Below are 57,277 nucleotides of genomic sequence, written 5' to 3'. Positions count from 1 at the left end.
GGCCAGCGTGGCGAAACACAGCGACTGCAGGGCGAACTGCACCCCGGGCCCCACCCGCGGAGGCTCCTCCAGGTACGAGCACTCGCCATCCGCCAGGTCATCCGCGAGGTTCGCCGCGCACGAGCAGAAGAAGAGCCCCGCCGCGCGCCGCAGCAGCATTTCGCGCCCGAGCCCCACCTCGGCTCCCGCCACGTACAGCAGCGCCAGGGGCCCGGGCCGGCCCGCCTCCATCGCCGCCAGCACCTGCCGCTCGGCGTCTTCCGGAAGCCCGTGCCGGCGCAGCGCGCGCAGGGCCTCCTGGAAGACGGCGCCCGCGCTCATCTCAATTCCCGCGGCAGCAGGATGCGCAGCTGCGCTCCACCGGTGGGCCGGTTGTTGCGCTCCAGCGTGCCGCCACTGGCGCGGATGAGACACTCGGAGGTGTACAGGCCCAGCCCCGTGCCGTTCGGCTTGGTGGTGGACAGCCCCTCGATGGGGGCCTTCAGCTTCTCCGCGGGGAATCCCGGCCCGTCATCGGCGATGAGCAGCTCCAGCCGCCCGCTGTACGGCTCGGTGCGCGCGAGGATGTCCACCTTCGCGGCGCCCCGCTGGCCATTGCCCTCGCACGCGTTGAGCACCAGGTTCTCCACCACCCGCCGCAGCGTGGTGGTGCCCCCGCGCAGCAGGGCGTGCGTGGCCTGCTCCTCCACCTTCACCTGGATGTCCACGTCCGGGAAGCGCCAGCCGAGGCTCGTGCGCACCGACTCCAGCACCGGCACCAGGTGCACGTTCTCCGGCTCCTGGCTCACCGAGCGCCGCCCCTTCTGGCGGATTTCGATGACCATTTCCCGGATGCGCGCCAGCCCCTCGTTGACCTCGCGCACCAGCTCCTCGAACTCGGCGCGGGGCAGGGTGTTGCGCTGCACGCCCATGACCGAGAGCATGTCCGCCGCGGCGCTCACGCTCATCAACGTGTTGTTGATGTCGTGGTTGTACCCGAGAATCTGCACCATGGCCTGGGACAGCCGGCCCACGTCGCGCTCCTGCTGCTCCAGCATCTGCGCCTGCAAGGCGGCGCGCAGTTGCTCGGCCTCGGCGCGGGCGAGATCGTGCCGCAGGGCGAAGCTGCCCGTGTACAGCTCGAGGAGGACGGCCAGCGGCCCCATGACGGCGAAGAGGGCCACGTGCTCCTGGCTACGGGACAACAGCGCCGCCAGCCCCAGTGCCACCGCCGAGCCCAGCGCGAGGAAGGGCTGCGAGGGCGCCACGCGGTGGAGGCGGCCGTGGTAGCCGGTGGTGAAGAGCAGCACCGCTCCGAACACCATGGCTCCCGGCATCTTCGCCAGGGCCATCAGCGCGGCCAGGTAGAACTGCAGGGCGGCCGTGCCCACCACCAGGTACAGCCAGCCCCACCACTCCAGGCGCTGGCGGCCCCGGTGCAGCAGCGCGAAGACGATGCCCAGCACCAGCATGGGAGTCAGGCACGCCAGGGCCTCGAGGAAGGGCAGATCGAAGAAGCCCTTGGCCCCAGGGGCCCACACCGCCAGCGCCAGCACCGCCGGGATGACCAGAGCGGAGCTCAGCCACGCCTGCAGCGACGAGGCGGCCAGCACCTCCTGGGGATCCTGCGAGCGCACCCAGCGCTTGAAGGAGTCTTGGACGAGCTGGCGCCAGCGGGGCAGAGGGGTCATAAGGTCGCGGTCAGGTAGAACCCCGCCGCCTTGTTGATGGCGTTCGCTTCTTGTCCCACCTGTTCCACGCGGCGCTTGAGCTCATTGAAGATGTCCGGGTTGCCCCGGTGCACCACCTTCACCTCCACCGTGCCGCCAGCCAGCACCTGGTGGATGGCCTCGAGGATGGGCATCACCTCGGGGCTGATCTCCAACGCGCCGTCGGGACCTTCCACTGCGCCGAGCTCCTGGATGCGCATCAAGTACTCACTGAGCGAGGAAGCCACGGTCAAACCCACCACTCGGGGCCCACGGGTGTCGTTGTAGCTCATTGCAGCCTTGCCTCCGCCAGCTCAGTGAGCCGGACTGTTGTCTGTTTGATTCGGGGGGTGGTGGGGGGGACGGTTCAAGGACGCGGGCGGCTCGGTCCGGGAGTGGACAGCAGGGCCTCCAGCTCGCTGCGGCCGAAGGGCTTGGGCTGGAACCACTGGCGGCCGGGCTGCTCGATGAAGTCGGAAGGGCAGTGCGTGCCGGAGATGAGGACACGGCGTGCCTGGGGCACATGGGCCTCGGCCCAGCGCAGGAAGCCGGTGCCCGTCTCGCCCGCGTCCAGGTGCTGGGCGGCGAGGATGAGATCCACGGCCGGCTCCGCCTCGAGCGCGGTGCGGGCCAGGGCGGCGGAGGTGGGCCGGAGCACCTCGTGGCCGAGCATCCGCAGGGTGCGCTCCAACCCACGGGACACCCGATCATCACACTCCAGGACCAGCACTCTCATGGGGTGTCCTCCCGCGGGGAGGAAGGGGCGTGGAACCAGTCGGAGGGAGGCGCGAGGTAGAGGCCGCCGCTCACGGCCCGGGCGTAGCGCAGCAGGGCGTCCGGCGTCTGGCCGCCCACGCCGAGCAGCGCGTCCAGCGAGCGCTGGTAGTACTCCGGGTCCGCCGAGGCGGAGACGAAGGCCAGGCCCTCCTCGCCACTCTGACGGAAAGGGAAGCCGCGGCGGATGAGGAGCTGGTTCTCCCCGGCGCCGGAGGCGCGTACGCGGTGGATGTGGGCCTCGGCGGGCGCGTCCGTGACGAGCTCCCCGTCGCGGGTGCGGCCCACCACGCACTCCTGGGCTTGGGGTTTGAGGCGGCCGAAGCGCTCCAGGTCCTGCTGGAAGCGCAGGTAGAGCAGCCAGGAAGCGCCGGCCAGGGGCCCCGAGGGCACGAGGGCGGCGCGCCGCACCTGCTCGCGGGTGGGGCGCAGCAGGCCGTCGCGGAAACCGAAGGCGTCCCGGCCCTCGCCGATGCGGCCGCCGAGCACCTCCTCTTCCAGGTACAGCACCGCCTGGGTGAGGGCGAGCACGCGGCGCAGCGACCACAGCAGCAGCTCGCGGCCGTTGGCGCTCACCTGGACGAGCACGTGGGACTGGGTGGAGGGAAAGCGCGCGGTGGGCCCCTCGCGGGGCAGCAACGGGGGGGAGGCGGGAGTGTCGGGGAGCAGCGTGGGCTGCAATCCGAGCACCGTGTGCAGTCCCCTGGCGGCGCTCAGCTCGCCGTAGAGGGCGGAGATCGTCTCCCGCAATTGTGGGAGCGCCGCATTACGGCTGAGCCGGAGAACGACGACAGCACTGAACGCTCCAGGCGAGTGAAAAAGCCCTTCCTGTGGCCGCATCGCTGAAACCCCCCCAACCCTCGCGCCGATGTTCCGGCACGCCGGGTCACGTGTGGAACAGGAGAACCCATAGGGTCGCGTGATGTCAAAGGGGGGGTGGAAGGAATGTCATATCCGCGTCTGTCACTCCTCCCACAAGAGTGACAAATGCAACTCGAATGACTCGAAGGGCTCGGCGCGAATCCGGATCTGGCCGGAGTGGGGCGTCATGGGGAGGTAGTGGTTTCCCTCCAGCCGGAACACCTCCAGCGTGCGGGCATTCGGATCCACCAGCCACACGTGCCGCACGCCCTCGCGGGCGTACACCGGCAGCTTTGCTTTGCGGTCCAAATTTCGTGTGGAGGGGGAGAGCACCTCGCACACCCAGTCGGGAGCGAGCGTGGCGGCCGCCGTGCGAGGAGTCCGAGGCATCCGCTCACGCCGCCAGCCCGCGATGTCTGGGACCAGCACGTCCTCGCCCAGGTGCAGCTCGGGTTCGATCAACAGCTGCCAGCCTCCAGGCCCGCCTCGTCCCCTTCCGAATGGGCCCATCAACTCAAAGAAAAGCTCCCCGGCCGCGTACGCGTGCGGAAGGGCGGGGCGGGGGCTGGCATACAACACCCCGTCGATGATCTCTCCGACGACGTGCTCCGGGAGCGCCTCCAGATCCGCGTAGCTCGCCTTGCGCTGTTGACTGCCGCCCATGCCAGGAGCATGGGCAGCCGGACGCACCTCTTCAAGAGGAGTCCAGGAGGAACTGCTCGATTCACGGTCCATGCGATCACTCTACATCTGACTTCATACGTAGGGTAGCCCCTCCCATCCAGAAAAGTCAGCCTCGTCTCCAGGAGCCGCGCGTCCACCCATCGTCCGCCCCGCCGAGGAGCAGCCATGCGGACGTGCCCGTGTGCCGTGCCTGGAAGCACCGTCCATCTTCCGACCGGAGGAGGCGCGTCCATGGCGAATCCCAGGCAGGTGAGCGAGCACGAGGCGCAAGGCGAGGTGGAGCGGGTGCTCCACGAGATGCGGCGGACGCTGCGGGTGACGGGGTTGGACGTGACGGTGCGCACGTGGGCGGGCTTCGAGCGCTTCCTGGTGGCGATGTGGGAGGCGATGGGGCCGAACACGGAGACGCGGGCCTTCGAGTCGGCGGCGGACGAGGTGAGGGCGCAGGCGGTGGAGGCCGCCGAGCGCCTGGGCCGGCTGGGCGCGTGGGAGGCGGCGGTGCTGGGGGAGAGCCAGCGCTACCACGTGAGAGGGACGCTGGAGCTGTACCACTACCTCAACCCGAAGATGCTGGTGTTCACCTCGGCGGTGAAGCTGGCCTTGCAGGACGAGCGCGTGGGGGTGTTGCAGCCGTTGGGGAGCGCCGAGCGGGTGGAGCGGGGGGCTCCGGCGCGGATGATGGCGATGGAAGAGGTGGAGAAGCGGCCGGGTGACGCGAGGCTGCGCGGACTCTTCGAGGACATCGAGGAGTCGGTGGGGCCGCCGGCGTTGCCGGGAGAGTTCCGGGGGCTGGCGTTGTGGCCGGGGTACCTGGAAGCCGCGTGGGAGCGGCTGAAGCCGCGGATGAGGACGGAGGAGTGGGCGCGCGCCTGTGACGCGTTGCTGGAGACGTCGAGGCGGCTGGCGAGACGGCTGCCGTACGAGGTGGCGCTGTCGAAGGAGCGGCTGGAGGTGCTGCGCGAGGACGCGGAGCTCATCCAGCGGGTGACGGTGCAGAGCGAGTGGCGGCTGCCGGTGCTGGTGCTCGGGATGGCGACGCTGGTGGACGACGTGAGGGACATCGAGCGGCGGTTGCCCTTCCCGGCGGAGGCGCGCCTGGTGCCGGACTTCGTGGTGGGAGAGGAGTTGCGATGAACTGGCGCGACTACCAGGCGAGACAGCGGGTGGTGGAACTGGGCCAGCGTTTCATCAGCTATGTGGACGAGGGGCGGGGCGAGCCGCTGGTGCTGCTGCATGGGATTCCCACGTGGGGCTTCCTGTGGAGCGGGCTGTTGCCGGCGCTGTCCCTGACGCACCGGGTGCTGATTCCGGATCTGCTGGGGTACGGGTACTCGGACCGGCGCGAGGGCTTCGACCGCTCCATCGCGCGGCAGGCCGAGGCGCTGGATGCGTGGATGGACCGGCTGGACGTGCGGGACGCGGCGGTGGTGGGGCACGACATTGGCGGAGGCATCGCGCAGCACCTGGCCATCCGCTTCCCGCGGCGGGTGTCCCGGCTGTGTTTGATGAACAGCGTCTGTTTCGACGCGTGGCCCCTCGAGCTGATGGTGCAACTGGGGCACCCGGGAGTGGTGCGGCGGTTCTCGTCGCGGGCGCTGCAGCGGATGTTGAAGCTGGCGCTCAAGAGCAAGGGCTTCGCGACGGCCCCGCCGGACGGAGTGGTGGACGGGTTGCTGGCGCCATACGCGACGGAGGTGGGAAAGACGTCCCTGGTGCGCGACGCGGTGGCGCTGAACACGAATCAAACACAGGAGCTGGTGCCGAGACTGCCACACATGGCGGTTCCCACACGGGTGCTCTGGGGCGCGGACGACACCATCCTGCCGGTGAAGTGGGGCGAGCGGCTGGCGTGGGAGATTCCGGGCGCGAAGCTCGTGCGGGTGGAGCACGCGAGGCATTTCCTCATGTGGGACCAACCGCACGCGGTGATGACGGCGCTCTACGAATTCCTCGGGGTGGAGGAGCGGCCCCAACTGGAGGGCGTGGTTCAGAACTCGTCGATCTGAGCGAAGCTGGCCGCGTCCAGCCAATGCAGGTGCCCGATTTCCCCCAGCTCGGGGACGAGGTGGAGGCGGAGCGTCTTCCCCTCGCGCCGCACCGTGATGGGCGCGTCCAGCGCGGCGCCATTGAGCAGCTCATTCAGGTGCATGTGGTCTCGAAGGGGTGTCTCCCCCATGGCGATGATCCAGTCGCCCACGACCAACTGCCTGCACGAAATCCCGAAGCATCGGGTCACGATGGCGCCGCCCGTGGGCTTCTCCGCGTTCCAGCCGCTCAGCCCGGCCAGGGTCAGCGCGAGATTGGACCGGACCTTCTGGGTCTTCGGGTGGAAATCACCGAAGCTCTGATCGGCGATGTCGAGCGCCCGGCGGAACTGCCCCACCGCGCCCTCACCATCCCCGCCCCTGGCCAGGGCCGTGCCGATGTTGTTCAGCACGAAGACGAGGCTTGGATGATAGCGGCCGCGGAACTTCTCATGGAGGGCGAGGGCCCGCCGCAGCAGGGCCATGCCCTGCGCGCGATTCCCCTGGTCCATCAGGCTGGCCATGTTGCCCAGCAGGTACGGGACCTGGGGATTGCCGGGTCCGAGCGCCTTCTCGGAGATGGAGAGCGCCTGCTCGTAATGCGCCAGGGCTTCCTCGCGGCGGCCCTGCCTGTAGTGCATCAGCCCGAGGTTGTTCAGCGCGGTGGCGACATCGGGATGCTCCCGTCCGAGCGTCTTCTCGGCGAGGGTCAGCGCCTGTTGGAAGTACGCCTGGGCTTCCGGGTAGTGGCCCTGCTCGTCGAGCACATGGCCGATGTTGTTCAGGATGACGCCGCGGGTATTGGGGTTGCCCCCGCCCGGGGCCTTGTCGGCGAGGGCGAGTGCCCGCCGGTGGTACCCCAGGGCTTCTTTCAGTTGTCCCTGGGCGCTGAGTGCCATGCCGAGGTTGTTCAGGGGTTGGAGCGCCTCGAGGTGCTCCGGGCCGTAGGTCTTCTCGACGAGCTCGAGCCCCTGCTGGAAGGTGGTCCGGGCCGCCGTGTAATCGCCCTGGGCCAGGAGTCCGTTGCCCACGCTGTTCAGGTAGGGGACGAGCGCGGGGTGGTGCTCGCCGAGCTTCTCGCGCACGAGGGCGAGTGCCTGCCAATGATGCTTCTGGGCTTCCTTGAGGTCCCCCTGCTCCTCGAGGGCCTTGCCGATCAGGGACAGGCTCGCGGCCTCCAGCGAGCTCCCGCTGCCGCGCACCCGCTCCAGGGCCCGCCGGCTGTAGCGCAGCGAGCGCTCGGAGTCGGGCAGGTGGAGGTAGGACCTCGCGAGTACCAACTCGAGCGACTCCACGTTCCGCTCCTGCTCCAGAACATGCTCGGCGGATTTCTCGAAGAAGCGCGCCGCCAGCGCGTATTGCTCCTGCTCATGGAAGTGCAGCCCCAGCGCGAACTGGACGAGCTGGAAGGGCTCGGTGGCGCGCAGGGTGGGGAGATCCAGGTGCCCCAGGGTGGGCAGCTCCAGGGCGCGTTTGCTGCTGCGGCGGAAGCTGCGCTCCTCGCTGTACAGCGTGGCCCGGGGTTGCACTGCGTAGGGAGTGGAGGCCGGGCTGCTGAAGGCCTTGCCCCAGAGGATGACATTCGCGCCGAGTGACCGGGCCACGCGCTCGGCCTGCTCGTGGGTGTCCAGCGCGCAGCTCAGGCGGTGGATCTCCAACGCGCCCTCGGGCACCTCGAGGTCCACCTCCTTCGGGTTGCGCAGTTCCTCCTCCTGGAAGCGCTCGAGCGCCTGGGCCACCTGCTCGGACACGGTCCGGGAGAAGTCCGTCTGCTGGGGCGAGGAGCCCTGGAAGCCGGCCACCAACAGGTGCGTGGCCGCGGGATTCTTGAAGGGGCTCGGGCCAAGGTCCTCGCCGCACAACCCCTCCGCCCGCGACCAGGAGCTCCAGGCCAGCACGCCGGCTCCCGCCGCCAGCGCGAGCACCGCCAGTCCCACGGCCACGGGAGCCTTCCGGGGTGGACGTGGCAGCTCGAGCCCCTGCTCGAGGAAGTCCGCGAGGACGATCGCGGCCGTGCGCGAGGCGTAATCGTGGAAATGGTCATCCTTGAGCTCGTCGCCGAAGTCGGAGATGCCGCGGATGACCAGCCAGGGGATGCCGTTGCGCTCGCAGGCCGCCATGAGGCCGGCGGCCTCCATCTCGCCCACTTCGGTCCTGCCATCGAGCGAGCGGAGCTCCAACAACTTGCCCGGATCTCGCAGCAGCTTCTCGCCACTGGCGATCGTCGCCGTCTTCACGGTCATCCGCGAGGCGACGTGCGCGCCGAAGAGCTTCTCGCGTCCCTCGGGAGGCCGGGGGATGCTCCAGTCGCGCGCCTGGAAGCGCGCATCGAGACGCTTCGGCTCCGGCTGGTAGTGCACCACGTTCTGGTGCATCCCGTGCGAGGTGGTCCGGATTTCGGGGCGCGGCTCCGTGCGGCGCGTGCCCTTGGGGGTGCGCACGAGGGCAGCGGATTCGTAGGCCACCACGCGCTCGGAGAGGACGACTTCACCGATGCGGACCTTGCCGCGGATTCCCGCCGCGATGCCCACGAGGAGCACGGCCCGGGGTTTGTAGCGGGAGATGACCTGCTGCACGGCGGCGGCGGAGTTGTTGTTGCCCGCCCTGCCGATGCAGGTGAGCAGCACCTCGTAGTCGCGCCCCGTGAGCGAGGAGCGGATCGGGCCCCGGTAGGAGATGGTGCCCGTCTCATCCGTCTCGCGGGCGGCCTCGGTCTCGGTGAGGCCCAATGCCTGACGGACGGCGTAGAGCTCGGGAGGGATGACCGTCAGGATGGCGATGTCGACGGGCGGGCGGGAGAACCGTCGGAGGAGGCGAGGCCAGGCCATGGAGTGGTTCCGATTCTATCGCGCCTGGTGGACCGGTCCCAGGTGGTGAGCCGTGAGCCCCGGCTCACTCGTCCGCGTCACCACCCTCGGGCTCCGGGCCCTCCGACGGCTCCGAGTCGCCCATTGGCATCTGGAGTGCCCGCGCCTTCTTCGCGCGCTTGCGGCTGAGCTCGACGCCCACGGCATCGAGTCCCAGCCAGTTGGCCACCGCGAGCACGGAGCCATGCCCACAGAACGGATCCACGATGGTGCGCGTGGGCGTGTTCTCCAGCACGTACCGGCAGGCGACCAGGCACGCCTGCACGCCCATGCCCCGGGTCCACGTCACTTCACCGGCCTGGGGGAGCACATCGGCGGTGGACTTCGAGAGATCCGCGCGGAGTCCTCGCGAGAAACACAGCATGTGCGAGTACGCCGGCCGCCCGAAGGTGATGCTGCCGGGCGGAGTGCGGCAGACCACCTTGTGCCAGAGCAGCGAGTGCCCCAGTTGCTCGGCGGCCTTCTGCACGAGGTATCCCTTGTCGACCCAGGTCCCGTCCTTCTTGATGTCGGTCTGGTAGAAGATGGTGACGCCGTCGTCGGGGCAGCGCGAGAGCACGAGCGACGCCGTACGGATGAACCACTCCTTCCACTCCGCGAGCGACAGGGAAGGGAACTCGGACACGTCGGGCATCGAGGTGATGAGCGAGCACCCGGCGAGCACTCCCTGGCCCTCCAGCCACGCCAGGGCATCCGCGCAGTGGACCGTCCTCTTTCCCTGTGAAGGTGCCTGCTCCACGTGATGGCTCCCGGAGTTCAGCGGCGCTTGATGTTGAAGGGGCCGAAGCCCTGGTCGGCGGGCATGACCTCGACGACGTTGATGTTCACGCGGGCGGGGCGGGTGACGGCCCAGAGCATGATGTCCGCGATGTCTCCCGGGGTGAGGGCCTCCATGCCCTCGTAGACCTTGCTGGCGCGCTGGGCATCGCCCTTGAAGCGCACGAGCGAGAAGTCGGTCTCGACCATGCCGGGCTGGATGTCGGTGACGCGCACGCGGGTGCCCACGAGGTCGGCCTTCAGGTTCTCGGAGAACTGGTGCACGAAGGCCTTGGTGGCGCCGTAGACGTTGCCACCGGGGTAGGGGTAGGTGGCGGCCACCGAGCCGAGGTTCACCACGTGCCCGCGGTTGCGCTTCACCATGCCGGGCAGCAGGGCGCGCGTCACGTAGACGAGCCCCTTGCAGTTGGTGTCGATCATCGTCTCCCAGTCATCGAGCGACGCCTCGTGGGCGGGCTCGAGGCCGAGTCCGAGGCCGGCGTTGTTCACGAGGACATCCACGTCGGCGAACCCGGCGGGCAGCGAGGAGAACGAGGCCTCGACATCGCCGCGCGAGCGCACGTCCAGGACGAGGGGGTGGGCGGGGTTGGGGAGCTTCGCCGCGAGGGCCTCGAGCCGGTCACCGCGGCGGCCCGCGAGCACGAGCCGTGCGCCCGCTTGAGAGAGGGCGAGTGCACAGGCCTCGCCGATTCCCGCGCTGGCGCCGGTGACGAGGGCCGTCCATCCTTGAAGGGTTTGCATGGGGCGCGGATTCTAATGAGGCGCCGGAGGAGTGCACGCTTTCGAGGAGTGCGTCGAGGCGCTCGCCGCCATGCTCCCTGGGCTCCTGCCTCCTTGAGACCTGGGAGGAGGATGGACACTTGTGTCGGATGGGACAGCGGCGTACATGCTCCGCCACACGTCGATGCGCCAGGTGAGGCACGTACCATGTCACTGACTCCCGAGACGAGGACCCGGCTGATGAAGTTCTTCCAGAACCTGGAAGACAAGGCCCTGGAGCCCACGGACGCCTTCTACGTGCCATTCCAGCAGCAGATGCATCCGGGCGCGGACCCCATCGAGGAGATGGCGACCCGTATCGTGTGGAGCCAGTCCTCCAGCGTCCACCTCCTCTCCGGGCAGCGTGGTAGCGGGAAGAGCACGGAGTTGAGAAGGCTGCGCAAGAACCTGTTGGCCGAGGGGTGTCACGTCGTCCTGCTCGACATGCGCGACTACATGAACATGACGAAGCCCGTGGAGATCACGGACTTCCTCGTCTCGATCATGGCCGCGCTCACGGATACGTTGGACGCACTCGACAAGAGCCTGCTCCAAGATCTTTTCAAGAAGCGCATCCTCGACTTCATTGCCCAGAGGATGGAACTCAAGGAGGTGAAGGGGGAACTGGCGCTCGGGCCTCTCAAATTGCTCGGGCCTCTCAAGTTGGGCATTGGCGCCTCGCTGAAGGAGGACCCGAGTTTCAAGGGCAAGCTCCAGCAGGCGCTGCGCGGGCACATGGCTCAAGTGGTGAAGCATGCTCATGACTTCGCGGCGGACGTGGTGGGAGAGATCCGCAAGCGGACAGGGGAGGAGGAGCGGAAGGTGGTGCTGCTGGTGGACTCGGTGGAGCAACTCCGAGCGGAAGGGAGCGAGGAGGCGAATGCTCTCTACAAGAGCGTGGAGGAACTCTTCTTCGGCCACGCGGATGCCCTGCAACTTCCCCTGCTGCATGTGGTGTACACCATTCCCCCCTACCTTGTTCCTCTCGTGCCGGGCCTGGGGCGCGTGCTGGGAGGAGGCACCGTCTTCAGTCTCGCCAGCATCAAGGTTCGAGGACGGGACGGCGACAAGCTGCCGCAGGGGCTGAGCTTCATGGAGATGATCATGGAGAAGCGCGGCCCGAATTGGCAGGAGGTTTTTACCCAGGAACAGCTTCAGCGCATGGCGCTGAGCACGGGGGGAGACCTCCGGGATTTCTTCCGCCTCGCCCAGAGCTGCATCGTCAAGGCAGCCATGGGCGCCCAGGGCAAACTGCCCTTGCAGGACATGACGATCGATGACGCCGAGAACCACCTGCGGCGTGACATGCTGCCGTTGGCCGAGGCAGACAAGGAGTGGTTGAAGCGCATCAATCAAACCAAGCAGACCGGTTTGAAGGAGATTCAGCACCTGCCGCAATTGGCCCGGTTCCTCGATACGCACCTCGTTCTCAATTACCGCAATGGAGACGATTGGTATGACGTCCACCCGTTGCTGTGGGACGAACTGAAGCGTGGAGCCGCGTGATGGCGTCGCGCGCTCTGACGGCAAAGGGAGAGGAGGAGTGGCAGACGCTGCGGTACCACATCGAGTGGTCCAAGGGCTTCGTCCTCGTCTTCCTATTCACGTCTGATCTGGCTCTTCAGGAACTCCTGCGTGAGCGGCTAGAGCGCATCTGCCTGCTTCGCACGGCGCCGTTGGAGAAGTTCTCTCCCCGAGAGCCCGCCACGCTGGTCGAGGAGGTGCTGGAGCCAATCCGTCAGTCTTCGTCCGTGCTGGCTGAGGCGCGTTCTCCTCTGTGGCTAGATCTTGCCTTCGGCCGAGGTCCGGAGTGGGAGCGGGCACGTGATAATCTGCTAGCGCGTGTCAATGAGCACCGGGAGTGGCTGCGTCGGCTCGGACGTCCGGTCGTAATCGTACTGCCCTCTGGCTACCGTCCCCGTCTGAGGGAACTGGCCCCTGATCTGTGGGCGATTCGTGGCTACAGCCTGGACCTGGACGAGGTTGGTCTTCTGTCGTCAGGAGGGCGAGAGAGCGGAGTAGATGCAACGGACGAATTTGATATCGCACGTTCCACGTATGCACCGGCTGCTGCCAGTATTGGGGATGAAGCCCGATTGATGGAATGGGGGCGGCTTGCGCGTATGCCTTCCAGCGAGACATCGATTCTCGTCGCAGGGTTACAAGCTCTGGACATTGCTTTACGTTTGGGTCGCCAGGATATGGCGAAACGTATCGCGGACGAGGTGCTGGTGCGCGCTCGAAGCCGGGTTGAAGCCGAACCAACAGCTGCACGACTATTGAGTATTGCCTTGGATGGAGTTGGGCATGTGGCGTTGGCTCAGGGCCGGTTGAAGGAGGCGGAGGCTGCGTACCAGGAGAGTCTGGAACTGAGGCAGAACCAGCGGGAGCGAACGGGGGACACTCCGGAGATGGTGCGTGACCTGAGCGTGTCGCTGAACAACGTGGGGCAGGTGGCGTTAACTCAGGGACGGTTGAAGGATGCGGAGGTTGCGTACCAGGAGAGTCTGAAATTGAGACGGGGTTTGCGCGAGCAAACGGGAGACGCACAGGACGTGGTGGAGGGTATGAGTGCGTCGCTAAATAACTTAGGGCGAGTGGCATTGGCGCAGGGGCGGCTCGTTGATGCGGAGGCTTTGTTTCGGGAGAGCTTGGAGTTGATGCGGAGCCTACGAAGGAAGGTGGGTGACACGCCGGAGGTGCTACGAGCCTTGAGCGTCTCTCTGGACGACGTAGGGCGAGTAGAATTGGCTCAAGGGCAGTTGGAGGAGGCTGAGGGAGTGTACCGGGAGAGCCTGGAGTTGATGCGAACTCTGCGCGAGCGTGTGGGAAACACACCGGATGTGGTCCGGGACGTGAGCGTGTCGCTGGACAATGTAGGGCGAGTGGCGTTGGCAAAGAGGCGATTAGAGGAGGCAGAAGCGGCGTTTCGGGAGTGCCTGAGTTTGAGGCGTGGTCTACAGATGCAGTTGGGGGACACACCGGAGGTAGTGCGGGACTTGAGTGTGTCGCTGGACAACGTGGGGCGTGTGGTCGAGGCGCAGGGGCGGCTGGATGAGGCGGAGGTGGCCTACCAGGAGAGCTTGGAGTTGAGTCGGCGCTATCGGGTACAGGTGGGAGATACGCCGGAGGTAGTGGGCTCTTTGAGTGCGTCGTTGGACAGCATGGGATTGCTGGCATTAGCTCGGGGCCGGTTGAATGAGGCGGAGGCGGCGTACCGAGAGACCTTGGAATTGATGCGTGGCCAATTCGAGCGGGTAGGGGACACACCGGAAGTGCTACGGGCCCTGAGCGTTTCGCTAGAACACTTAGCGGAGGTGACAGAGGCGCAGGGCCGGTTGGATGAGGCGGAGGCGACGTACCGGGAGAGCCTGGATATAATGCGAGGCCTACGCGGACGGGTAGGGGACACACCGGCGGTTGTGCGGGATTTGAGCGTGTCGCTGGAAGGCGTGGGGCGGTTGTCCGAAGCGCAGGGGCGGCTAGAGGATGCAGAAACTGCGTACCGGGAGAGCCTGGAATTGAGGCAGGGTCAGCGGGGGCGGCTGGGAGATACGCCGGAGGTGGTGCGGGACCTGAGCGTATCGTTGGAGAACGTGGGGCGGATGGCGTTGGCACAGGGGCGGCTAGAGGATGCAGAAACTGCGTACCGGGAGAGTCTGGAGTTGGTGCGTGGCCAGCGGGAACAGGTAGGGAACACGCCGGAGGTAGTGCGGGACCTGAGCGTGTCACTGAAATGGCTGGGCGATGTGCTAAGCGCCCAGGGAAAGCTCGGTGAGGCGCTAGATTGTTACGACGAGGCTCGTCGTTTGAGGCAACGTCTCGCATTGGCCCTTCCGCACATTCTGGAGCACCAGCGAGCAGTAGAGGAACTGGAGCGGCTCATGGAGTTCTTGCGCAGCTCAAATTCACGGCCCTCATAGGATTCGGTTCATGAAGTTAGCGTCATCGGGAGGCGCGTTCCATTGCTGATAGGATGCCTTTCATGGCGCCACCTCGTGGGCTCAACGCGCTGCACCTGCACCAGGGCCACCCGGACTTCCTGGATCTGCCGTGGCACCTGCCCCTGGAGGAGTGGCGCCCGGAGGTGTGCTCCCGGCTCGTCGAGGTCCCCCGCGGCCTCTCCCGGCACACCGTCGTCTTCGTCAGCTACGGCGCTCACATCTACGCGCTCAAGGAAATGCCCGTGTCCGTGGGCCAGCGCGAATACGACGTGCTGCGCGGGCTCGAGGAGCGCCACCTGCCGGCGGTGACGGTGGTGGGACTCGCCCGGGTGCGTGTCCCCGGCGAGCCCGGTGACGAGATGGCCGTCCTCCTCACGCAATACCTGCCCTCGTCGCTGCCCTACCGCGTCCTCTTCATGAACAAGGGCCTGGAGCGCTACCGCGAGCGCCTGCTGGACGCCATGGCCAGCCTGCTCGTGCGGCTGCACCTCGGTGGTTTCTTCTGGGGCGACTGCTCCCTGTCCAACGTCCTCTTCCGCCGCGACGCGGGCGAGCTCCAGGCGTACGCCGTGGACGCGGAGACCTCGGAGCTGCACCCCAAGCTCTCCGGCGGCCAGCGTGAGTTGGATCTGCTCATCATGGAGGAGAACGTCACCGGCGGGCTCGCGGACCTGGCGGCCATGGTGGAGCTGCCCACGACGCTCGACGTCTACGAGACGGCCCCGAGCATCCGCCAGCGCTACGAGCGGCTGTGGGTGGAGATCAACAAGGAGATCTCCATCACCCCGGGGGAGAGCTACCGCATCCACGAGCGGATTCGCGCGCTCAACGAGCTGGGCTTCTCGGTGGGCGAGGTGGACCTGGTGGCCAGCGGCGACGGCAGCCAGCTGCGGATGCGGACCATCGTGACGGACCGCGAGTACCACCGGCACCAGCTCCACGGCCTGACGGGGTTGGTGGCCGAGGAGCGGCAGGCGGCGCTGCTGCTCAATGAAATCCGCGAGCTGAAGGCCACACTCACCCGCGAGGTGAACCGGAGCGTGCCCCTGAGCGTGGCGGCGTTCCGTTGGCTCGACGAGCGCTTCCGGCCAACGTTGATCAGGCTGGAGCGGGAGCTCGGGCCGGCGGCGGACGAGGCCGAGCTCTACTGCCAGGTGCTGGAGCACAAGTGGTTCCTGTCCGAGCGGGCGAAGCGGGACGTGGGCCTGGAGGTGGCGGTGAAGGGGTATGTGGCGTTGCGCCGTGAGCAGCCCGCCCTCGCGCTCCTGCGTTCCGCGAGTGCCCCGTTGCCCGTGGCGGAGGTCCGCGCCGAGGCGTCCCCATCCGCTGCTCCGGAGGCCCTCGTGGCCTCGGTAGCACGGGGCTGAGTCCGCCGCGCTTCCCTCGGGAATCTGAGTGGGGTTCGCGGAAAACCCGGGCATTCGCCGCCGGACGCCATGCCGTTTCGCGGAGTTGCGCATGGTTCGGAGTCTGCAAGGTGGCGCGGAATGCGCCCTTCCTGCTCGCTGCTTCGTCGCCTGTGCGGTCTCTCCATCGGTGGTGCGGTGCTGGGACTCCTCGTGAGCTGTGGTGCCGCCGCTCCCGAGAGCTTCGAGCACCTGAAGTGGGAGTACGGCGGCGGACCCTGCACGGAGGAGATGGACTGCAACGGGTGGGATGAAGTCCTGGCGGACGGCACCTTCCGCGTGGACCGGTTCGGAGATCCGGGCGGTGTGGTGCGCGAGACCGTCCTGCCCGCGGAGGAGTTGCAGCAGGTCCGCGAGGCCGCTACCCGGGCCGAGCTGCTCGGGGTGCTGTGGCGCGGGAAGACTCCCTGCGGCAGGGTCACCGACTCGAGCAGCATGCTCACTCTGGAACTGGAAGGCGCGAGCTACCGCGCGCAGCTCGCCGGCTGTGATGAACCGGGGGTGGACGAGCTGCGCACGCTACTCGAGCGCCTGCGCGACACCTACGCGCCCTGAGGCCTGGAAATACATCGGGGCGCGGCCCTGGAAGGCACCGCGCCCCGTGAAACCACTTCGTCAGCGGACGATTACTTGGCGATCAGCAGCAGCACGCCGCGGCCGCACACGCCGTAGCTGTAGCCCTCGCCACCGATGAGCGCCTCGGAGCCGGGGTTGTTCACCTGGTTGGCGCCCTCGGCCCAGGGGCAGGTGTCCATCACCCGGTACCACTGCTTGCCATTGCCCGGCCACGGCAGCGAGAAGTTCACCGCCCCGCTCCAGCCGTTGTAGGCCACGTAGATGGCGCTCGCCGAGTCACCCAGCTCGGTGCCGTCGATGCGCCAGGCCAGCGAGTGGTTGCCGCTGTTGCCCATGTACGCCGTGTCCGCCACGGCGCCGCTCGGCTGGAACCAGCGCATCTGCTCCATCACGTTGCCGTTGTTGTCCACGCTGCTGAAGAAGTTGGCCGGACGCAGCGCCGGGTGCGCCTTGCGGAAGGCGATCAGCCGCTGGGCGAACGTCTTGAAGTTCGCCTGGTCCGTGCTCAGCGAGTAGTTGAGCCAGTTGGCGCTCGAGTCCAGGTTGTACACGTTGTTGTTGCAGTACTGCGTGCGCAGGAACTCGTCGCCGCCGTTGAACATGGGCGTGCCGGCGCTCAGCATCAGGAAGGCGAAGCCGTTGCGCGCCGCCTTGCGCTGGTCGGCGGCCACTCCACCCTGGTCCCAGCTGTGGTTGTTGTCCTCGCCACCATCCGACGGGCCGTAGGGCCACGGCTGGCTGTTGTTCTTGCTGTTGCAGGCATACAGGTCCTTCAACGTCATGCCGTCGTGGGCGACCATGAAGTTGATGGAGTTGTACGGCTTGCGGCCATCATCCCCGTACAGGTTCGAGGAGCCCGCGAAGCGCGTGGCCAGGTCTCCCGGCGTCACCGTCTCCAGGCCCATCTGGTTCTGGTCCTTGCGGAGGGTGTCGCGGTAGATGCCGTTCCACTCGGACCAGCCGCTGGGGAAGTTGCCCACCTGGTAGCTGTTGCCGCCAATGGCCCACGGCTCGGCGATGAGGTCCGCGCCCGTGCCGCCCGTGCCCGCTCGCGGCGCCAGGTCACGCCAGATGCGGTTGAGCGCCGTGCCGCTGTTCGTCTTGTCGAAGTTGAAACACCCATGCTGACACGTGTTGCCCAGCACCGACGCCAGGTCGAAGCGGAACCCGTCCACGCCCAGCTCGTCCTTCCAGTACTTGAGCGAGTGGACGATGAGATCCTGCGCCACCGGGTTGAAGGTGTTGAAGTTGCCACCCACGCCCGTGTTGTCCCAGCTGTTCTGGAAGTCGCTGGTGAGGCTGTAGTACGTGGGGTTGTCCAGGCCACGGAAGGTGAAGACGTTGTACGTCGTCTTGTCCGTGGAGCTCCACGCGCCGCCCTCGCCGGTGTGGTTGTAGACCACGTCGATGAAGACCTTGATGCCCTGGTCGTGGAAGGCCTTCACCATGGCCTTGAACTCGCGCGTGGGGCCGCCCGCGGACTTGTCGCAGGCGTAGCGGCGGTCCGGCGAGAAGTAGTTGAGGGTCATGTACCCCCAGTAGTTGTCGCCCGCGGTGCTGGCGGTGACGTCGTTGGCGTCGTTGTCCGTCTCCTGCAATGGGAGGAACTCGACGGCGGTGACGCCGAGCGCCGCCAGCGACGCGGCCTTCTGCGCCGCGCCTGCGTACGTGCCGCGGCACGAGGTGATGCTCGAGTCGCCCTGGGTGAGGCCGCGCACGTGCACCTCGTAGATGACGTCATCCTTCAGGGCGCGCGTGGGCTTGGTGCCGTAGCTGGTGGTGTCCGGCGCCAGGACGACTCCCTTGGCCGCCGCGGCGCCGCTGTCCTTGAGCCGGTGCGTGGCGCCCGTGGCGTAGAGGGTGCCATCGGTGTTGTTGGGGTTGATGGGGTCGTGGCTGATCTCCAGCGCGTACGGGTCCATCAGCAGCTTGTTGGGGTTGAAGCGGTTGCCCTGCGCGTCCACGTCGGAGACGAAGCCCACGCTGGAGCCCTTGGTCCACGTGGAGTTGTACGTCCAGTTGGGGCCCCAGGCGCGGTAGCCGTAGTACACCGGGCCGGTGACGCCGTAGGTGTTCTGCAGCGTGGCCACGGAGACCGTGGTGGACCACACGTTGGTGGTCGTGTTCTTCGTCAGGACGTACTTGGCGACTTCCTGGGCGCCCTTGGGCGTCTTGTAGATGTAGACCTCGATGCGGGTAGCGCGCGAGGAGTAGACGCGGAAGGCGATGTTGCTCTTCGTCGCGTCATACTGGGCGCCGAGCGTCCAGGAGATGGCCTCCTGCCGCGTGTCACCCACGGCCTCCGGGGTCCCCTCGACGGAGAGGACGTCGGTCTCCGTGGCCGGGCCGCAGGACAGCAGGGGAGTGGTGGCGAGGCCCGCGGTGAGCAGGGCCGCCCGCCAGGGACGGAACTTTCTTCCGATGACAGACTTCATGGAGTGACTCCCAGCGCGGCGATGGGGGGAATGCCGAGGAGGCGGGCCCGCGCCTACCCGTCTGTCCTACCTTCCAGCACCTTCCGCTCCTGAGAGTCAATCCGGGGTGTTAGCGACTCACCCCGGCCCCCGCGTTCTGCCCGGTGGTGAGCACGAGCGGGACGCGGGAGCCGCAATCCTGCCGCGACGCGTCAAGGTGTGCGGGCCACGGAGGTGGTTGGAGCGTGCACCTCCACCTTGAAGCCGGCGGCCTCGAGCTGGGGCCTGAGCGAGGCGGCATCTCCGGTGATGACCACCACCTCGCGGCCCAGGGAGAGCTTCTGCACCAGGGCCTGCATGGAGGCGGGCGTCACCGCGGCGAGGTGCTCGGGGTACTTCTCCCAGTAGTCCAGCGAGCGTCCCATGCGGGAGAGGTCCATGAGGCGGGCGGCCACGGAGTCGTTGGTGCGGAAGCGCAGGTCATAGCCGCGAGCCACCTGCCAGCGGGCGCGCTCCACCAGCTTCGGCGGGAGCGGGGTGTCCTCGAGGGAACCCAGCTCGGCGAGCAGCTGCTCCAGCGTGCCGGCCGCCGACTTCGCGTCCACGGCGGTGTGGATGCGCAGGGCCGTGGCCAGGGAGCGGCTGTCGCGCTGCACCTGGACGCCGTAGGTGAGGCCCAACCGCTCGCGCAGCTGGTTCCACAGGCGCTCCTCGAGGAGCTCGGTGAGCACGTCCGCGGTGGCCACCTGTCCGGCGTCGAGCAGGGGCCAGCGCAGGCCAATCTGCATGTCCGCCTGCGTGGCACCGGGCCGGTCCAACAGCACCACGCTCCGGGCCGCGGGCAGCGGCGGCTCCCGGCGGGGCTCCGCCTTCGAGACGCCCTTGCCTCCGCGCCAGCCACCGAGGATCGACTCGGCCAGACGCTGGAGCTCCTCGGCGGGGGGCAGGTCTCCCACGAGGTACAGCGTCATGTTGCCGGGGCGCAGCTCGGCGTCGATCCACTGGGAGAGCTGCGCCGGAGTCAGGGCCTTGGCCTGCTCGACCGTGGGCGCGATCCCATAGGGATGGCCGGAGAACAGCTTCGCTTCGAGCACGTGCCGCGCCCGCGTGTCCGTCCGCTGCAGGTCACGCTCCATCTGGCGCATGACGCCGTCCTGGGAGTGCCACCAGACGGGGGCGTCCACGTCCGAGTCTTGCAGCCATTGCCGCATGTCATCCAGCACGTGCTCCAGGTTGCCCGAGGCGGCGATGCCGCTCACCCGCGCCTGATGGTCGAGCACGGTGCGGGAGGTGCGAGCCCCCACGTTGGCCGCGTGGAGGTGCGAGCCATCCATCGAAGCCCACGAGGCCTGCAGGGCCACGTCGGGCAGCAAGGAGGGGTGGAGGCCCGGGATGTGCAGCACCAGGTGGGCCTCCACCACGGGCATGCTGCCACGCCGCAGCGCCACCACTTCCATGCCATTGGAGAGCGGGAAGACGCCCGCCGCGCCCAGGCCAGGAGGCCTCGCCACCCGGCGCACGTCATGCGTGCCCTCCGGCAGCGGCACGTCCCACCGGCCGAAGTCCTCGGCACCCGCCAGGGCGCTGAAGCCCCGGCCCACCACGGTGCGTCCCGCACCGGGCGCCTCCGGCACCACCAGCATCATCCGCACGCGCTCGCGCTGGAAGTAGTCCCAGTCGTACTTGGAGAAGTTGTGCTGGGTGAGGCCCTCGCGCAGCTGCTGCTGCCAGCCGCCGATGTAGTCCGGCTTGCCGGTGGCACGCAGGTAGCTGGCCATGTCCGAGGTGGGGAGCTGCTCCAGCTCCAGGTAGGCCTCGGTGAACAGCGCGTTGCGTACGCCGGGGAGGCTCCAGTTGCGCCCGCGCCCCGCGGAGCGCCCATCCAGCACCCGCTCCGCCACCGCCTGGGCGTCCTCCTGCTTCCTCAGGTCCACCACGGCCACCAGCAGCGCCATGCCGTCCATCACCTGGGGAAAGACGGAGAAGCTCACGACGCGCTCCTCCTCGAAGAGGTACGAGGACATGGAGGCGCGCAGCAAGGACGCGGTGGCGTACAGCTGGGGAATCTGGCCCGAGTGGAGGCCGGGCATGGGCCACATCATCCACAGCCGGGGATGCTCCACGGGGCCGCGCTTGACGAGCATGCGCTGGTTGTCGGGCAGCTTCAGCTCCCCGGGCATGGACGGCGGGGTGCGCTGCACGGAGGGCGTCTGCGTGGTGGTGCCGTTGCCGGTGAGGGCGGAGAAACGGTCCGCCACCTCGTACTTCACGTCCGCCGAGGACATCGGGCCGGACACCACCACCACGGCGTGCGCGGGCGTGTAGTGCTGCTTCACGAAGGCGCGTGCGTCCTCCAGCGTGAGGCGCAGCACGGACTCCGGGGTGCCTCCCACGGTGCGGCCGTAGGGGTGACCGGGCAGCAGCTCCGTGATGGCCCACGCGTACTGGGCTCCCTGGGGGCTCGTCTCCTGGCGCTCGCGCAGCTCCGCCACCACCACGTCGCGCTCCACCCGGAAGTCCTCCTCGGTGAGCCCGGCCAGTGGATCCCTCATCCGCTGCGCCTCCAGCGTCACCAGCCGCGCGAACTGCTCCGGCGGGGCGCTGAACTGGTAGTCCGTCGAGTCATGGGTGGTGAAGGCGTTGAACTGCGCTCCCGAGGCCAGCAGCCGGCTCCACACCCGGGGCGACTGTGCACCGCCGTGACGGGCGAGGAAGGTGAGGTGCTCCACCAGGTGCGCCAGGCCCTCCTTGCCCGCGGGCTCGTCCGTGGCGCCCACGCGGTAGGAGACGTTCATCGTCACCCGGGGCGCCTGCGCGTCCTCGTGCACCACCAGCCGCATGCCGCTGGGGTAGGGCTGATAGGCGACGCGGTAGGGGATGGGCTTGGACAGTGGCTTCGCGGCCATCGTCATCGCCGACATCTCGGCGCACCCCAGGGGAGCCAGCAGCGCGAGCGCCGCGGCGAGCAGTCGTGGACTCATTCGGATTCTCCGGGCTCCCGGCGGGGCCTCGGCCCCGGACGCGGACTGTGCAGGCGGGGGCGGGAGCCCTCGGAATCCGTCCTCTCCCCCGGTGTGCAGCCTACCGCAGCATGTCGCACGGTGTCATGAGACGTGGGACGCAGCGGTTTCCCGTACCCGGGTAGACAGGCTACAGTCACGTCGGAGAGTTGGCGTACCATCCGCGCCCTTTCGCTGTCCTTCACCGCGGGCCCCCCACCGCGGACACCCCCCTTTGAACGGAGAGCCTTCCATGCCCACTGTTGCTTCCAGCGATCAGACCTCCATCCACTACCGCGTCGTCGGAGACGGCCCGCGCAACGTGCTGCTCGTCCACGGGTGGATGATGTCGGGTGCGGTGTTCAACGAGCTCGTGGAGATGATGGACACCACGGGGCTGCGGCTGGTGATTCCGGACCTGAGGGGCTCGGGTGAGTCCGGGGCGCCCGCGGGCGGGTACACGCTCGAGCAGCACGCGCGCGACGTGCTGGCCGTGGCGGACCACGCGGGGCTCAAGCGTTTCACGGTGGTGGGCCACAGCATGGGTGGCCAGCTGGCCCAGTGGGTGGCGGCGCAGGAGCCCTCGCGCGTGGACGGCTTGGTGCTGCTCAACACGGTGCCCGCCGCGGGCTTGCCGCTGCCGCCGGACGCCGCCGGGCTGTTCCGCACCTCCGCCAACGACCGGGAGAAGCAGAAGATCATCCTCGGCCTGGCGTGCAAGCAGCTGTCGCCGGCGGCGCTGGAGCGGCTGCTGGATGTCGCGGGTGGGGTCGCCAAGGGCTCCATCGAGGGCAGCTTCGATGCGTGGACGGGCGGTGGCTTCGCGGCGAAGCTGGCCTCCATCACCGCGCCCACGCTGGTGGTGGCCACGGATGATCCGTTCCTTCCGCCGGCCTTCCTGCGCGAGGCGGTGGTGGGCCCCATCCAGAATGCGCGCCTGGTGTATCTGCCCGGGCCGGGGCACTACCCGCAGGTGGAGCGGCCCGCCGAGACGGCCGCGCTGCTCACGTCCTTCCTCGCCGGCCTGGGCCGCGCATAGGAGGCTCTTCCCATGGCCTGGAAGATGACCTTCGACTACGACGAGGTGCATGACGTCGTGACGGCGACGTTCCAGGACTGCATCCTCAACAACTCGCTGGACGTGGCGCGCTGGCGCACCGAGGTGGAGGGCCACCTGTCGAAGTACCCGTCGAAGGTGGACCTGCTCATCAACCTGGATGGGCTGGTGGTGAAGTACACGGCGGGCCGCGTCTTCGGGCGCGAGCGCTCCGAGGTGCTCTCCCGCTACACCCTGCGCTCCTTCCGCTTCGGCGGCGACGAGATGACGAAGATGTTCGTCAGCACCAGCGGCGTCATCAACGGCGCGGCGGTGAACGTCTACCGCTCGCGTGACGAGGCCCTGCGGGCGCTGCTGGTGGACCGGGCCTCGGGTGGGCCCGCCCCGGTGTCCGGCAAGAAGGCGATTTGAGTCTTTCGCCGGTGCGTCACACCCCGGCGAACCACTCGTAGCCGCGATCCTCCCAGTACCCGCCCGTGGGCTCTGGGAGGAAGTTCACCGCGGTGAGGTACTTCACCATCTTGTATCCGAGCTTCACCCCCGAATAGAGGCGCAGCGGCGCGCCGTGCTCGGGAGGCAGCGGCACTCCGTTCATCCCGTAGGCGAGGATCGTCTGCGGGTGGAAGGCGCTCGGCCCGTCCCAGGAGGAGTAATAGCCCGCGTCGAAGGAGCGGAACTCCACGAAGCGGGCCCGAGGATCCGCGCCCACCAGCTTCGCCAGCTCGCTCACCCGCACGCCGTGCCACGAGGCCACCGCGCTCCAGCCCTCCACGCAGTGGTGGCGGATGCGGTAGTCCGTGCGCGGCATCAGCCGCAGGTCATCCAGCGAGAGCACGCCCGGCCGCGCCACCAGTCCGCCCACCTGGAGCGCCCAGCCGGCCGGCGCCAGCGGCACCCGGTCCGAGATGAAGTACTGCGGGAAGGCGCTGGGCCGGGTGAGGGCCTCCGCGGGCTCCTCGGGCGCGAGCCGCTCCGGGTCGAAGAGCGCCGACTGGAAGCGTTGGTTGAAGCGTTCCATGGCTCCGAGGAAGCCCTGACGGGGCCGGCTGCTGTCGCACGCGCCCAGGGCCACCGCCGCCGTGCCGAGCAGCCACGTGCGCCGGGTGAGGAGCCGTCCGCCGCGGGGGTCACTCATGGCGCCGGCCTCCCGTCACCATCTCGCCCAGCGTGCGCGGGTGGAGCGCCACCATCACCACGTGCCCCACGGTGAAGAGCGCCAGCAGCGCGAGCACCCCGAGGTGCACCAGCCGCGCCGGATCATAGCCGCCGAAGAGGGTGGTGAGCGCGTGCAGCTGCACGGGCTTGTAGAGGACGAGCCCGGAGAGCACCTCGACGAGGGCCAGCACCAGCACGCCCGTGTACGCGAAGCGCTGCAGGCCGTTGTAGGGCTCCTGCCGCGGGGCCTCCTTGCGCAGCCGGAGGTAGTACGCGGCCGTGTGCAGCGCATCGCGCGCGTCGCGGCGGGGGAGGAAGAGACGCCGCCGCCACTCGCCGCTGCCCACCAGCCAGGCGACGTAGACGAGGCCATTGAGGACGAAGAACCAGCCGAAGGCGAAGTGCCAGTGCCGCGCGCCCGCGAGCCACTCGCCGAGCCGGGCCCACCCGGGAGGAGGCGTTCCCTGGAAGGGGTACACGCTGTACGGCGCGCCCTGGGGGCCCATCATGGGGTAGGCGGCGAGAATCTGCAGACCGCTCATGGCCAGGATGGCGAGCAGCGGCACGTTGGCCCAGTGCATGAGGCGGACGGGCCCGGGCTGCGGACGTCGGGCATGGGGCATGGTGCGTTTCCCCCGGTGAGTGGCGGGCCCGAGGAACCCGCCGCGCCCGGAGCGGAGCACGCGCGCCACCGTCACGCAGGAGCCCTCCGGGGCAGGCGCATGGTTCCGGACGCCAGGGGGCGTGGCTTCGTCTCGCAACCGACAACGCGCGGGACCCTACTTGAGGCGGCGGGAATGAAACAAGTGACCGCCAAAATAGGATATGGGGTTGACTTGACGTCGCTGGTAGATAGGGTTGTGGCCACCATGCCAGGTCATGTGCCTCCCGAGGTCCGCAAACGATTGGCCGAACCCCTTCGGAACACCCTCCGCACCGTGAGGCAGTTGGTGGAGCTCTCGCAGGCGGACATGGCCCAGCGCATCGGCATGCCCGAGCACGCCTACGGCCGTTTCGAGCGCGAGAGCTCGAGCATCGTGCCGAGCGCCTCGACGCTGCGGCGCATGTACCGTGTGCTGGAGAGCTCGGTGGATGAGCTGCTCGGCCCCGAGTGTGGGGAGGAGCGGCAACCGGTGGCGAAGCCGTCCTCCGGTGGGAGCCGTTCCCGGCAGCCCGCGTCCCGGCGTTCGCGCTCCCACTCGCGCACGGGGCGGGCCCGGCGTCTGGCGCTCCGGGTGGACGTGGAGTGAGATGGACCGCATGAGCCAGCCGCTCCCGGCACGGCGTTTCCTCTACTGTCTCCTCCAGGGAGATGCCTTCTCTCCATCGCTCGCCCAGGAGCGCACGGGGTTGTTGCTGGTGGACGCGAACGAGCCCGGTGAGGTGGCTCCCTCGGGACGCTACGAGGGAAAGGCCCTGCCGTACGGGAGCGCCATGCTGGTGCTGCTCGACGAGGACCTGGAGCCGGGCGCCTCCGCCCTGGAGCCCCTGCGCGCGTTGAAGGCACGGCTGCCGGAGCTGCGGAGCCTGGGTGCCTCGGAGGTCTCGCTCTACCTGGTCGTCGCCTACGAGCGGCAGTGCGACTTCGTGCTCGCCCCCGAGGAGCTGGCGGAGCTCACCGCGCTCGGGTTGCCGCTGGCGGTCTCCTGCCACCCCGCGGCGACTTGAGTCCGGCACCACGAGGTGCCCCGGGCTCGTGATTCGGACTCAGCGTGAGGCCAGCAACTCGAGCTCCTCGCGGAGCTTCATCCGGCAGTACAGACGGATGAGCAGGGCCTTCAAGCCCGAGTACCCCCGGGGTGCTCCTTCGAGCACCATGATCAGATACAGGTAGGCGCGGTAGAGGTTGAGCCGGTGGCGCACCTCCCGCGTGAAGACGAGCGGCGTGCCCGTGGCCGACTGATAGCCGCGCAGGAAGTCCGTCTCGTGCTCCGGGTCGCGGAAGAGGGCCGTGGACGCGAACTCCGCCAGCGGGTCTCCCCAGAAGGCGCGCTCCCCGTCGATGAAGGCCTCGATGCGCGCGGACCCGTCCACCGTGTGCACGAAGACGTTGCCCTCCCAGAGGTCGAAGTGCGTGAGCACCGGCTCAGTGACTTGCTCGAGCACTGTCGCGCCGGCCTGGAACAGCGCGAGGATCTCCCGGGCCGGCAGGGGCAGCTTCACCGCGAAGCGCTCGGCGTCCTGGAGGAGCGCGGCGGCCATGGCGAGGAACGCCTCGCGCCAGGTGCCCGCCTGGAGGCCGGTGTCCGGCTGGAGGTAGCCGAAGAAACGTCCCCGGAGGGACCGCAGCCGGCCAACGAGCTCACCGAGCTCGGTCTGGATGCGCGCCTGGTCCGCTTTGGACAGCCGCTTCTTCGCCGTGGTCAGCGGGGTGCCACGCAGCCGCTCCATGAAGAAGAAGTCCCGGCCGATGCGCTCGCGCGAGAAGTCGTGGGCCAGCACGCGCGGCACGGGACAGACCTTCTCCCGGGCGGCGTGCTCGTAGAACTCGACCTCCGTGCGCATGAGATTCCGCTCGTACGTGAGCAGCGGGAGCTCCGGGGGAGGGGCCACCTTCAGCACGACGGACGCGCCGTCCTCGAGCTCCAGCGCGTACGCGGCGTTGAACATGCCCTCCGTGAGCTCCTCGACGCGGCGCACGGAGTGCTTCGTTCCGAGGACGTCCCGGACGAGTGGCTCGAGCTCATGTCGCTCCAGTGCCACCTTGGTACGGCTCTTCATCGTGTGCTCCCGCGCGGAAGGTGTCCGGACCCTGTACAACACGGACGTCACGTCGAGGTGTCAGCGGGCACGCGCGGGATGGCTCCGGCGCGCCGTGGCCGGGACGTCCTCTCCCGTCACCGCCCGCGCAATCCGCTCCGCGTCCGAGGTGGTGATGCCGAGCGAGGCGAAGACGCCGCTGACGAAGAGGCTGGCCACGCCTTGCGCCAGGGCGCGGCCCCGCAGTTGCTGCACCAGCGGATGGGAGCCGGGGATGGCCGCGCCCGAGCGCACCAGGGCCCCCAGCTCCGGCCAGAACGTCTCCATGGAGCCCTTGAGGGCCTCGGGGGCATCGACCTCGTGCTCCGTCGACGTGTAGTCGATGTACGTGGGATCCGACGCGATGCGGTAGAGGGCCGGGTTCTCCGCCGCCCAGCGGATGTAGGCCACGCCCGAGAGCCGGAATGCCTCCAGCGGGTCGGTGCTCCCCTGTGCCGCCGCGACGAGCGCCTCGCTCAACTGCCGGTTGCCCTCCTCGGCGAGCGCGCGCAACAGGGCCTGGCGGTCCGCGAAGTGCTTGTAGGGAGCGGCGGAGGACACGCCGACGCGGCGGCCCACCTCGGCCACGGTGAGCGCGTCCACGCCTTCCTCGCGGATGAGCTCGATGCTCGCCTCCAGCAGGGCGCGCTTGAGGTCCCCATGGTGGTAGGGGCGCGTGGGCGTCTTTCGGGTCATTCGGTCACCGGATTGGACTGGAAACGATGGTCGTTGCAAAGTAAGTAAGACTCACTTACTTTCAATCCAGTCGCGGGTCCACCTTTCCGAGGAGCAGTCGATGGGCAGCCAGAACGCCGTGAGTCCCCTGTTGCGGTCCCTCGTGCGGCCCCATGGCTTCGAGCCGCTGCGGGTCGAGGGACGGCTTCCGGAGCCGCTCCGGGGCACGCTCTTCCGGGCCGGGCCGGGCCTCTTCGAGCGCTTTGGGGCGAGCCTCTCGCACGCGTTCGAGGCGGATGGAGCGGTCACCGCGGTGCGCTTCGATGGCCGTGGCGCGCAGGGGGCGTGCCGCATCGTCGAGAGCGCGGGCTATCGCGCGGAGGAGGCGGCGGGGCGGTTCCTCTTCAACTCGGCGGCCTCGTGGCTGGATCGCATGCGCGCCGCGCGCAGCGGCACGGCGAAGACGACGGGGAACACCTCGACCTTCGTGTGGCAGGACCGGCTCTTCGCGCTGATGGAGGGCGGACTGTTGCAGGAGATGAACCCGGACACGTTGGACACGCTCGAGGCCACGGACCTGGGCGTGGTGTCGGGCGCCTTCTCCGCGCACCCGCACCGCGTCGCCTCGCTGCGGACGACCTTCAACTTCGGCGTGCGGTACGGCCAGAAGATGCTCATCGACCTCTACGCGTTGCCGGATGCGGGAGCGCCCTCGAAGCTCGGTACGGTGGAAGCGCCCTGGCACAGCATGGTGCACGACTTCATGGCGACCGAGCGGAACCTCATCCTCTTCCTGGGCCCGGTGAAGCTCAACCTCCTGCGCGCGATGCTGGGTCTCTCGGACTTCAAGAAGCTCTTCCAGTGGAAGCCCGAGCTCGGAGCACGGCTCATCGTCGTCCCGCTGGACGACGTCCAGGCGCCACGGACCTTCGAGCTCGATGCCTTCTGGACCTGGCACTTCGCGAATGCCTTCGAGGACGAGGGCGGTCCGTGCGTCGATCTGTGCCGCTACCCGGAGTTCTCGCTCGAGGACATCGGCGAGGTCGAGGAGACGGGAGCGCCCCCGCTGCTGACGCGCCTGCACCTGGACCTGAAGACGGGGAAGGCGCGTGAGACGAAGCTCTTCGATGTCCCCTGCGAGTTCCCGCAGCTGCACCCGCGGGTGCACGGGGGGCGTTATGGCACGCTGTTCGCGCAGACCGAGCGCCGGAGCGGGGGCCTGAAGCACCCGGGGATTACGCGCATCGCGCTCGACGGCGGGAAGGGTGCGGAGTGGGCCGTGCCGGCCGGACATGTGCCGAGCGAGCCCGTGCTCGTGCCTCGCGGCGAGGCGGAGGACGATGCCTTCGTGCTCGATCTCATCTACGACACGAAGGGCGACCACTCCTATGTCGCCGTCCTGGACGGGCAGCACCTGGAGGACGGTCCGGTGGCGACCGTGCACTTCGACCATCCCATCCCCGTCACGTTCCACGGCGGTTTCGCCGCCGCGAGCTGAGGCTCCTGGCCCTCATCGCACCTTGCGCAAGCCTGCTCCCTCCAGCCGTCTGACCATGCCATCGAGGACGTAGCCCAGGAACGCTCCGTTGGAGCGGACGAGGTCCATGGCGTCGACGTCGAAGCCCCAGGTGCCGTTCCGGGCGATGAGCTCCTGGCAGTCGACCGTGAACCGGCCCTGCTCCACCTCCCACACGACCCGCTCGACCTGAAGCGTCCAGAGGCCTCCGTGGATGCCACTCTCCCTTCCTTGAAGAACGAGCCCCGGGAAGGGCGCGAAGGGAAGCGTGAGCTCGCCCTCCATCACGACGCCCTTCTGCTTGATCTCCGCGGGGGGCTGGATGGAGACCCGCCCCACAACACGGAATGTTGGCTGAGTAGACATGCACTCGCCTCTACCGCGATTCCGCACGGAGGCAAGGCGCATGGCCGCAGAAGGTGTCCCGCAAACGGTGTCAGAGGATTCGTAAAGCCTCTGGAAGATACCCCGCTGGAGGTGGTGCGTCCCTGGCCCGCCGCATGCTTGAGCGCGGCTGGCCATGTCTGGACCGCATGATCTCTTCGCTCGCTACACCTTCGGCCATCCCGAGCGGGCCGCCGCTGAATTGCGCGCCGTACTGCCAGCGCATGTCGTGCGCTACGGACGTGCCGGGGAACTGGCCCGGATGCTGCCGGATTGGGTGGCGCTCTTCGCGCAGGTGCAGGCGGCTCCCGAGGGCGCCGAGCATCTGGTGGTGGTCATCCGTTACCTGCTGTGGGTGGGGAAGGATGCTGCTGTCTACGCAGCGGCGAGGCAGGTGTTACATTCGGTGCTGGATGAGCAGCGGGCGGAGGAACTGATGGGAACCTGGGCCGAGGAAATGCTGGAAAAGGGTCGGGTCAGGGGTCGGCAGGAGGGCCGGGAAGAGGGCCGGGAGGAGGGGTTGCAGCACGGGTTGAGCGTAGGCATCCTGCGAATCCTCACCGCGCGCGGCGTCCCCGTTGATGAGGAGGCCCGCCAGCGCATCCTCACCTGCACGGACATGGCCACCCTGGACCGCTGGTTCGACCGGGCCCTGAACGCCACCACACTCTCCGACGTGCTGGATGAGCGCGCCCAGTAGACGCGCCCATCCTACGGCCGTCAGTAGTGGATCCGCGCGCTGATGGCGCGGTGGCCGGAGTAGTTCAGGTCCTCCCGGTCCGAGCCGGTGAACTGCAGGTCGGCGGCGTCCCCTTCGTTGTAGGTGATCGTCTTGCCGTGCGACGAGGTCGCCGCCGCGTTGAAGAAGAGGTAGTCGATGCGGCCGCCCGCTCCACCCGTCCAGTTGTCCTCGAGGCAGCCACGGCCCCCCGCGCAGGCCTCGAAGACCGGATCATTCCAGCTGTAGTCGGTGGTGCTGGGAACCTGGGAGTTCGCCTGCTTGTACCAGTCCTTGTAGCCACCGTTGGCGTAGTCGCCCTCGTTGGAGTCGACGCCCCAGATGAGCAGGTTGGCGCCGCTGATCTCCCGCATCTTCGTGTTCGTGAGCTCGATGTTCCTCTCGGCACACCCGCTGTCCGAGCTCGGGCCCTCTTGCGCGGTGGGCCAGTGGGACGAGCCGAGGACGACCTTCTTGTTGGTGATCAGGTCCGTGAAGGCCATCCGCACGCTGATGGTGCGCGCCTGGTGGTTGGGCACGCATGAGCCGTTCGCGCCCTTGTACACCTGCCACGTCGCCTTGGTCCCCGCGATGGGCTGCAGCCGGCCCGTGCGATAGATGATCGCGTTCGTCTGGTAGTCCTTCGCCGGGCCGCACGGGCTGTTCATGGCCTCCGGGTTCGCCTCGGCGATGACGTAGTCATACAGGCCGGGCAGGTTGTCCTGCATGTACTTCGCCAGCTCGGCGGCCTGCGCGGCGCCGCTCATCTGGTGGACGATGAAGGCATCCGGCGAGTACGCCTGGGTCTTCATGTAATAGATGAGGTCCTGCCAGTCCCCCGCGCACTGGTCGCTGGCGGTCGGCAGGTTCTCGTAGTTCACGTTGTAGACCACCAGGAAGCCCGCATTGGTGTTCACCGCCACCTCCTGCGAGAGCGTGCCCGGTGCGTCCGGCTCCGATGCTTCCCGTACTTCGCCGCTCCCACATCCGAACAGGGCGAGGGAGGCCATCATCGACATCGCGACTCTGGAGTTCATGGGACCTTCGAGGCTGTGGACCCGAGGAATTCGGGCTCTACCTTGAAAGAGGGTCCGGCCCGGCCGCCATCCCAGGAATCGCACCGGTGGCCCTGGAGTAGGCTTCCCTCCATGTCAGACATGTCTTCGATGCGAGCCGGTTTCCTGCCGTGGGTCGTGATGCTGCTGGTGGGCTGCGGTGGGGGAGGGGTTCGCACGCTGGAGGCGGAGCTGCTGGAGGCGCGGTGGACGGCCGCGGGCAAGTACCTGGCGGGCACCAGCCAGGAGGACCTCTGGGGCGTGCATCAGTCCCGGGCTGGAGCACCGGGCGAGGCCCGTTACGAGCTGTGGCACTTCGACGGCGCGAAGGTGAAGAAGCTGCCCCTGCCCGAGTCCATCAGCCAGGGCGGCGCGGAGGCGTACGCGCTGGCGGCCGCGGGCAAGGAGCAGGTCTGGGTGGCGGGCCGCTCCGGCACGCACGGCGGTCCCGTGTTGATGCGCTTCGGGCTGGACGGGAGCGGCGTCGACAGGAGCGCGGACATCTTTGCGGGCACGGAGGGTGATGCCCTCGAGCGCATCGAGCTCGTCGCCTGGAAGGGGGCCGTGTTCGCCGCGGCGCACTACCAGACTGGCGCGCCCAGGGTGTACGCGCTGAAAGGGGAGTCCTTCGTCCCGCTGACGATGCCGCTCGATGGTTCGCGCTTCGTCCGCTTCCTGGCCGTGGGCGGGCCCACGTCCCTGCACACCTTCTTCAAGCGGCCCCACGGTGATGTGACGCAGCTGTTCGTCTGGACGGGAGAGCAGTGGCGGGACACGACGGATTTCGGCGGTCTGGCGGAGCGCGATGTGCCCGACATGGTGGTGAACCTGTCCAGCGGGCTGCACATGGGCTCGAGCCGCATCGTCCTGCGCGAACAGAAGGACGCGGACTATCCCATCTGGACCTGGGACACGCAGTACCTGCGCTGGCGGCCAGGCCGCAACGACGTCGCGAGCGTCCCGGACGAGTTCACCGGGCCGCTTCCGTCGGACGCGGGGCTTCCGCTCTCCTGGACGCCCATGGGCATCGTTCCCACGGGGCCCGATCGCTTCGCCCTGCTGGGCATCGCGGTGGAGACGGATGGGGTGTGGCTCGTGTCCCGCCCGCATGATGGGCAGGGCCTGCGGACGGGAGACGTGCGGCTGCACCGCATCGCGGAGCGCTGCGAGGGCGACTGCTCGCGCCGCTACGCGCCCCTGGGCATCGCGGAGGATGGCACGGTGATGCTCTCGGGTACGGACGCCGCGGGCAAGGCCCTGCCCCTGCTGCTGGCCACTCCCGCGGCGGTGGGGGATTCCGAATAGGGCCGTCAGGGAATGGGCAGCGTCACGGCCTGCACGTCCGTCCCTCCATAGGTATAGGCCCGGGTGCGCCGGGTCGCGGTGGCCTCGAAGACCAGCGTCGCCGTCGTGTCTCCCGGCCGGACAGGGGCAATCCACGCGGTTCCAATGTGGTCCGTTCCGCGCTCCACGCGCTGCCAGGGCCGCATGGAGCAGGCGAAGGGAGCACAGCCGTCCATGGCTGGCCGCGCGCACTGACTGCTCGCCGGGCCCACGCACCGCTCACCGGGCTGGGCGAGCGTCCCCGGTGGCACGAGCGGCGAGAGCGTGAACGCCAGCGTGCTCGACAGCCGCGCCAGCCGGAGGCCTCGCGGCTCGGCGTTCTGCTCGTTGACGGCGAGCAGCATGTCTCCGTCCGGCAGCCGTTGCAGGTCCACCACGCCGGGCACCTCCTGCGCCGCGCTGAAGGTCCACGTGTCGCCCACGCCCGGCAGTGACGTGGGCAACGTCCCCAGCCGTGTCACTCCAACGCCGGCCCGGTGCTCCTCCACGTGCTCACCGCCACCGTCGCGCAGGACCCAGATCAACCCCTCCGGGGTGGTGTTGCAGGCGATGAGCCTCGCCGCCGGTTTGGCCAGCACCGGCTCCATGGCCCCGAAGCTCAGCGCTCCATCCGTGCCAACGGTCACCGGCACGAAGTGGAGCGTGGCCCCCGCGCCCGGACGGCGGCAGGAGCCCAGGTAGACGCCCTGGGGGGTGACGTGGGCGCCGCTGAACGTCGCCCCGCCGGACTGGCCGAGGTACGGCGACCAGGCCACCTTCGTGCTCGAGGCCACCGTCGCCGTGCCCGGCCCGGCCACCACGTCGAACAGGGTGGTGCTGTGCTCCAGGGTGTTGGCCAGCGCCGCCACGAGCCGTCCGGACACCAGGCCCGCCGCGGCCACCTGGACCCGCGCTCCGTACGGGAGGCTCAGTGTTCCGAGCGGCGCGTAGCTCCAGGTGCCGCCCGCGCTCGCCGGGGGCCGGAGCCGGGCGAGCTCCGCGATGTGGGGTGAGCCCTTGCGCAAGGACACCTGCACCACTCCGTCCTCCGTCTCCACCGCGTGCAGCGCGGCGGCGGACTCGCCATAGCCGCCCACTGACGACACCGGCTGATCATGGATGGGCGGGAAGCCATCGCGCCGTCCCGTCCTCACGAGCGCGAACAGCGTGTCGAGCTGCTGGGGTGTGCGGACGCCCGACATGGTGCCGTAGCTCCAGCGATCGACGGGCACGAGCAGGTGCTCCCCGGTGCGGACCGGCCGGGAATGGAAGAAGCGCAGCGCCCCCGGCGTGGGTCCGTCGGTGACGAGCACCTCGGGCGCCACGGCCAGCACCTCCAGCTCGGTGGTGGCGTCGCCCGTCAGCGGGGAGTGCAGCACCACGGGGTGGACACCCGGAGTGATTCCCGCCGGCAGGAACAGCGAGACGCGCTCCTCGTTCCACCGGGTGAGGGTCGCGGGCAGGCCGCCCACCGTGGCCGTGTATCCCCGCCCGGCCAGGTCGAACGTTCCCCCATCTCCCAGGCCCGCGCCGAGCAACTCGCACAGCTCGCCCGCGCCCACCCGGCAGCCGTAGGCGAGCCGCGGCCTCACGTGCACCGAGCGGCTTTCGAGTGTCGTGGCCTCCCGGAGCAACGACACGTAGCGCTCTCCGCCTCCGGTGGGCGCGAGCTCAAGGAAGTCCTCGCCCCGCGCGACGATCGCCGCATTGCTCACGGAGAGGCTCGCGAGATTGTGTCCCACCACCCGGAACGTGCCGTCGATGGGCAGCGGGGCGGGAACCTCCCAGCGGTCGATGCGTACCGGCGTCCGCACCGCGACGCGATTCGCGCGGCGGCTGTCCTGCGTCACCAGCCGCAAGAGCCCATCCCGGCTTCCCTCGCCGAGCCGGAAGCACACGCGCGTCGCGCTCCAGGAGTCCACCTGCGCCGGCACGGCTCCGACCCGCACGGTCCCCGCCGCGTCTCCCAGCTCCCGGCCCGTCACACATGCCGTGGGTGATGCATCGACGGCTCCCGCCGAGGGCTCGTCCAGGCAGGGCCCCCCGCTATGACAGTCATGGATGTCGCGCGGCCCGTAGACGACCTTCTCCGTCGAGGCCGGCTCTCCAGCGCCCCGGACCTTGACCACGCCCGGCTCCGGCCGGAAGGCGTAGACGTCACCGTCATAGACGAACAGCGCCGTCTTGCCGCCCACCTGCCGGACCACGAGGTCGCTCGGGGTGGCGAAGCCGCGGGCCACCTCGACGAACGCGCTCGCCTCCGGAGGCAACGCCAGGACGCGGCCATGGCCGTAGTCCAGCAGGTAGAGCGTGCCGTCCAGGTCCCACTCCGCGTCCGCCGGCATGGTGTCCGAGATGTCGATGCAGCCCGCTGGCCTCGGGGTCTCGCCGCAGGTCTCGAGCGAGGGCACTCCTTCCTTCAATGGATCGAAGCGCAGGGCCCACTGCGTGGGCTTGTTCCCCAGCCGGTGGTAGTCCAACCCTTCCACCACCGCGCCATGGCGGCCCGACACCACCATCTGCGTGGGGAACTTCGGCGGTGGTTCCTCGTTCTCTCCGGCCAGCAGCCGGTCGGCGAAGAACGTGCCCTTCTGCGTGTGGTAGAGCTTGCGTCCCCTCGCCTCGCGCACGTTGAAGATGTCCATGCCCATGTCCTTGGGCAGGCGCTGGGTGGCCGTGCGCGCGCCGGTCCTCGCGTCGAAGCGCACCAGATGATCGAAGGGCGGCGAGTTGAGGGCGAGCGCCTTGCCGAGGGTGACCCAGACGCCCGTCTCCGAGGCGTCGAAGATCCCGAAGGGAAGCCCATCCTCGTGGGCGGTGCCACTCTCATAGAGGGCCGGCATGTCGGGCGGTCCCGCGAGCACCGCCTGGAGGTACGTCGCGTACACCCTGCCCGCGGGCGAGAAGGCGATGTGGTCCGTGCTCGCGCTGCCCACCTGGAACCGCTCCACGAGGATGACCCGGCCGGCGTCGAGCGCCTCGAGGCCCTCGGTCACGAGGGGCTCGAAGCGCGTGCTCACTCCGGGGCCGGCCTCGCAGATGACCCAGGGCTGCGTGTAGCGAGACAGGCCCACGTCCGGGGTGCCGAGGAAACGGAAGCGGCCGTCCGACAGGGCCCAGAAGGAGCTCATGGCGGACATCCCGACGCCGGCCTCCAGGTCGATGATCTTCGGCCGGGTCTCACCGGGCTCCCAGCGGTAGATGAGGAAGTTCTGCCCGGGGCTGAGATGCGTGGGATAGGCCCAGAGCCGGTTCTGCCGGTCCACGTGGAGCTGGAGGTGGAGGGGTCCGTTGCCGGCGAGCTCCAGCTTCGTCCAGTCCGCCAGGTCCTCGCTGACGAACACCTCGGCGGATTCGATGCCCCCCGAGGTCACCGCCACGGCGAGCTTGTTGCCCCAGAAGGCCCCGGTCACATGGAGGATGCTGATGTGGTTGCGGCTCCCTGGGGTGCCCGGCAGCGGGAGGGGCTTGGGCGTGCCGCCCGGGGTGGAGAGGTAGGCGCGGTTGCCATCCGTGGGAGTGATGTGGACGGCGCGGTCCGCCGAGGCGGCGAGCGTCTGGAAGTAGAGGTTGCGCGGCTCCGGTTGGATGTAGTGCGCGGGGCCGATGCGCTCCCAGGTGCGGCCCGCGTCGCGCGTGGCATAGAGGAAGCCTCCGCCTCGGGCCACCCAGCGCAGCGTGTCGCCCTTCCAGACCATGTCGCTCTTCGCGCCGTCCGCCAGGGTGAGGGTGCTCTTGGTGCCGAGCGCCTCGCGGGGATGGCCGTCGAGCACCATCACCAACCAGTCCTGCATGATGGTGCTGCTGCCGTCGGAGTCGTAGGTGATGCCCGAGCCGGAGCCCGCCAGGGAGAAGTCCTCACCGAGGGAGATGACGGGCTCATTGACTCCGCCCATGGGCCTCGGCCCCTCGCCCGAGCTCTCCGCGCTGCGGAGCTTGCCCACGAGCTTGTCGAAGGTGCGCCCGCCATCGCGCGTGATGAGCGCGGCGGTCTTGCTGGAGCTCGGGCCGTTGGTCGGCCGGAAGTGCATCAGGAACGTGCCGGGGTCGTCTCCGAGCGGGAACAGCCCGGTGGTGGCCGCCGAGCTGAAGCAGTGCGCCGCCAGCGGCTCGTGCTCGAACTCGATGGGCGGCGGACCGGGGGGCTTTCCTGTCGGAGTGCAGGAGAGCATGACGGCAAGCACGGCGAGCAGGGTGCGCGTGCACCTCGTCCTGATGTCCAAACAACTTCCCCCTGATGGATGTGGTCGGCCCCGAGCCTACTCCGGCCCGGGACGCCGCATCGAGCAGGGCTGAACCATCCGAGGGCGAGGGCCCCATGCCGCCGAGCGGGCCCTCACCCTCCGAGCACTCCTACTTCTTGCCCTCGGGAGGCGTCTGCGCACCGCCGCTGGCGCCCTCGGGAGGCATTCCGCCCCAGCCGGCCTCGACCATCGTCTTCCACTTCCACTGGCCGTCCCGCTTCACGAGCAGGGAGGTGTTGCGGCCGGTGACCTTCTGCTTGCCCTGGGTCATCGTGAAGTCGTCGACGACACTCACCAGCGAGTCCGAGAGGACGGTGATGGTGGGCTTGTGGGTCACCTTCAGGTCCTTCGGCATGTTCTCGAACATGGGCTTCATCATCGCGGCATACGCCTCGCGGGTGTACTCCCCGCTCTCGGGCACGCCCTTCAGGTCATCGGTGACCATGTAGATGGGGAAGTCGTACGTCGCGAGCGACGCCTCGAAGTCGCCCTTCTTCTCGATCTCCTCCTGCTTCTTGAAGAACTCCTGGACCTCCTTCTTCGTCTGCTTCTCGTTGGTGGGCTTGCGAGCCCCCGGGCCCATCGCCTTCAGGTCCATCGCGGGCGCCTGCTCGGCCGTGGCGGCGGGCTTCTGAGCCGCGGGCTTCTGCTCCTTGTCCTGAGCCCAGGCAGCGGAGCCAGAGATCGCAACGGCCGTGACGCACACCAGAATCGTACGCTTCATGAATGCCCCCTTCGTGTGGTGGGCGGCGGTGACTACTGGACCGTGCATGAAGCCGTCAATACAGAGGTGTGGAGGCCGTGCGAGGACATGTCAATTAAAGGAGCTTCATGGACTGGGCCGCGAAGCTCTCGCTCCCCGATTGGGAGAGATGGTCCTTGAGCGCCTTGCGGGCCTCCGCCTCGCTCGTGAACGCCGAGTCGGGGCCGAGCGTCTTGTCCGGCCGGACGGCCTGGAGGTCCTGCAGCTTGTTCCCCGCGAGCGGATGGAAGACCACGGGGCGATCGGGCGCGAGGGTCTGGAGCTCCTGGCGATAGAGCACGCTCTTCGGGTCATGCGTCCGCATGAAGGCGTGTGCCGGGCCCTGCGGGTTCTGCCTCACGAACTCCTCGGAGAGGTGGTTCCACATCGGCGTGACGGCCTTGGGGTCCTTGTAGATCTCCAGCCCCGAGAGCGCCCGGCCGGCCGGGGTGCTCTCCAGCGTGGAGTAGCCCTTGAGCTGGGCGTGCTTGCTCACGTCGTAGCCACCCGACCAGAGCGCCAGCGGTCCCTGGCCCTCCTCGATGCGCAGGTGGGGTCCCAGCTCGTGGGCGACCTTCTCGTAGTACGGGTTGGAGGTGTCCGGCCGGGGCTTGTCCAGGCTCGAGGGGGTGAGCCGGCTCGCCTTCACGTCGGCGCGGATCTGCTCCTGGCGATTCACGCCGTGGAGGATGTCGCTCCAGACCTCGGTGGTCTTCGCCTCGCTCATGCCGAGCGCGGTGAAGGCCTTCTGGAACTGGGGCGCGTCGGGGTGCGAGAGGGGCGCCTTCAGGTCGAGCACCTGGGCGGCGGTGGTGCTGTGCTTGCCCGACGCGAGGGCCGGACCCATGGCCTGCTCCACGGGGACCCGCTGCTCCGCCAGGGTTCCCGTCAGCTCCGGGCGGCGGGAGGGCGCCGGGTTCCGGACCTGGCCGTCGAAGCCATCGGTGCTCCGCGGGGCCCGCTGGTTCTGGAGCCCGCCCGGCGGGCTCTTGATGGGGCTGGGGCTCACCGGAGCATTGCCCGGAGTGGAGCCAGGCCGGAGGCTCGACGGCTGGGGGATGTTCACTCGGGGCGGCCGGAAGCGGATGGTCATGGGAGCACCAGGGTTTGGAGTCGTGTCGGCGAGGAGGGCGCATTGCAGCGCCCATGCCACTCAGCGGTACGCGGAAGCGGCCTACTGCTGGGAGTCGGCGCCCGCGAGCCCGATGCGGGGCGCGAGGGTCTGCGCCAGCTGGGGAGCGGCCTCGGTGGCCATCTTCTTCAGGGTCCCGCTCGCCGAGCCCTCGTTCACGAGCGCCTTCACGGTGTCGAGGGCCTGGGTCGCGACGCTGACCGCGTTGGCCACCGAGTTGAGGAGGTTCCCCAGGTCCGACTGCTGGGGAGCGGACTGGGGCAGGGTGCCCAGCTGCTGGGGAACGGGCTGGCTCAGGGCGCCCAGCTGCTGGGGCAGGCCACCGGCGGCGTACGGGTCCATCACCGGGCCGGCGCCCATCGCGTACGGGTCCATCGCCGGGCCAGCGGAGGCCAAGGACGGGTCCATCACCGGGCCGGCGCCCATCGCGTACGGGTCCATCGCCTGGCCAGCGGACGCCGCGGACGGGTCCATCACCGGGCCGGCGCCCAGCACGCTCATGAGGCTGGCCGGGAGGGTGGCCGCCTGGAGGCCCGCGCCGGCGAGTCCGGCCGCACCGTTCGCCACGCCGCCGACGACGTCACCCACGGCTCCCAGACCATTGCCGAGCACGTTGCCGACACCGCCCAGCTTGTTGCCGAGGCTGCCGAAGGCATTGTCCAGGCCGCCGAAGCCGTTGGGCTTGAGCTTGTCCAGCGCATTCGAGGGCTTGAACCCGTCGAGCTTGAAGTCCGGCACCTTGCTGTCCGGGAGCTTGCCGTTGATGTCCGGGCGGGGCGAGAACGTGGGCTTGTCGATCTTGCTGCCCGGGAGGTTGCCGTTGATGTCGGGGCGGGGCGAGAACGTGGGCTTGGTATCGGGCTTGAGGTCCGGCTTCTTGCCCGGGAGGTTGCCGTTGATGTCCGGGCGGGGCGAGAACGTGGGCTTGCTGCTGGGGGCCTTGAAGTCGGGGGTCGAGATCTTCGGGAAGCTCTTGCCGATACGCATGGGGTGTCTCCGGGAAGGTAGGGGGCTTGTTGCCGCGAGTGGGTTACGCCTTGACGAGAAGGGGTTATTGCAGCGGCCGTGCCAGGGCCTCTGGGCCCGGAGACGAACGGGATTCCGCGGGTTTACGTGGAGGGGGCCTCGCGGGAAGGCCTCGGTGATGACTGCGGACACCGGGGCCCCCTGGAGAGCGCAGTCACCATTGATGACTGTTGTCACCAGTCACGGGAGGCTGGGCGCGATGACGAGCGAGTTCTATGAGCGCAACGCGGAGGATTACTTTCGAGCCACGGTCGGCATCGACATGTCCGAGCCGCGCGAGCGCTTCGCGAAGCTGTTGAGCCCCGGTGCGCGGGTGCTCGACGCGGGCTGCGGCTCCGGACGCGATGCACGCGCCTTCCACGAGCTGGGCTTCCAGGTGACGGCCTTCGACGCGTCCCCACGGCTGGCCGCGCTGGCGCGGGAGTACACCGGGCTGCCCGTGGAGGTGAGGACCTTCCAGGAGGTGACCTGGTGCGAAGCGTTCGATGGCATCTGGGCTTCGGCGACCCTCCTTCATGTGCCTCGGGCGGAGCTGCCCTCGGTCATGCGGCGGCTGAGGGATGCGCTGGTGCCGGGTGGTGTCTGGCACCTGTCCTTCAAGTACGGCGCGGGCGAGCGTGAGGTGGAGGGGCGGCGATTCACCGATCTCGATGAACGGGCCGCGGAGACGCTCGTGGCCGAGGCCGGTGGCCTGGAGGTGGTCTGGATGGGTGTGGAGCCCAGCCGCAAACCCCAGATGCCGGACGAACGCTGGCTGGTCGTGCTCCTCCGGCGGCGGCCGGCCTGAGCCGCCGGTGGCTCCATCCGTCAGCGTGTTGCCGGATGGCCTTTCAGCGAGCCGTTGTCATTCGTTCCCTCGGAGGGAACGAACTGAACGTCATCGTGGGTGAGCTGATAGTGGAACTTCACGCCCAGGCGGTTCTCGACCGTTTCGATCCGAGGCTGGCTCCCACCGGCGAGAACGGGCCGCTGGAAGTTGACGAGGTTCTGTTCCGCACCGTGCCGGCGGAACGTCGCGCCGTCCTTCCGGTAGAAGACCAGCCGGTAGTCGGAATCACTCTCGGATGCCTTGGGCAGCTTGAAGACGAGCACCTTGTATGTCCCGGAGGACTCCTGAAGCTCCATCACGTCGATACAGCCGAACCGCTCCTGCAGCGAAGCATTCGATTCGGAGCCGAATGTCTGCGGAGGTTCCGGCGCGCGTGTGCATGCGCTCAGGAGCACGACGGTCCCCATGACCAGAATCAATCTCAGACAATGCAGGTGAGCCATGTCGCGCCCTGAATGGATCAGCCGGGTAGGCAGGCGCGAGTCTGCATCCTCGGGCGAGGGACCGGAAGGCGTTTCTCTCCATGCGCCTACATCCGTTTTCACCCAATTGTCTTGTTGAGCAAATAAAGCTCGTTTAGCCTGTTTTCGTCGAGACCCAGGTGAAAGGAACCTGCGCATGAAGACGACGAGTCGGGCATTGAGTTCATGGGTGGTCGCGCTCGGGCTGGCGGGGAGCGGTGGGGCGCTGGCGGCGGCTCCGGAGGCCGCGCGAGTGGCCGGTGAGGAGCAGGTCCGCGCGGTGGGCGGCGAGCTGTGGGTGGAGCCGGACCTGCTGGAGATCAAGTTCCACGAGAACCAGTACATCCGCCTGCGCAACGGCCTGCCGATGGACCTCGGGGGCCGGGGGCTGCGCCACGCACAGGCGCACGAGATGCTGCGGCAGGTGGCGGGTGGGAAGTGGTCGCGCTCGCACGAGGCGGCCGAGGATGTGCTGGATGAACTGCGCTCCGAGGGCGAGCTGCGCACCCGCGAGGCCCTGCCGGACCTGAACCTGTACTACCAGCTGCGGCTGCCACCGGGGATGGATGTGGACCGCATCGCCGAGTCCTTCCGGAAGCTCCCGGAGGTGGAGGCCGTCTACCGCGTGCCCCGCCCGGCGCCGTCCCCCGTGGCGCCTGACTACTACTCGGTGAGCTCCGGCTCCTACCAGAAGTACCAGGACGCGGCGCCCATTGGCGTGGACTCGCGCTATGCCAACTCCCTCGCGGGCGCTCGCGGCACCGGGGTGAAGATCTGCGACGTCGAGTACAGCTACAACTCCTCGCACGTGGACCTGGGAGTGGTGACGCTGGTGGGCAGCGCCCCGGTGGATCCCTTCAACAACAACAACCACGGCACCGCGGTGCTCGGCGTCTACGGCGCGACGGCCAACAGCGAGGGTGTGACGGGCATCGCCTACTCCGCGCAGAAGCTGTTCGCGGCGGCCAACACCGCGTCCGGCTACAACGTGGGTGCGGCCGTCACCACCTGCGCGGCCAACATCTCCGCCGGTGACATCATCGTCATCGAGCAGCAGATGAGCGGCCCCATCAGCGGCAAGTACGTGCCGGTGGAGTGGTACAAGCCGTGGTACGACGCCATCCGCACGGCGGTGGCCGCCAACAAGATCGTCGTCGAGGCCGCGGGCAACGGCAGCCAGAACCTGGACGATCCCATGTTCAGCACGGGCAACAACGGGCACTACCCGTTCCTGGCGCAGAACGACTCGGGCGCCATCATCGTGGGGGCTGGCAAGTCGCCCGCCTACGGCACCGGGGCCCGCTCCGCCCATGACTTCTCCACCTACGGCTCGACGGTGGACCTGCAGGGCTGGGGCGATGGCGTGGTGACGACCGGCTACGGCACCCTCTACAGCGCCGAGGGCGTCAACCGTTACTTCGCCAGCGGGTTCAACGGCACCTCGAGCGCCACGCCCATCGTCGCCGGCTCGGCGGCCAGCCTCCAGGGCCGCTACAAGGCCCTGTACGGCACCTACCTGACGCCGGCCTCGGTCAAGTCCCGCCTGCGCACCTACAGCACCGCGCAGACGGGCACCAAGAACATCGGCCCCCTGCCGAACCTCCGGCAGGCGCTCACCGGCCTGTAGGCTGGAGCAGGGCCATCGGACCTGGGGGGCTGCCCATGTGGGGCGGCCCCCTTTGTGTTTCTCCAGGAGGGAAGACAGGCATGAACGAAGCAACGAGCCGGCCGTGGCGCGGATGGTGGGTGGGACTGATGTTGGCCGTGGGGTGCACCGCGCCAGGCCGGGGGCCGATGGATGCGGGAGCCGAGCCACGTCCGGCACCGGTGGTGGAGGCTCCGCGCGCCGAGCCGGACACACTGGAGATCAAATTCCGCGAGGGCCAGCACATCCGGCTGCGCAACGGCGTGCCCACGGACGTCGAGGGCAAGGGGCTGCTCACCCACGCTCGAGCGCGGGAGTTGCTGCGGCAGGTGGCGGGAGGGCAGTGGACACGTTCGCAGGAAGTGCCCGAGGAGACGCTGGACGCGATGCGGGCCGAGGGCCAGCAGAACACCGGCCAGCCCCTGCCGGACCTGAACCTGTACTTCCGGCTGCGGCTGCCACCGGGGCTGGACACGGAGCGCATCGCCACGGCCTTCCGGCAACTCCCGGAGGTGGAGAGCGTCCAGACAGTCCCCCGCCCGGCGCCTCCGCCTGGCAGGTGAACCGCCACGGGCTGGATGAAAGACTCGTGACGTGGCGCCGGGCGACGAGCCCTTCGGCCCCGAGCTGGCCTGGAGCGTGGTGCGGAGGTCGAGGATGGGTAGAGCACTCGGCTTCAGCCATCGCGACTACTGCGGCATGGGTCTGTCCAAGGGCGAGGATGGGAGCTTCGTCCTTGAACCAGACGCTCAACCGCAAGCGCCTGGAGGAGTTCGTCAGAGCCTGATGCGATGGGTAACGTGGCGGAGCGGACGCGCGGCCCGCTCCGCCAGGAGGCCACTCAGCGCGTGAAGCGCTCCACCGCGCGGGGGCTGCTGCTGCTGCCGCCCACGAGCAGCACTTCTCCCGTGTGGAGCAGCGTGGCCGCGGGCTCGGCGCGGCCCACGCTCATGTTCGGGGTGGTGTTCCACGTGCTCGTCGAGGGGTCATACAGCGCCGCCTGGCCGCCGTCGCCCGTCACCAGGACCTCTCCCGAGTAGAGCAGCGTCGCGGAGAAGAAGAGGGTGTCGGTGAAGGGCAGGGGCGGCCCCAGGGACCACTGATTGGTGTACGGGTCGTACAGCTCCACCGTGTTGCCCCCGCTGATGCCACCGGCGACGAGGACCTTGCCCGAGTAGAGCCGGATGGCGGAGTGGCCGTGGCGGGCCCTGGCCATATTGGGGGCATAGGACCACGAGTTCGTCGCGGGGTCGTAGATGCTCACCTCGGCGGAGGCGAATCCATCTGGCTCGGGCCAGTATCTGTAGCCACCGGTCACCAGCACCTTGCCCGAGTAGAGCACCGTCGCGGCGGTGCGGCTGCGGGAGGTGAAGATGCCCTGGACCTCGGTCCACGTGCCCGTCTCCGGGTCGTACACCTCTCCGGGGGGACCGATGGGCCCGTACCGGTCCGAGGGCTGCTTGCCACCCGCCACCAGCACCTTGCCCGAGTCGAGCAGCACGGAGGTGTGTTGGGCACGGGGCACGAACGTGGAGCCGGTGGAGCTCCACGTGCCGGTGGCCGGGTCATACAACTCCGCGCTCGAGAGCAAGGCCCAGTCGTTACGGGCGTGGCCACCGGCGACCAGCACCTTGCCCGAGGGGAGCTCCGTCGCGGTGTGGTAGAAGCGGGCGGTCGTCATGGACGCCGTGCGCCGCCACGCGTTCGTGTACGGGTTGTACACGTCGGAGCCGTTGCCATCCGTCACCAGCACGTCGCCCGGACCGTTGAGCAGGGTGGCGGTATGGCCTCCCGGACGAGTGAGCAGTGAGGACGAATTGCTCGTCCAGGTGCCAACGGTCAGCGCGGCCTTCCGTGACGCCAGCTCGGCGGTGGGCGCCCGCGCGGGTGTCTCGGTCTCGGGTTGGCATCCAGCGGCCATGGATGCGAGGCCCGCCAGCAACAACGACAACCGGGTCGTCTTCATGTACCCCTCTCCCTATGATGATGTGACTTGGGTGATGTGACTCACGGCCGGTTCGTGGCCGCGGTGTCACTCTATCGGGAGATGCACTGAGTTCTCGGTGGTGCTTCCTGCGTAGTGGATTGCCCTGATGCGTGACGAGTTCCTGGGCACTGATTCCGCGGCTCAGCCCTGGTGGCCGCCAGCCGGGACGCGGGCGGCTGACAACACCCCCGCCAGCACCAGCACGAGCGTGCCCGCGAGCGGCACCACGAGCAGTCCCACGCGCAAGCCCACGGCGTCGGCGACGAGCCCGACGGCCGGAGGCGACACGAGGAACCCGAGGCGCATCAGCCAGCTGACGACGGTGAGACCGGTACCGGCTCTCAGGCCGGGCAGCTCGTCGGCGCCGTGCATCGCGGCGGGCACCAGCGTCGCGACGCCGAAGCCGGCGAGTGCGAAGCCCGCGATGGTGCCCGGCACCGAGGGGAGCAGCAGCGCCGCGCCCATCCCCGCCGCCGTGGTCGCGCCGCCTGTCCGGGCGACCGCGCGCTGGCCGAACCTGTCCACGAGGCCATCGCCGAGCATCCGCCCGACGAACTGCGAGCCCACCAGCGCGATGAAGCCGAACGAGGCGACGGCGACGTCTGCGCCGAGCGTGCCGGAAAGGTAGACGGCCGCCCAGGTCATGCCCGCGTCCTCGACGAGCGTGCCGCCAATGGCGATCAGGACGAGCGCCGCGATCATGAGCCAGATGCGGCCGCGGTCCGCCGGCTCTCGCCGCGCGGGAAGGCCGTCCGCCTGCGCCTCTCCTTCAGCGCGCTCGTTGGCCTCGATGGGCTCCGGGCCGGGGAGCGTGTACCGCAGCGCCGTCAGCGCGACGACGGCGAAGAGCAGGGCCGACAGGCCCAGATGCACGCCACGCGGCACGCCGAGGGCCACGGCGAGACCGCCCATGAGGCCGCCGCTCACCGCGCCGACGCTCCAGATGGCGTGGAACGAGTTGAGGATGGACCGGCCGTAGAGCCGCTGCACGCGCAGGCCGTGCGAGTTCTGCGCCACGTCGGTGATGGCGTCCATGCAGCCCGCGAAGAAGAGCATCCCGGCGAGCACTCCCCAGGAGGGAGCGAGCCCCGCGAGCAGCACGCCCATGCTCGTGAGCAACGTGCCAGCCACGGCGACCCGCGACGAGCGGAAGCGGCGGATGAGTGCTCCGGCGGCGAGCCCGGCCATCAGGGCCCCGCAGGGGAACGCCGCGACGGCGAGTCCGTACTCGGCATTGCCGAGCCCGAGGTCGGCCTTGATCTGCGGGTAGCGGGGCAACAGGTTGGCGAAGATGGCCCCGTTCGTGAGGAACAGCGCCGCGACGGCGAGGCGGGCCGCCCGGTGCTGGCAGGGCACCTGGAGAGGAGGGGGGGTGGTCATGAGAGTCCAGGTTCAGAGCGAGAGGATGCGGCGCACGGCGTCACGCGTGACGGCGCGGCTGCGAGGGGTTGGGTCGAGGCTGATGTGGATGAACAACCCCTCGATCAGGGCGTCGAGCTCGTGCGCCGTCCTGGCGTCGACGAGCCGCTCGAGCGCCTGGCGGCTCCTGCGCATCCAGTCATGGGTGATCTGCCGGAAGGCGGGCTGACGTGCGGCGAGCGTGTAGAGCTCGAGGGTGATCACGAGGTCGTCCGGGCCAGCCGAGAGGTCTGCGTGAACGAGGTGGACGACCGCTTCGACCAGCGCGTCGAGGCCGGCCGCCGCCTCGATGCGTGCGGTGAAGCGCTCGCTGAGGCGCGTGGCGAAGCGGGTGAACGCCTCGCGCAGCAACTCGTCCATGCTCGTGAAGTGGTAGGTCATCGAGCCAAGTGGAACCCCGGCGCGCTCGGCGACGCGGCGGTGCGAGGTGCCGGCGATACCGCCCTCGGCGATGACGGCGAGAGCCGCGTCGATGATGCGATCCCGGCGCTCGGGGTCGTGCCGGCGGGTCACCACTCGCGCCTCCTGTTTCTCGGGCAGGAGAGGGGCGCGCCCGTGAAGCAGGGCTCGATGTGTACGGACGTACATATCATGTGTACGTTCGTACATATCGCCCGGTGTCAGCGCAAGACCTTGTGTGCGGTCAGGGTGGCTGTTTGCTGCCGCGCCGGGCAGTCGACGCAGCGGGGCTTGGGCTCACTCCCCGAGCCAGTAGAGGCTACGTCGGGTGCGCAGAACCTGCTCCAAGAACTCCGAGAACGAGCTGGCGATCTGCGTGCAGTATTCCGGGTTGGGCCATGTCTCACGGTCCCCGTCGAGGAGCGGATACCGCCCGTCCACCTGTCTGCTCACATCCAAGACGACATAGTTGCCATCGCGCACGTAACAGAATGCGTACATCGAGGCCGGGCCCCACTTGTCGTCATCCTCACCGTAGATGGCCACTCGTGCCCGGGCGATCTTCGACAGGGGCAGGATTTCATAGGGCGAGTCCGGCCATCGAAGCAGAGCGGCCCCATTGCAATGCAGGTAGAAGGCGCGAAGGTCGGGGTCCAGCTTCCAGCCCATCCGCCGCTCGAACTCCTCGATTTCCTCGGGCGTCGCGGGGGGATGTGGGAAGGGCTCGTGGGATACCTCTTCGAGCAGGTCGCTCATGGGCGTGGCCATCGTCAGTTGTCCGTATAGGGCAGGTCAGGTCCCACGGTGTTCCAGGGCGCTTGCCCAGCGTAGCAAGCAGGGTAGGCCCTGTTGAATTCGTCATGAACGCTCGGCTGCACGGGAATGATGTTGTTGGGATCAACCGGGTTGCCGCCGTGCCAGAGGTCCCGGATGTGATGGCCCGGCCAGGAGATACCTCCATCAACGGGCCAATCTCCGAACTTCTTGCTCCAGTCATCTCGGAATGAGTCTCGGATCTTTTCCCACCTCTTGCGCTCAACCTCCTTCGCCGCCTTCGGCAGGGTGGGGTAGTCGCAGCAGCAGTGATGGATGCCGTAGCGGCTTCCAGCCTTGATGGGAACAGGTAGAAGAACGAGGCTTCCCTCCCAATCGAATTTGAAGTCGGCCAGCCACATGCATCCCTTGAGCATGTGGCCCTCACTGGCGCACTCCCTCTGGCACCCGGTCATGAACTCCCGGCGGCACTGCCAGGGGCCGTAGAAGAGGGTTGTCTTCATCCGCCCACCCGACACGTTCAACCAGGGCAGTTCCTTCTTCCTCGCGGGTTGAACTCCTGGAGGTGACGAAGGTCCAGACCCACCTGTACCCTGAGTTGTCGCGCATCCGGTGAGGACCACCAACAACACCACCGCTCCGGCCAGTTTCATGGGAACTCCCCGTGGTGATGGCCACCCCTGAGGGGTAGCCAATCCGCCGGGGATACCCGATGGGACCGACAACTTCCGGGGCTTGCTGTTGTCGGAGAGCGTTGAGATTCCGAGTCCCGATTCAGGAGGACTTGCGCTCGATCGCCCGCTTGACCACCTTCTTGGCCAGGGCCGCCGCCAGGTCCTTGGGCGTGTAGGGCTTCAGCAGGAGCACGGAGTCCGACAGGCCCGATTCCACCAATCCCGCGTCGTCGCCACTGGCGAAGATCACCTTCAGGTGTGGCCAGCGGGCGACCGCCTCGCGCGCCAGCTCCGCGCCCGAGCGCCCCGGCAACCCCACGTCGGTCAGGAGCACGTCCGCCTGGCATTTGGAAAGCGCGGCGAGTGCGCTCTCGGCGTCCTGGGCCTCCACCACCGCGTGACCCTGTTCCACCAGGTGCTCGGCCGTGTTCGCACGGATGAGCTCGTCGTCCTCGACCAGCACGATCGTGAGGCGGCGTGGCACGTCCTCCGCCACCAGGAGCGGGGCCGGGAGCGGGGCGGACGCCTCGGTCCGCTGCTGCTTGACCAGCCGATGCTGTGCCTCGTTGCCCAGCACGTGCCGCACCTTCCGGGCCAGGGCCTCGCGTGTGTAGGGCTTGGAGAGCAGTTCCACGCCCGGGTCCAGCCGCCCATGGTGGACGATGGCGTTCTCCGTGTAGCCCGAGGTGAACAGCACCCCGACGTGAGGGAGGCGCTCCTTGGCCTTGCGGGCGAGTTCCGGGCTGCGCAGCGGGCCGGGCATCACCACGTCCGTGAACAGCAGGTCGATGGGGATTCCGCTCTCGATGACGTTCAGGGCGCTGGCCGCATCGCGGGCCTTGAGCACCCGGTAGCCGAGTTCGGAGAGCAGGCCGACCGCGGTCTCCCGCACGTCGTCGTCGTCTTCGACCACCAGGATGGTCTCGGTCCCGCCGCGCACCGGCGCCTTGCTGATGTCGGTGATGACGTCCTCGCTCTGGGCGGCGCGCGGCAGGTACAGCTTGATGGTCGTGCCCTCGCCGACCTCGCTGTAGAGCTTGATATGGCCGCCGGACTGCTTGACCAGTCCGTGCACCATCGAGAGCCCCAGCCCGGTCCCCTTTCCTTCCGGCTTGGTGCTGAAGAAGGGCTCGAACACGCGCTCCAGGATGTCCGCCGGGATTCCTGCGCCGGTGTCGGTGACGGCGATCATCACGTATTGACCGGGCTTCACCTCCTCGTGCTGGCGTGCGTACTCGTCGTCCAGCTGGGCGTTGCCCGCCTCGATCGTCAGCCGGCCGCCGTGCTGCATGGCGTCCCGGGCGTTGATCGCCAGGTTGAGGATGGCGTTCTCGATCTGGTTCGGGTCGACCAGGGTGTTCCACAGCCCGCCCGAGATCACGGTCTCGATCTCGATGTCCTCGCCCAGCGCCCGCCGCAGCAGATCGTCCATGTTCTTCAGCAGGCGGCCCAGGTTCACCACCTTGGGCTCCAGCGGCTGACGGCGGCCGAAGGCCAGCAGCTGCGAGGCCAGCTTCGAGCCTCGCGCCACCCCGGCCAGGGCATTCTGCACGCGGGTCTCGGCCCGGGCGTTGCCGGCGATGTCCCTCGACAGCAGCTGCAGGTTTCCGCTGATCACCTGCAGGAGGTTGTTGAAGTCGTGGGCGACGCCCCCCGTGAGCTTGCCGAGGGCCTCGATCTTCTGGGCCTGGCGGAGCGCCGCCTCCATCGACTGCCGTTCGGCCGTCTCCCGCCGCAGGCGCTCGAGCGCGTCCGCCAGCTCGTCCGTGCGCGCCGCGACCCGCTGCTCGAGCGTCTCGTTCAAGTGCTGCAGTTGCTCTTCGGCGCGCTTCTGGTGCGTGACGTCGTGGCCGTCGACGAAGATGCCGGACACCTTGCCGTCCGGCTCCACGATCGGCTGATAGACGAGGTGGACGAACCGCTCCTCCAGCGCACCACCGAGCGTGCGCTGGAGCACCACCGGCATGTTGCGGCCCACGAAGGCCTCGCCCTGGGTATAGACCCCGTCCAGCAGCTCGAAGAATCCCTGGCCCTGGATCTCCGGCAGGGCCTCGCGCGCCGGAAGGCCGAGCAGGTCCCGGTGGCCGACCAGCTGCCGGTAGGCGTCGTTGACCAGCTCGAACACATGGTCCGGGCCGGACACGATGCACATGAAGCTGGGAGCCTGTTGGAACAGCGTGCGGAAGCGGTCGCGCTCCTGGGTGCGCAGCTCGACCTCGGAGGTCAGCTGCTCATTGGCCCGGCGCAAGACCTCGGCCGCCTTCTGGCGCATCTCCACGGCCTCCGCCAGCGCAGCGGCCCGCTGGTGCGCGGCTTCGTGCGCCTCGGCGCTGGCCAGGCTGGACGCCACCTGCCCCACCAGGAGCTTCAGGAACGGCACATAGCTCTCGTCCACCGGGCGGTAGGGGTTCAGCCCGACGATCATCGCTCCTCGCGGACGTTCCCCGCCCTGGCCGATCAGCGGAACCACCGCGGCGGTGGCCGGTGGCTTGTCCCAGGCGCCCGTCGGCAGGGCCTCGCGGCCGCAGAGGTCCACCGTCACGTTGGCCTCGCCGGCCCAGATGGAGCTCAGGTCCCAGGTACCGCCGCTCAGGGCCAGGGTCGCGGGCGCACAGCCGTGGCCGGGCTCGATTCCGGTCGCGCAGGCCAGATGCCCCTGGCCCTCCTCGTCGAACAGATAGGTCAGGCTGAAGGGCAGATCATGCAGATTGCCGCCGAGCCCCTCCCGGACGGCATCGATCACCTCGGCCCGGCTCGAGGCCGGAGCGAGCCGGGACGCCAGTTCGCGGAGCGACGCCAGGCGGCGCTCGCTGATCACCCGGTCCGTCTCTTCCGAGACGGCGCAGAACACCCCTTCCACCTTGCCGCTGTCGCCGAGCAGCGGACTATAGGAGAACGTGTGATAGGTCTCCTCGGGATAGCCGTGGCGGTGCAGGACCAGCAGCAGGGCCCGGTCCCAGGTCGCCTCTCCCCGCTCGTAGACGGTCTGCAGGCGGTCCTTGATGTCGTCCCAGATTTCAGCCCACAGGATCCGGGTCGGCACCCCGAGCGACTTCGGGTGTTTGACTCCCAGCGTCGGCCGGTAGGCGTCGTTGTAGAAGAAGTGGATGTCGGGGCCCCAGCCCAGCCACATCTCGAACCGCGAGGTGAGCAGCAGCCGAAGGGCCACCTTCAGCGCGTTCGGCCAGTTTTCCGGCGCGCCCAGGGAAGTGGAGGCCCAGTCATGAGCCCGCATCAGCCTTGCCATCTCGCCGTCGCCGACGAAGATGTCGCCGTAGGGTTCCTGCCGCTGATCCTTCGACGTCAAGGGATACGCTCTCCACAGGTCAAGAGATGTGTTCTCCACTTAGCCACGGAGACGGCCTCCCACCACCCCGAAATGCAGGTTGAACCAGGACATTCAGCCGTCTGGCGAGCGGCTAACAAAGGGGCGTACCCCTGCCGCCTCCCCCAACGCCTGGGGTTCAGTCCGAAGGCCTCATCCATCTGGTCATTCTGGTCATTCCACCGGCCCGGGTTGGCGCCGCGCTGCCATGGGCTTCCTGATCAGAACCGTCCCGCGTTCGGTTTCGTGAGCTCCCGGAGCGCATCCTTTCCCACCCACCGCGCCGCGTCCTGCTCTGAGTCCGCCAGGCGCCTGGCCACTGCCACGGCAGCGGCATTGAGCGCGCGATTGCGTTTACCGATCGCACGCAGCGCCATGTTCACGGCCTTCTTGACGAAGTTCCGTTCGTCGCCGGCCTCGCGTTCGATCAGCTCGAGGCCACGGATGAATGCCGCGTCGTCGGCGTGCCGGTCATGCGCGGTGAGGCTCCAGAGCAGCGCGAAGGCCGTGCGTTTCTCGAACTCGTTGCGCTTGCTGCTCCACTGCGTGACCTTCGCCCACCGATGTGGCGTACGGTCGAACAGGTTGAAGCACATCGTGTCGCAGATCGCCCAGTTGTCGAAATCCTTGCACCAGCGATCCATCTGCGCGGCTGTGACCAGCGCCGGGTCATCGACGAACGAGGCCAGCAGGCGCGCCTCGTACCAGCCGGTGTCCCAGAGCGCCAAGGCGAGTTCATGGTTGTGCCCGAGCTTCTTGCCGAGCGCCTTGATGTCCCTCATCGCCACGCCGAACGCCTTGTCCGAGGGGATGGCGTAGCGGGCCATGCCGTCCAGCGTGGCCTGGGTGCTGTGGTCCTTCAGCCACTGGAGCACCGGCTGGACTTCATCTTCGATCGACGGCTTCGCTGCGTTCGCGGCCGGCTTGACGGCGGGTCGAGGTGCATTCTTCGCCCTCTTGGGGGACGAAGGGGATTGGGTCACCCCCTTTTTCGCGGTGGTCCTTTTCATGATGAGCCGACCTTAGCCGAGCAGTGGCGGGGCCCCGGTCGCGGTCACGACACGCTTCGCGAGGCGTTTGCCGGGTCCGCTCTTCACCTCTGGAATCCGCGCCTCCAGCCCTCCGCGGCCAATGGCAACCACTTCCACTCGCCGGGTGCGTCCGGTTCCTCCTCTCCGGCCAGTTCCAGCTCGCCGGTGAGGCGCAGTGTGGGCCGCACCCTACCGCCAGTACGTGTCCGCACCTGTCTTCCCGGGGGCTTGAGCTACGTCAGACATTGGTGACACCTTCCCGGCTGAATGTTCTCGGCCCGACACTGCTGGCTCCTCGTCTCATCCCTCGCCGTCCTTCTCTCCTGCGATGAGGCGCCTCCATCGCCCGCCACCCACTGGGTGGAGGCGGGCCGAGCCCAGGAGCTCCGCCTGGCGCCGCGCACCGGTGACGCGTCTCTCTCCGCCGCCATCGCGCAACTGCGTGCCGCTCCGGGGGAGGCGAGCCAGCTCGCCCTCGCCCAGGCGTACTTCCCGGAGATCCTCAACGGCACGCCGGTGGACCTGTCACACGTTCCTCCGGAAGCGCTGCTGCACGTGCGCATGCCGTCCTCCCTGAGCGGGGAGATGGTGCTCACCACCCGGGGCCTCACCTTCACGGTGCGGCAGGCGGGGAGTGGAGACGCGGCGCTGCGCTCCTCGCGGGGCGCGGCCTTCTATGGAGACGGACACTTCTGGATGGCTCCGGGCGGCTCGGCCGCGGAGAGCGGCGAGTGGAAGACGCCGCGCGTGGAGGAGCTGCTCGTCCTGCCCGAGGGTGGGGGAGCGCACCGCACGCTCTACGAGCTGACGCTTCCGCCCGAGGTGACGGCCGCGCGCGACGTGGGCGAGTACCTGGAGCTGGTGGATGCGCATGGGGTGTCAGTGCTGCGCGTGCACTACTCAGTGGCGAGGGATGCGGCGGGCCTGAGCCGGCAAGGCCGGGTGCGCCTGCGGGGCGCGGTGGCCGAGGCCTCGCCCATTGCCGGTGCTCCGGTGCGCTACGCGGTGGGCGGGACGCTGTCCGTGGAGATGACGGTGGACCTGGAGGGACTGGCGGGTCCGGTGGTGGTGGACCCCGGCTTCTCCTCCACGGGTAGCCTGTCGACCTTTCGTTACAACGCGGGCATCTCGCTGCTGCCCTCGGGCAAGGTCCTGGCGGCAGGTGGTGGCCTGGCCCCCTACGTCTCCTGCGAGCTGTACGATCCGGTGTCCGGCACCTGGAGTGGGACGGGCTCGATGGCCGCCGCCCGCAACAGCCCCGTCACGCTCCTGCTGCCCACCGGCAAGGTGCTGGTGACGGGTGGCGACAGCGCCGTCAGCGCCTCGACCGCGGAGCTGTACGATCCCGTGACGGGGACGTGGAGCACCACGGGAGCCCTGCCCGGACCCCGCCACATGCACTCGCTGACGCTGCTGCGCACCGGCAAGGTGCTGATGACCGGTGGTTACAACAGCACCACCAGCACCGGGCACAACGAGGCGTCGCTGTACGATCCGGCCACGGGAACCTGGACGCCCACTGCTTCCATGCCCTCGAACCAGTATGGCCACACGGCGACGCTGCTGCCCTCGGGCGAGGTGCTGGTGGTGGGCGGCTACATGAATGACAGCTCTCCCTCCGGTCCGGTGATGATCTACAACCCGGACACGGGGACCTGGCGGCAGCCGGGCAGGCTGCCCTACCTCCCGTCTCACACGGCGACGCTGTTGCCCTCGGGCAAGGTGCTGCTGGTGGGCGACCGGAACTCGATGGTGTACGACCCGGCCACGGGCCTGTCGTCGAGCACCCTGCCGAGGATGGCGCGCTACCTCCACTCGGCGACGCTGTTGCCCTCGGGCAAGGTGCTGGTGGCGGGGGGCGCGGGTGGCAGTGCCACCGGCACGGCCTCGGAGCTGTATGACCCGGCCACCCATGTGTGGACCATGGCGTCTACGCTCCCGACAGTCTTCTCCAACCACGTGGCGGTGATGCTGCCCACGGGCAAGGTGCTGCTCACCGCGGGTGGGACCAAGGAAAGCCTGCTGTATGACCCGGGCGAGTCCACCTGGGGCGCCTCGCCCTCTCCGGCGACGAAGCGGTTGGACGCGACGGGGGTGCTGCTGCCCAATGGCAAGGTGCTGCTGCCGGGCGGTTACAGCGCGGGCGGCAGCCTGGTCTCGGCCGAACTGTATGATCCGGGCACCAACGCCTGGTCCGCGGCCAGCCCCATGTCGGTGTCCCGCTACGACAACTCGGTGACGGTGCTGCGCTCGGGAAAGGTCCTGGTGGTGGGCGGCTGGGACTCCACCACGGGCACGGGGACGAAGGTGGTGGAGGTGTTCGATCCCGTCACGGGGACGTGGAAGACCGTGGCGCCGACACTCCAGCCCCATGGGACCCATACGGCCACGGTGCTGCCCGACGGCAAGGTGCTCGTCGCGGGCGGCGTGACCAGCGGCATGGGCAACAGGTCCGAGCTGTACGACCCGGACACGGACACCTGGCGTTACACGACGGGGTCCATGAGGGCGGGCCGGAGCGATCACTCGGCCATCCTGCTGCCCACGGGCAAGGTGCTCGTCGCGGGAGGCCTGGGCCCGCTGACGTCGGCGGAACTGTACGACCCGGCCACGGAGACGTGGATCGCCACCGGCTCGATGGTGACGGCCCGGTCGTCCCACCGGCTGGCGCTGCTGCCCAATGGCAAGGTGCTGACGGCGGGTGGCCCCGGGAGCGTCGTCACCGCCGAGTTGTATGACCCGGTAACGGGCACGTGGAGCGCCACCGGCTCGACGGCGAGCCCGCACTACCAGGGCTCGTTGGTGCTGCTGCCCTCGGGCCGGGTGTTGTTCGCGGGAGGCGGGGGGGGGCTGACCGTCGCGGAGCTGTATGACCCGGCGCTGGGGACGTGGAGCAGCGCGGGCCCCATGCCCTTCAGCCGGCAGGGGGGCGCGGCGGTGCTGCTGCCCAATGGCAAGGTGCTCTTCGCGGGTGGCAACTGGGCCACGCCCAGCGGCAGCAACCTGTTCGACGAATCGGGAACGAACGACGCCTGGCGCCCCAGCCTGCGCGTGGCCACCTCGGTGACCCCGCTGGCGGCCGTGACCGCGACGGGGACGAGGCTGCGCGGCATCTCGGAGGGCATCAGTGTCGGGGGCGGCACCCGGAGCACCCCCGCGAACTTCCCCGTGGTGAGCCTCATGCCCCTGGAGGGAAACACGCTCCTGCGGTTGCCCCTGAGCGGCTTCTCGGACACGTCGTTGACCACCACCTTGCCCGGGCTCCTCCCTGGCCATTACCAGCTCTTCGCCACGGTGAATGGCATCTCGGGGGGCGGGCTGCTCCGGGTCTCCGACCACGCGGCGCCCGTGGCGCAACCGGGCTCGGTGGCGGCCCGGGAGGACACTCCGGTGGACATGACGCTGCTGGCGTCGGACGCGGAGGGCAGCACGCTGACGTACACGGTGGTGTCGGGCCCGTCGCACGGGACGCTGTCGGGCACGGGCGCCTCGCGCACGTACACGCCCGCGGCCAACTACCACGGCCCGGACTCCTTCACCTTCAAGGTGAACGATGGGAAGGAGGACTCCAACGAGGCCACTGTCACGATCACCGTGAGCGCCGTGGATGATGCCCCGGTGGCCCTGGCGGGCTCGGTGACGACGGCCGAGGAGGAGGCGGTGGCCGTGACGTTGGAGGCCACGGAGGTGGACGGTGACACGCTGACGTACACAGTGGTGTCGGGCCCGGCGCACGGCACGCTGTCGGGCACGGGCGCCTCGCGCACGTACACGCCCGCGGCCAACTACCACGGCCCGGACTCCATCACCTTCAAGGTGAACGACGGGACGGCGGACTCCAACGAGGCCACCGTCACGATCACCGTCACCGCGGTGAGCGATGCCCCGGTGGCCCTGGCGGGCTCGGCGATGACCGACGAGGACACGCCGGTGTCCGTGGTGTTGGAAGCCACGGACGCGGAGGGCAGCACGCTGACGTACACGGTGGTGTCGGGCCCGTCGCACGGTACGCTGTCGGGCACGGGGGCCTCGCGCACGTACTCGCCCGCGGCCAACTACCACGGCCCGGATGCCATCACCTTCAAGGTGAATGACGGGACAGAGGACTCCAATGTGGCCACCGTCACGCTCACCGTCACCCCGGTGAATGATGCCCCGGTGGCCCTGGCGGGCTCGGTGACGACGGCCGAGGAGACGGCGGTGGCCGTGACGTTGGCGGCCATGGAGGTGGACGGTGACACGCTGACGTACACGGTGGTGTCGGGCCCGGCGCACGGTACGCTGTCGGGCACGGGGGCCTCGCGCACGTACACGCCCGCGGCCAACTACCACGGTCCGGACTCCATCACCTTCAAGGTGAACGATGGGACAGAGGACTCCATTGTGGCCACCGTCACGCTCACCATCACCCCGGTGAACGATGCGCCGGTGGCCTTGGCGGACGCGGTGACGACGGCCGAGGACACTCCGGTGGCCGTGACGTTGGCAGCCACGGAGGTGGACGGCGACACGCTCACGTACACGGTGGTGTCGGGGCCGGCGCACGGCACGCTGTCGGGCACGGGGGCCTCGCGCACGTACACGCCCGCGGCCAACTACCACGGTCCGGACTCCATCACCTTCAAGGTGAACGACGGGACGGTGGAGTCCAACGTGGCCACCCTCTCCCTCACCGTGAACTCCGTGAATGATGCCCCGGTGGCTCTGGCGGACGCGGTGACGACGGCCGAGGAGACGGCGGTGTCCGTGACGTTGAAGGCCACGGACGTGGAAGGCGACAAGCTCACGTACACGGTGGTGTCGGGCCCGTCGCATGGCTCGCTGAGGGGATCGGGCACCATCCTCGCGTACGTGCCCTCGGCGAACCACTATGGCCCGGACTCCTTCACCTTCAAGGCCAACGATGGGACGCAGGACTCCACCGAGACCACGGTGACGCTCACCGTCACGCCGGTGAACGACGCGCCCGTGGCCCTGATGGGCTCGGTGACGACGGCCGAGAACACCCCCGTGGCCGTGACGCTGGGTTCCCTGGACGTGGACGGCGACACGCTCACGTACACGGTGGTGTCGGGACCGGCGCGAGGCACGCTGTCGGGCTCGGGCGCCAGCCTCACGTACACGCCCGCGGCGGGCTACCACGGCCCGGACTTCTTCCTCTTCCAGGTGGGGGATGGGACGGTGGAGTCCACCG

46 protein-coding genes (1 of these 46 cut by a window edge) are annotated in these 57,277 nt (G+C 68.7%); 17 read left to right on the top strand and 29 right to left on the bottom strand.

All coding sequences use genetic code 11. The features are described from left to right. From BO221_RS06710 to BO221_RS06685, 6 genes are all read right to left on the bottom strand, one after another. Window positions 1–321, bottom strand: partial view of a hypothetical protein gene (locus tag BO221_RS06710; protein ID WP_073559548.1) — the beginning only. 396 nt of this gene lie to the left of the window's left edge; only the first 321 of its 717 coding nucleotides appear in the window; it begins with the start codon at window positions 319–321; its stop codon lies beyond the left edge, outside the window. Then, the gene (locus BO221_RS06705) at window positions 318–1,670 is read right to left on the bottom strand and encodes a sensor histidine kinase (RefSeq protein ID WP_073559547.1); all 1,353 of its coding nucleotides are present in this window, start codon (window positions 1,668–1,670) and stop codon (window positions 318–320) included. Before BO221_RS06705 ends, BO221_RS06710 begins: the two co-directional genes overlap by 4 nt. Beyond that, window positions 1,667–1,981, bottom strand: coding sequence for a hypothetical protein (locus tag BO221_RS06700; RefSeq protein WP_083680802.1), 315 nt, complete (start codon window positions 1,979–1,981; stop codon window positions 1,667–1,669). Before BO221_RS06700 ends, BO221_RS06705 begins: the two co-directional genes overlap by 4 nt. A gap of 74 nt (window positions 1,982–2,055) precedes the next feature. Beyond that, entirely contained in the window at window positions 2,056–2,424 is a 369-nt protein-coding gene (locus BO221_RS06695; RefSeq protein ID WP_073559546.1) for a response regulator, read from the bottom strand. Further along, window positions 2,421–3,212 (bottom strand): Dyp-type peroxidase domain-containing protein, encoded by a 792-nt coding sequence (locus BO221_RS06690; RefSeq protein ID WP_073559545.1) that lies wholly within the window; start codon window positions 3,210–3,212, stop codon window positions 2,421–2,423. Before BO221_RS06690 ends, BO221_RS06695 begins: the two co-directional genes overlap by 4 nt. 213 nt (window positions 3,213–3,425) lie before the next feature. Next, the gene (locus BO221_RS06685) at window positions 3,426–3,986 is read right to left on the bottom strand and encodes a Uma2 family endonuclease (RefSeq protein WP_083680800.1); all 561 of its coding nucleotides are present in this window, start codon (window positions 3,984–3,986) and stop codon (window positions 3,426–3,428) included. A gap of 252 nt (window positions 3,987–4,238) precedes the next feature. On the opposite strand from BO221_RS06685, the gene BO221_RS06680 reads away from it, so the two are divergent. Next, on the top strand, window positions 4,239–5,141 hold the full coding sequence (locus tag BO221_RS06680) for a halocarboxylic acid dehydrogenase DehI family protein (protein ID WP_073559543.1): 903 nt from the start codon (window positions 4,239–4,241) through the stop codon (window positions 5,139–5,141). After that, window positions 5,138–6,013, top strand: a complete 876-nt coding sequence (locus tag BO221_RS06675) for an alpha/beta fold hydrolase (protein WP_073559542.1) — start codon at window positions 5,138–5,140, stop codon at window positions 6,011–6,013. Before BO221_RS06680 ends, BO221_RS06675 begins: the two co-directional genes overlap by 4 nt. On the opposite strand, the gene BO221_RS06670 is transcribed toward BO221_RS06675, so the two are convergent. The 3 genes from BO221_RS06670 to BO221_RS06660 all read right to left on the bottom strand — a co-directional run bounded on the left by BO221_RS06670 (window position 5,995) and on the right by BO221_RS06660 (window position 10,416). Next, the gene (locus BO221_RS06670) at window positions 5,995–8,859 is read right to left on the bottom strand and encodes a tetratricopeptide repeat protein (RefSeq protein ID WP_073559541.1); all 2,865 of its coding nucleotides are present in this window, start codon (window positions 8,857–8,859) and stop codon (window positions 5,995–5,997) included. The two genes, BO221_RS06675 and BO221_RS06670, sit on opposite strands and share 19 nt — an antisense overlap. Before the next feature lie 64 nt (window positions 8,860–8,923). Then, on the bottom strand, window positions 8,924–9,637 hold the full coding sequence (locus tag BO221_RS06665; RefSeq protein ID WP_233165750.1) for an SAM-dependent methyltransferase: 714 nt from the start codon (window positions 9,635–9,637) through the stop codon (window positions 8,924–8,926). A 17-nt stretch (window positions 9,638–9,654) separates the two neighbouring features. Beyond that, window positions 9,655–10,416, bottom strand: coding sequence for an SDR family oxidoreductase (locus BO221_RS06660; protein ID WP_073559539.1), 762 nt, complete (start codon window positions 10,414–10,416; stop codon window positions 9,655–9,657). Between the two features lie 186 nt (window positions 10,417–10,602). Between BO221_RS06660 and BO221_RS06655 the strand changes: the two genes are divergently transcribed. The 4 genes from BO221_RS06655 to BO221_RS06640 all read left to right on the top strand — a co-directional run bounded on the left by BO221_RS06655 (window position 10,603) and on the right by BO221_RS06640 (window position 16,339). Next, window positions 10,603–11,940, top strand: a complete 1,338-nt coding sequence (locus BO221_RS06655; protein WP_158079794.1) for an AAA family ATPase — start codon at window positions 10,603–10,605, stop codon at window positions 11,938–11,940. After that, window positions 11,940–14,357, top strand: a complete 2,418-nt coding sequence (locus tag BO221_RS06650; RefSeq protein WP_083680798.1) for a tetratricopeptide repeat protein — start codon at window positions 11,940–11,942, stop codon at window positions 14,355–14,357. Before BO221_RS06655 ends, BO221_RS06650 begins: the two co-directional genes overlap by 1 nt. Window positions 14,358–14,419: 62 nt before the next feature. Continuing rightward, complete coding sequence (locus tag BO221_RS06645; protein ID WP_073560231.1) at window positions 14,420–15,745, top strand: DUF4032 domain-containing protein; 1,326 nt, start codon at window positions 14,420–14,422, stop codon at window positions 15,743–15,745. A gap of 120 nt (window positions 15,746–15,865) precedes the next feature. Beyond that, window positions 15,866–16,339, top strand: coding sequence for a hypothetical protein (locus BO221_RS06640; RefSeq protein WP_073559536.1), 474 nt, complete (start codon window positions 15,866–15,868; stop codon window positions 16,337–16,339). 71 nt (window positions 16,340–16,410) lie between these two features. Here the strand turns inward: BO221_RS06640 and BO221_RS06635 are convergent, their stop codons facing one another. After that, complete coding sequence (locus tag BO221_RS06635) at window positions 16,411–18,795, bottom strand: isoamylase (protein WP_073559535.1); 2,385 nt, start codon at window positions 18,793–18,795, stop codon at window positions 16,411–16,413. A gap of 191 nt (window positions 18,796–18,986) precedes the next feature. Continuing rightward, entirely contained in the window at window positions 18,987–21,755 is a 2,769-nt protein-coding gene (locus tag BO221_RS06630) for a pitrilysin family protein (protein WP_073559534.1), read from the bottom strand. 271 nt (window positions 21,756–22,026) lie between these two features. Here BO221_RS06630 and BO221_RS06625 point away from each other — a divergent pair, with 271 nt between their 5' ends. Both BO221_RS06625 and BO221_RS06620 read left to right on the top strand, forming a co-directional pair. Beyond that, window positions 22,027–22,812, top strand: a complete 786-nt coding sequence (locus BO221_RS06625) for an alpha/beta fold hydrolase (RefSeq protein WP_073559533.1) — start codon at window positions 22,027–22,029, stop codon at window positions 22,810–22,812. Window positions 22,813–22,824: 12 nt separating this feature from the next. Then, entirely contained in the window at window positions 22,825–23,241 is a 417-nt protein-coding gene (locus BO221_RS06620; protein ID WP_073559532.1) for a hypothetical protein, read from the top strand. A gap of 16 nt (window positions 23,242–23,257) precedes the next feature. Here the strand turns inward: BO221_RS06620 and BO221_RS06615 are convergent, their stop codons facing one another. Next, complete coding sequence (locus BO221_RS06615) at window positions 23,258–23,965, bottom strand: molybdopterin-dependent oxidoreductase (protein ID WP_073559531.1); 708 nt, start codon at window positions 23,963–23,965, stop codon at window positions 23,258–23,260. Further along, window positions 23,958–24,608: a cytochrome b/b6 domain-containing protein gene (locus BO221_RS06610; protein ID WP_073560230.1), complete on the bottom strand. Its 651-nt coding sequence runs from the start codon at window positions 24,606–24,608 to the stop codon at window positions 23,958–23,960. The genes BO221_RS06615 and BO221_RS06610 overlap by 8 nt, the downstream gene beginning before the upstream one ends. Before the next feature lie 282 nt (window positions 24,609–24,890). On the opposite strand from BO221_RS06610, the gene BO221_RS54770 reads away from it, so the two are divergent. Continuing rightward, a complete protein-coding gene (locus BO221_RS54770) occupies window positions 24,891–25,235 on the top strand; it encodes a helix-turn-helix transcriptional regulator (protein WP_052518400.1) in 345 nt (114 codons plus the stop codon). Between the two features lie 10 nt (window positions 25,236–25,245). Continuing rightward, a complete protein-coding gene (locus BO221_RS06600; RefSeq protein ID WP_143195308.1) occupies window positions 25,246–25,653 on the top strand; it encodes a hypothetical protein in 408 nt (135 codons plus the stop codon). 39 nt (window positions 25,654–25,692) lie between these two features. Here the strand turns inward: BO221_RS06600 and BO221_RS06595 are convergent, their stop codons facing one another. Both BO221_RS06595 and BO221_RS06590 read right to left on the bottom strand, forming a co-directional pair. Then, the gene (locus tag BO221_RS06595) at window positions 25,693–26,706 is read right to left on the bottom strand and encodes a phosphotransferase family protein (RefSeq protein WP_073559529.1); all 1,014 of its coding nucleotides are present in this window, start codon (window positions 26,704–26,706) and stop codon (window positions 25,693–25,695) included. A 60-nt stretch (window positions 26,707–26,766) separates the two neighbouring features. Next, window positions 26,767–27,420 carry a TetR/AcrR family transcriptional regulator gene (locus BO221_RS06590; protein WP_073559528.1) on the bottom strand — a complete coding sequence of 218 codons (654 nt, stop codon included), beginning with the start codon at window positions 27,418–27,420 and terminating at the stop codon, window positions 26,767–26,769. 100 nt (window positions 27,421–27,520) lie between these two features. On the opposite strand from BO221_RS06590, the gene BO221_RS06585 reads away from it, so the two are divergent. After that, window positions 27,521–28,897: a carotenoid oxygenase family protein gene (locus BO221_RS06585; RefSeq protein ID WP_073559527.1), complete on the top strand. Its 1,377-nt coding sequence runs from the start codon at window positions 27,521–27,523 to the stop codon at window positions 28,895–28,897. Between the two features lie 12 nt (window positions 28,898–28,909). Here the strand turns inward: BO221_RS06585 and BO221_RS06580 are convergent, their stop codons facing one another. Further along, window positions 28,910–29,281, bottom strand: a complete 372-nt coding sequence (locus BO221_RS06580; RefSeq protein ID WP_143195307.1) for a hypothetical protein — start codon at window positions 29,279–29,281, stop codon at window positions 28,910–28,912. A 154-nt stretch (window positions 29,282–29,435) separates the two neighbouring features. On the opposite strand from BO221_RS06580, the gene BO221_RS06575 reads away from it, so the two are divergent. Continuing rightward, window positions 29,436–29,999, top strand: a complete 564-nt coding sequence (locus tag BO221_RS06575) for a hypothetical protein (RefSeq protein WP_083680796.1) — start codon at window positions 29,436–29,438, stop codon at window positions 29,997–29,999. A gap of 20 nt (window positions 30,000–30,019) precedes the next feature. Here BO221_RS06575 and BO221_RS06570 read toward each other — a convergent pair whose 3' ends face one another. Then, window positions 30,020–31,054 (bottom strand): hypothetical protein, encoded by a 1,035-nt coding sequence (locus BO221_RS06570; protein WP_143195306.1) that lies wholly within the window; start codon window positions 31,052–31,054, stop codon window positions 30,020–30,022. 111 nt (window positions 31,055–31,165) lie between these two features. Between BO221_RS06570 and BO221_RS06565 the strand changes: the two genes are divergently transcribed. After that, window positions 31,166–32,377, top strand: coding sequence for a hypothetical protein (locus BO221_RS06565; protein WP_143195305.1), 1,212 nt, complete (start codon window positions 31,166–31,168; stop codon window positions 32,375–32,377). Window positions 32,378–32,382: 5 nt separating this feature from the next. Here the strand turns inward: BO221_RS06565 and BO221_RS06560 are convergent, their stop codons facing one another. The 4 genes from BO221_RS06560 to BO221_RS06545 form a co-directional block, all read right to left on the bottom strand. Further along, on the bottom strand, window positions 32,383–36,618 hold the full coding sequence (locus BO221_RS06560; RefSeq protein ID WP_073559523.1) for a hypothetical protein: 4,236 nt from the start codon (window positions 36,616–36,618) through the stop codon (window positions 32,383–32,385). A gap of 130 nt (window positions 36,619–36,748) precedes the next feature. Continuing rightward, window positions 36,749–37,363: a DUF4440 domain-containing protein gene (locus tag BO221_RS06555; RefSeq protein ID WP_073559522.1), complete on the bottom strand. Its 615-nt coding sequence runs from the start codon at window positions 37,361–37,363 to the stop codon at window positions 36,749–36,751. A gap of 94 nt (window positions 37,364–37,457) precedes the next feature. Then, complete coding sequence (locus BO221_RS06550) at window positions 37,458–38,474, bottom strand: hypothetical protein (protein ID WP_073559521.1); 1,017 nt, start codon at window positions 38,472–38,474, stop codon at window positions 37,458–37,460. 81 nt (window positions 38,475–38,555) lie between these two features. Beyond that, window positions 38,556–39,500 carry a hypothetical protein gene (locus tag BO221_RS06545; protein ID WP_073559520.1) on the bottom strand — a complete coding sequence of 315 codons (945 nt, stop codon included), beginning with the start codon at window positions 39,498–39,500 and terminating at the stop codon, window positions 38,556–38,558. Window positions 39,501–39,738: 238 nt separating this feature from the next. Here BO221_RS06545 and BO221_RS06540 point away from each other — a divergent pair, with 238 nt between their 5' ends. Beyond that, window positions 39,739–40,326, top strand: coding sequence for a bifunctional 2-polyprenyl-6-hydroxyphenol methylase/3-demethylubiquinol 3-O-methyltransferase UbiG (locus tag BO221_RS06540; RefSeq protein ID WP_073559519.1), 588 nt, complete (start codon window positions 39,739–39,741; stop codon window positions 40,324–40,326). Between the two features lie 20 nt (window positions 40,327–40,346). Here the strand turns inward: BO221_RS06540 and BO221_RS06535 are convergent, their stop codons facing one another. Beyond that, complete coding sequence (locus BO221_RS06535; RefSeq protein ID WP_143195304.1) at window positions 40,347–40,811, bottom strand: hypothetical protein; 465 nt, start codon at window positions 40,809–40,811, stop codon at window positions 40,347–40,349. A gap of 175 nt (window positions 40,812–40,986) precedes the next feature. On the opposite strand from BO221_RS06535, the gene BO221_RS06530 reads away from it, so the two are divergent. Next, on the top strand, window positions 40,987–42,456 hold the full coding sequence (locus BO221_RS06530; protein ID WP_143195303.1) for a S8 family serine peptidase: 1,470 nt from the start codon (window positions 40,987–40,989) through the stop codon (window positions 42,454–42,456). A gap of 80 nt (window positions 42,457–42,536) precedes the next feature. Beyond that, window positions 42,537–43,037 (top strand): hypothetical protein, encoded by a 501-nt coding sequence (locus tag BO221_RS06525; protein ID WP_143195302.1) that lies wholly within the window; start codon window positions 42,537–42,539, stop codon window positions 43,035–43,037. Between the two features lie 278 nt (window positions 43,038–43,315). Here the strand turns inward: BO221_RS06525 and BO221_RS06520 are convergent, their stop codons facing one another. The 7 genes from BO221_RS06520 to BO221_RS06490 form a co-directional block, all read right to left on the bottom strand. Further along, window positions 43,316–44,440, bottom strand: a complete 1,125-nt coding sequence (locus tag BO221_RS06520) for a kelch repeat-containing protein (protein ID WP_073559515.1) — start codon at window positions 44,438–44,440, stop codon at window positions 43,316–43,318. Between the two features lie 162 nt (window positions 44,441–44,602). Beyond that, complete coding sequence (locus BO221_RS06515; protein WP_073559514.1) at window positions 44,603–45,841, bottom strand: MFS transporter; 1,239 nt, start codon at window positions 45,839–45,841, stop codon at window positions 44,603–44,605. A 12-nt stretch (window positions 45,842–45,853) separates the two neighbouring features. Then, entirely contained in the window at window positions 45,854–46,468 is a 615-nt protein-coding gene (locus BO221_RS06510) for a TetR/AcrR family transcriptional regulator (protein WP_233165748.1), read from the bottom strand. A 108-nt stretch (window positions 46,469–46,576) separates the two neighbouring features. Then, a complete protein-coding gene (locus tag BO221_RS06505; RefSeq protein WP_073559512.1) occupies window positions 46,577–47,047 on the bottom strand; it encodes an SMI1/KNR4 family protein in 471 nt (156 codons plus the stop codon). Window positions 47,048–47,049: 2 nt separating this feature from the next. Next, window positions 47,050–47,556, bottom strand: coding sequence for a hypothetical protein (locus BO221_RS06500; RefSeq protein ID WP_369864421.1), 507 nt, complete (start codon window positions 47,554–47,556; stop codon window positions 47,050–47,052). Window positions 47,557–47,827: 271 nt separating this feature from the next. After that, window positions 47,828–51,034 carry a response regulator gene (locus BO221_RS06495; RefSeq protein WP_198956070.1) on the bottom strand — a complete coding sequence of 1,069 codons (3,207 nt, stop codon included), beginning with the start codon at window positions 51,032–51,034 and terminating at the stop codon, window positions 47,828–47,830. 239 nt (window positions 51,035–51,273) lie between these two features. Further along, the gene (locus tag BO221_RS06490; RefSeq protein WP_083680795.1) at window positions 51,274–52,062 is read right to left on the bottom strand and encodes a DNA alkylation repair protein; all 789 of its coding nucleotides are present in this window, start codon (window positions 52,060–52,062) and stop codon (window positions 51,274–51,276) included. A 288-nt stretch (window positions 52,063–52,350) separates the two neighbouring features. Here BO221_RS06490 and BO221_RS06485 point away from each other — a divergent pair. After that, window positions 52,351–57,277 (top strand): Ig-like domain-containing protein (locus tag BO221_RS06485; RefSeq protein ID WP_073559510.1); only part of this gene is annotated, 4,927 nt, incomplete at its 3' end.

Origin of the sequence: Archangium sp. Cb G35, assembly GCF_001896145.1 — a bacterium.
Taxonomy (GTDB): Bacteria; Myxococcota; Myxococcia; order Myxococcales; family Myxococcaceae; genus Archangium; species Archangium violaceum.
This window is presented reverse-complemented; position numbering and strand designations above follow the sequence as displayed.

What these genes read in the sequence shown, in the direction of transcription:
- BO221_RS06640 (WP_073559536.1), top strand. Translation starts at nt 15,866, where the DNA reads ATGCGCCCTTCCTGCTCGCTGCTTCGTCGCCTGTGCGGTCTCTCCATC.
- BO221_RS06650 (WP_083680798.1), top strand. Translation starts at nt 11,940, where the DNA reads ATGGCGTCGCGCGCTCTGACGGCAAAGGGAGAGGAGGAGTGGCAGACG.
- BO221_RS06595 (WP_073559529.1), bottom strand. Translation starts at nt 26,706, where the DNA reads ATGAAGAGCCGTACCAAGGTGGCACTGGAGCGACATGAGCTCGAGCCA.
- BO221_RS06575 (WP_083680796.1), top strand. Translation starts at nt 29,436, where the DNA reads ATGTCTGGACCGCATGATCTCTTCGCTCGCTACACCTTCGGCCATCCC.
- BO221_RS06525 (WP_143195302.1), top strand. Translation starts at nt 42,537, where the DNA reads ATGAACGAAGCAACGAGCCGGCCGTGGCGCGGATGGTGGGTGGGACTG.
- BO221_RS06545 (WP_073559520.1), bottom strand. Translation starts at nt 39,500, where the DNA reads ATGCGTATCGGCAAGAGCTTCCCGAAGATCTCGACCCCCGACTTCAAG.
- BO221_RS06555 (WP_073559522.1), bottom strand. Translation starts at nt 37,363, where the DNA reads ATGAAGCGTACGATTCTGGTGTGCGTCACGGCCGTTGCGATCTCTGGC.
- BO221_RS06530 (WP_143195303.1), top strand. Translation starts at nt 40,987, where the DNA reads ATGAAGACGACGAGTCGGGCATTGAGTTCATGGGTGGTCGCGCTCGGG.
- BO221_RS06660 (WP_073559539.1), bottom strand. Translation starts at nt 10,416, where the DNA reads ATGCAAACCCTTCAAGGATGGACGGCCCTCGTCACCGGCGCCAGCGCG.
- BO221_RS06500 (WP_369864421.1), bottom strand. Translation starts at nt 47,556, where the DNA reads ATGAAGACAACCCTCTTCTACGGCCCCTGGCAGTGCCGCCGGGAGTTC.
- BO221_RS06645 (WP_073560231.1), top strand. Translation starts at nt 14,420, where the DNA reads ATGGCGCCACCTCGTGGGCTCAACGCGCTGCACCTGCACCAGGGCCAC.
- BO221_RS06565 (WP_143195305.1), top strand. Translation starts at nt 31,166, where the DNA reads ATGTCAGACATGTCTTCGATGCGAGCCGGTTTCCTGCCGTGGGTCGTG.
- BO221_RS06540 (WP_073559519.1), top strand. Translation starts at nt 39,739, where the DNA reads ATGACGAGCGAGTTCTATGAGCGCAACGCGGAGGATTACTTTCGAGCC.
- BO221_RS06505 (WP_073559512.1), bottom strand. Translation starts at nt 47,047, where the DNA reads ATGGCCACGCCCATGAGCGACCTGCTCGAAGAGGTATCCCACGAGCCC.
- BO221_RS06600 (WP_143195308.1), top strand. Translation starts at nt 25,246, where the DNA reads ATGAGCCAGCCGCTCCCGGCACGGCGTTTCCTCTACTGTCTCCTCCAG.
- BO221_RS06535 (WP_143195304.1), bottom strand. Translation starts at nt 40,811, where the DNA reads ATGGCTCACCTGCATTGTCTGAGATTGATTCTGGTCATGGGGACCGTC.
- BO221_RS06635 (WP_073559535.1), bottom strand. Translation starts at nt 18,795, where the DNA reads ATGAAGTCTGTCATCGGAAGAAAGTTCCGTCCCTGGCGGGCGGCCCTG.
- BO221_RS06610 (WP_073560230.1), bottom strand. Translation starts at nt 24,608, where the DNA reads ATGCCCCATGCCCGACGTCCGCAGCCCGGGCCCGTCCGCCTCATGCAC.
- BO221_RS06570 (WP_143195306.1), bottom strand. Translation starts at nt 31,054, where the DNA reads ATGAACTCCAGAGTCGCGATGTCGATGATGGCCTCCCTCGCCCTGTTC.
- BO221_RS06490 (WP_083680795.1), bottom strand. Translation starts at nt 52,062, where the DNA reads ATGAAAAGGACCACCGCGAAAAAGGGGGTGACCCAATCCCCTTCGTCC.
- BO221_RS06695 (WP_073559546.1), bottom strand. Translation starts at nt 2,424, where the DNA reads ATGAGAGTGCTGGTCCTGGAGTGTGATGATCGGGTGTCCCGTGGGTTG.
- BO221_RS06630 (WP_073559534.1), bottom strand. Translation starts at nt 21,755, where the DNA reads ATGAGTCCACGACTGCTCGCCGCGGCGCTCGCGCTGCTGGCTCCCCTG.
- BO221_RS06625 (WP_073559533.1), top strand. Translation starts at nt 22,027, where the DNA reads ATGCCCACTGTTGCTTCCAGCGATCAGACCTCCATCCACTACCGCGTC.
- BO221_RS06550 (WP_073559521.1), bottom strand. Translation starts at nt 38,474, where the DNA reads ATGACCATCCGCTTCCGGCCGCCCCGAGTGAACATCCCCCAGCCGTCG.
- BO221_RS06670 (WP_073559541.1), bottom strand. Translation starts at nt 8,859, where the DNA reads ATGGCCTGGCCTCGCCTCCTCCGACGGTTCTCCCGCCCGCCCGTCGAC.
- BO221_RS06655 (WP_158079794.1), top strand. Translation starts at nt 10,603, where the DNA reads ATGTCACTGACTCCCGAGACGAGGACCCGGCTGATGAAGTTCTTCCAG.
- BO221_RS06700 (WP_083680802.1), bottom strand. Translation starts at nt 1,981, where the DNA reads ATGAGCTACAACGACACCCGTGGGCCCCGAGTGGTGGGTTTGACCGTG.
- BO221_RS06510 (WP_233165748.1), bottom strand. Translation starts at nt 46,468, where the DNA reads ATGTACGTCCGTACACATCGAGCCCTGCTTCACGGGCGCGCCCCTCTC.
- BO221_RS06590 (WP_073559528.1), bottom strand. Translation starts at nt 27,420, where the DNA reads ATGACCCGAAAGACGCCCACGCGCCCCTACCACCATGGGGACCTCAAG.
- BO221_RS06685 (WP_083680800.1), bottom strand. Translation starts at nt 3,986, where the DNA reads ATGGGCGGCAGTCAACAGCGCAAGGCGAGCTACGCGGATCTGGAGGCG.
- BO221_RS06680 (WP_073559543.1), top strand. Translation starts at nt 4,239, where the DNA reads ATGGCGAATCCCAGGCAGGTGAGCGAGCACGAGGCGCAAGGCGAGGTG.
- BO221_RS06580 (WP_143195307.1), bottom strand. Translation starts at nt 29,281, where the DNA reads ATGTCTACTCAGCCAACATTCCGTGTTGTGGGGCGGGTCTCCATCCAG.
- BO221_RS06515 (WP_073559514.1), bottom strand. Translation starts at nt 45,841, where the DNA reads ATGACCACCCCCCCTCCTCTCCAGGTGCCCTGCCAGCACCGGGCGGCC.
- BO221_RS06520 (WP_073559515.1), bottom strand. Translation starts at nt 44,440, where the DNA reads ATGAAGACGACCCGGTTGTCGTTGTTGCTGGCGGGCCTCGCATCCATG.
- BO221_RS06705 (WP_073559547.1), bottom strand. Translation starts at nt 1,670, where the DNA reads ATGACCCCTCTGCCCCGCTGGCGCCAGCTCGTCCAAGACTCCTTCAAG.
- BO221_RS06620 (WP_073559532.1), top strand. Translation starts at nt 22,825, where the DNA reads ATGGCCTGGAAGATGACCTTCGACTACGACGAGGTGCATGACGTCGTG.
- BO221_RS06675 (WP_073559542.1), top strand. Translation starts at nt 5,138, where the DNA reads ATGAACTGGCGCGACTACCAGGCGAGACAGCGGGTGGTGGAACTGGGC.
- BO221_RS06615 (WP_073559531.1), bottom strand. Translation starts at nt 23,965, where the DNA reads ATGAGTGACCCCCGCGGCGGACGGCTCCTCACCCGGCGCACGTGGCTG.
- BO221_RS06585 (WP_073559527.1), top strand. Translation starts at nt 27,521, where the DNA reads ATGGGCAGCCAGAACGCCGTGAGTCCCCTGTTGCGGTCCCTCGTGCGG.